The organism is Streptomyces sp. NPDC006512 (assembly GCF_040611935.1).
Taxonomy (GTDB): Bacteria; Actinomycetota; Actinomycetes; order Streptomycetales; family Streptomycetaceae; genus Streptomyces.
Genome location: NZ_JBEXPG010000058.1, coordinates 1 through 55174, shown reverse-complemented (window position 1 = coordinate 55174; position 55174 = coordinate 1). Strand labels below are relative to the sequence as shown.

Below are 55174 nucleotides of genomic sequence, written 5' to 3'. Positions count from 1 at the left end.
CCCCGGGGGGGGGGGGGTGGGGGGGGTAGTTCGGCGCTCTGTGGTATGGTGGGTGGTCGTTTTTACCGCGCCCCGGGGTGGGGGGGGGCCGGGGCGGGGGGGCGTCCTCTCCTACCCCCCGCCCCCCCGGCGGTGTGGCGGCGGGTGCGGCGGTAGGCGCGGTCCGCGGCGGCGCCGCGCCCACCGCACCCGTCAGTACGGGAGGTCCGGGGTGCGGCCGGCCCAGGGGCGGACGGCTTCGAGCTGGGCGGCGACCTGGAGGACGGTCGTCTCCTCGTGTTCCCGGCCCACCAGCTGGACGGCGAGGGGCAGTCCGTCCGAGCCGAAGCCGGCCGGGACGGAGGCGGCGGGGTGACCGGTGACGTTCCACAGGGCGGTGTAGGCGATCATCGGGAGGGAGCGGAGCATGGCGGCGGTGGTGCCGGCGCCGTCGAGGGCGCCGACCTTCCGGGGCCGGGCCGCCAGGGTCGGCGTGAGCAGCAGGTCGGCTCCGGCGAAGCAGCGGCCGGCGCGCTCCGCCATCCGCTCCCCCGCGCGGACGGCCCGTTCCACCGCGGCCTCCGGTGCCAGCCGGGCGAGCCGCAGCGTCCGGCGGGTGCGCAGCTCCAGCAGGTCGGGCCGTTCCACGGTCGCCGCTTCGGCGCGGACGCCCCCGCAGAACTGCGGCAGGAACGCCGCCGTGGTGTCGGGGTAGCGGGGGTCGGCCTCCCGTACGTCGTGGCCCAGTTCGCGCAGGATCCGTACCGTGTCGTCGAGGGCGGCGACGTGTTCGGGGTGGGGGCGCACGCCGGGCACGGCGGGTTCGGCGGAGTAGGCGATGCGCAGCCGGCCGGGTTCCGTGGACGCCGCGTGGACGAAGCTCGTGCGGGCGGGTCGTGCCGTCCAGCGGTCCCCGTCGGCCGGGCCGCTGAGGACGTCGTAGAGCAGGGCGCTGTCCAGCACCGTGCGGGTGAGCGGTCCGATCGTGCCGAGGGCGTACCAGAGGTGTGGGTGCGGGGCGGTGGGGACGCGGCCGCGCTGCGGTTTGAGGCCGAACAGGCCGCAGCAGGCGGCCGGGATCCGGATCGAACCGCCGCCGTCCCCGCCGAGCGCGGCGCCCGCGAGACCCGCGGCGACGGCGGCGGCGCTGCCCCCGCTGGAGCCGCCGGTGGTGCGGGTGGTGTTCCAGGGGTTGCGGGCGTAGCCGTGGGCGGCCGACTCCGTGAACGGCCACTGGCCGAACTCGGGCATGGTGGTCTTGCCGATGATCACCGCTCCGGCGTCCCGGAGCCGGCGGACGGCCTCGGAGTCGTGCGGGACCGGCGTCAGGTTGGCGGCGCCCCCGAAGGTCGTCACCTCCCCGGCGACGTCCAGCTCGTCCTTGACGGCGACCGGCACGCCGAGCAGCGGCCCGTCCGCGCCGGGCCCGCCCGCCGCGAGGGCCGCGTCGCGGGCGTCGGCCTCGGCCAGCGCCCGCTCCGCGAGCAGGACGCGGAAGGCGCCGAGGCGGTGGTCCAGCCGTTCGGCGCGGTGCAGGGCGGCCTCCACGAGCCGGCGCGCCGACACCTTGCCGGCGCGCACGAGTTCGGCCTGCCGGGCGGCTCCCAGGTACACGAGCTCACGGTCGTCCATCGACGTCCCCTCTCCCCTCGGTGGTGGTCACGGAACGTGCCACGCGGAACCCGACGTCCTCGACCCGGAAGCTCGGGTGGCTCCGGCGCCGGGCGGAGGCCCGGCAGCTCCAGTGCTCGTCGAACCAGCCGCCGCCGCGCAGCACCCGGTAGCTGCCGTAGGCCTCGGCGTCGTAGACGTCCCAGCACCAGTTCCAGACGTTGCCGATCATGTCGTACAGGCCCCACGCGTTGGGGAGCCTGCCGCCGACCTCGTGCACGCGCTCCTGCGAGTTGGCGCGGTACCAGGCGATCTCGTCGAGGGGCCCGTAGTGCGGCCCGCTCGTGCCGGCGCGGCAGGCGTGCTCCCATTCGGCCTCGGTGGGCAGCCGGTAGCCGTCGGCGGACGCGTCGAGGTCGACGCCCTGGCCGTCGGCGTGGAAGCGGTGGGCCGGCGCGAGTCCCTCGCGTTCCGACAGGGCGTCGCAGAACCGGACGGCGTCCCACCACGACACGCTCTCGACGGGCAGCAGATCGCCCCGGGCGGTGCTGGGCCGCCGGCCGGTGACGTCCGCGTACAGCGCCTGGGTGACGGGGAGGGCCGCGATCCGGTACGGCGCGAGCTCCACCGTCCAGCTGCGCCGCGTCCGCCGGTCCGACAGGGTGACCCGTCCCGGCGGGACGGCGATCGTCTGCGGTCCCGCACTCGCGTCCATGAACAGGGGATCCTACGACACCAGTTCGGGGAACGGCCGGGCCCTACGGGTCGGCTTCGAGAGTGCGCGAGGCGCCGATCGGGAGGTCCCACAGGTCCTCGCGGGGCAGGCCGGCCCGGGCCCAGGCCGCCCGGGTGCGGTGCAGGGGCTCCATGACCGGCTCCGCCGAGAGGACGAAGGCGCCCCAGTGCATGGGGGGCATCCGGCGCGCGCCGAGGTCCGTGCAGGCCCGTACGGCTTCCTCGGGATCGGTGTGGACGTCACCGAGCCACCAGCGGGGGGCGTAGGCGCCGACCGGCAGGAGGGCGAGGTCGACGGCGGGGTGGCGGCGTCCGATCTCCGCGAACCAGTGCCCGTAGCCGGTGTCGCCCGCGAAGTAGACCTTCCGGCCGGTCCCCGTGTCGGTGAGCACCCAGCCGCCCCACAGGGTCCGGCAGGTGTCGAAGGGGGTCCGCTTCGACCAGTGGTGGGCCGGTACGAAGTCGAAGCGGACGCCGCCCAGTTCGGCGGACTCCCACCAGTCGAGCTCGGTGACCCGGGTGAAGCCCCGGCGGCGGCACCAGCGGGCCAGTCCGGCCGGGACGAACAGGGGGGTGTGGCGGGGCAGCCGCTTGAGGGTGGGGGCGTCGAGGTGGTCGTAGTGGTTGTGGCTGATCACCACCGCGTCCACGGGCGGCAGGTCCTCCCAGCGGACTCCGACGGGCGTCATCCGGGCGGGGGTGCCGAGGATCCGGCGGGACCAGACGGGGTCGGTGAGCACGGTCAGGCCGCCGGCGCGCACGACCCAGCTGGCGTGCCCGGCCCAGGTGACGCACACCGTCCCGGGGGGCGCGGGGGGCAGCGGGGCCGGGGCGCAGGGCAGGTCTGGGATCCCGCGGAGCCCCTCGGGGCCGGGCCGGAACGCCCCCTCACGGGCGAGGCGCGCGAAGGCCCGGACCCCGGGCAGCGGCGTCGTCAGCCGGTCCGCGAACGACCGCGGCCACACCCTGACTTCCCCGGGCGGCCGCGGGGCGGGGCGGCTGCCGCCGGGCGGGGGCGCGGCGGGCGGTACGGGGCGGGCCGCGGGGCCGGGGGTGGACGCGGCGGCGCGGTGCGCGGGGGCGCCGGTCTGGTCCCTCATCCGGAAGCCTCCGTTCAGCCGCGGTCAGTCGGCCAGCCCGGCGAGGACCGACCCGAGCAGGTCCAGCGCGCCCCGGACGTGCGACAGGGCCAGGGGATCCGGGGCGCCCAGCGCGGCCAGCCGCTCCCGCGCCGAGGCGCCCAGCAGCGGTCCGGTCGACAAACGGACGCGCAGCGCGCCCAGTTCGTCCGCGAACCGCTGGCCGCCGGGTGTCGGCGTGCCCAGCCGGGCGCCGAGCCAGTCCTCCAGTTCCATCGCGTCGCCCACGCCGTGCCGGGCCAGTCCGGCGCGCAGCGGCGTCAGGTCCGCGTACAGGTGCCGGCCGGCCTCCGGGGGCCGGGCGAGCGCCCCCGCGGCCAGCAGCCGCCGGTGCGCGGCGGCGGCCACCGTGCCGTGCAGGGCGGCCGCCGCGTAGGCCCGTCCGGCGACGGCGTCGGGTTCGTCCAGGGCGAGGGCGGCGGCCCCGGCGACCGGGCCGGCGATCAGGGCGCCGGTGGCGGTGAGGATGTCGAGGGTGCGGGCGCGCAGCCAGGTTCCGCGCGGGGTGCCCGGCAGGCGCAGCACCGCGGCGGGCCAGCCGCCGGGGAGCAGCGCGCCGGAGAGGTCGACGAGGACGGCGGCCTGGTCGGGGAGCATCTCGGCGGGGCTGAGGACGAGGGTGTCGTGGGGCCGGTGGACGGTGTCGCGCCAGCTCTCGTCGCTGACCACGAACAGTCCGGCGGACTCCGCCGCCTCGCAGGCCTCGCGGAGCATCTCGGGCGGCGGCACGGTACCGGTCGGGTCGTCGGCCACCGACAGCAGCAGGACGCGCGGGTCGCCGCCCTCGGCGCGGACCCTGCGCACGGTCTCCAGCAGGGCGTAGGGGTCGGGTACGCCGCCGCACTCGGCCGGGGTCGGCACGTGGTAGGCCCGCCGTCCCAGCAGTCGGACCTGCGGGGTCCACCAGGCGGGACAGGGCCGGGGCAGCATGACGTCGCCGCCGTAGGCGCCGAGCAGGGCCAGCAGCAGGGCGGGGGCGCCGGGTCCCGCGGCCACGTTCTCCGGGGCGGTGGCCAGCCCGCGCCGGGCCCAGTGCCGGCAGGCGGCCTCGCGTACGGGTTCGCCGCCGCCCGGGGGCTCGGGGGCGGCCCGGTCGGCGGCGTCGGCCAGGGCGGCGGTCAGCTCGGGCAGGACGGGCAGGCCCGGCTCGGGGGCGGGGGGACCGTACCGGACGGGCCCGCGCCCCTGGGCGGCCGGGCCCCACGCCCTGGCCCGGCCCAGTCCTTCCGTCGTCCCCTCGGCCATCCCCGCCACCGTGCCCGCCTCTCCGCTGCCACCACCGACCGACCCCTGCCCTTTATACGATTATTTGGGCGCATGTGCCCGTCAGCGCCTCCTGCCGTACCGAAGGCCTGCCCCGCCCTGGCGAGCCGCCCTCCCCCGCAACCGCTCCTCGCCACCCTGCCCCGCCACGCGGCTGCCGAATCCCCTTGCGGAACAAGGGTGGTGTCCACATTCCAAAACATAGGTCTCACATCCCGGGCGGATCACCTACGGTGATCACAACGCTTCGACGAGGAGGGGTTCCGCCATGACCGACGCCCACGACACTCACAGCAACCGCGACGCCCGCGCTGCCGCCGGCACGCCCCACGAGACGGCCGTCTACACCCACGGCCACCACGAGTCGGTCCTGCGCTCGCACCGCTGGCGCACCGCCGCCAACTCGGCGGCCTACCTGACCGGCCACCTGCGCGCGGGGATGCGGGTCCTGGACGTGGGCTGCGGCCCCGGCACCATCACCGCGGACCTGGCCGAACTGGTGGCCCCCGGCGGCCGGGTGACGGCCGTGGACGCGGCCCCGGACGTGATCGAGCAGGCCCGCGCCCACGCCGCGGAACGCGGACTGGGCGACGCCGTCGACTTCGGCACGGCGGACGTCCACGCCCTGGACTTCCCCGACGGATCCTTCGACGTGGTCCACGCCCACCAGGTGCTGCAACACGTCGGCGACCCGGTCCGGGCCCTGCGCGAGATGCGCCGGGTGTGCCGGCCGGGCGGGATCGTGGCCGTGCGCGACGCCGACTACGCGGCGATGACCTGGTACCCGGCGACGCCCGGCCTGGAGGAGTGGCTGAGCCTGTACCGGCGGGTGGCCCGCGCCAACGGGGGCGAGCCCGACGCCGGGCGCCGGCTGCTGTCGTGGGCCCGGGCGGCGGGCTTCACGGAGGTCGCCGCGTCCGCGACGTCCTGGTGCTACGCCACCGCCGACGAGGTCGCCTGGTGGTCCTCCCTGTGGGCGGACCGCACGACGGCCTCCGCGTACGCGGCCATCGCGACGGACGGCGGCCACGCCACCCGGGCCGGCCTGGACGCCATCGCCGACGCCTGGCACACCTGGGGCGCGGCGCCCGACGCCTGGTTCTCGGTCCTGAACGGCGAACTGGTCTGCCGCGCGTAGCAGCAACGCGTAGCAGCAACGCCTAGTGCCGTGGCCGGAAAGGTTTGCCGGGTCGCGGCGTCCGGTGCGGTGCATCTCAAGGCGGAGGGCCGCGGCTCGTACCGGACGTACCTCCGTGGTCCGACAACGCGGAGAGGTGCCGTGCCGGGCGTCGCGACCCGGTGGACCTTCCCGGCCACGGCACTAGCAGTAAAGGGCGCCGAGAGGGCGGCCCTACCGGCGGCGCCACCAGGACAGGACCAGGACGGACGCCGCGAGCACCAGGGCGGCGACGACGCGCAGGCCGAAGGACATCGCACCGGAGAAGTCCTGCGAGCCGTGGGCGGACAGGGCCGTGCCCAGGACGGCGACGCCCAGGGCACTGCCGATCTCCCGGGTGGCGCCGTTCAGGCCCGAGCCCAGCCCGGCCCGGTCCTGCGGCAGGGAGGTCATCACCGCGGCGGACAGGACGGGGACGCTCAGGCCCATGCCCACGGAGAGGACCACGAGGAAGAGGGCGTAGAGCGGATAGGGCGTCGAGGCGGTGGCGAAGGAGATCAGGAACAGCCCCGTGACGATCCCGGCGAGGCCCACGGCGACGACCGCGTCGCCGAACCGGGCGGCCAGGGCGATGCTGCGGCGGGAGGCGATCATCATGCCGAGGGCGAGGGGGGCGATGGCGCAGCCGGCGAGCAGCGGCGAGTACCCCTTGGCGTACTGGAGGTACTGGGCGTTGACGTAGAAGAGGGAGAACAGCCCGAAGAACGCGACGCCGACGCCGAGGGAACCGGCGCGCAGCCTGCGGCTGCGGAAGACGCGCGGGTCGATCAGCGGATGGGCCGTACGCAGGGAGCGCACCGCGAACAGCGCCAGCAGGACGGCCGACAGGGCGAGCGCGCCCAGCACCTGCAAGGAGGTCCAGCCCGACGAGGGGCCCTCGATGATGCCGTGGAGGAGGGTGCCGACGGCCGCGACGAGCAGGGCCGAGCCGACGGCGTCCAGGGTGGCGGGGCGGCGCTCGCCTCGCGGAGCGAAGCGGGCCGCCAGCAGGCCCAGTACGACGGCCGACGGTGCGACGGCGAGGAACAGGGCCTGCCACGGCAGGTACTGGAGGACGAGGCCGCCCCCGATGTTCCCGACGACGCCGGCGATGCCGGTCGCGGCCGTCCAGACGGCGACGGCCTCGGGGCGTCCGGAGGGTTCCGTCACCTCCAGCATCAGCGACAGGGTGGCCGGCATCACGAGGGCCGCCCCCGCGCCGGTGACGGCCCGGCCGGCGATCAGGACGGCGACGCCCGGGGCCGCCGCGGACAGCAGGGCGCCGGCGGCGACCAGGGCCAGGCCCGTCAGCAGGGCGCCCTTGCGTCCGTAGCGGTCGCCGACCGCGCCCGCGGGTATCAGCAGGCAGCCGAACACCAGCACGTACGTGTCGACGATCCACAGCATCTGCCCGGCGGACGGATCGAGCGGGCTCGCCGCCAGCTTCGGGATCGCGAGGTTGACCGCCGCCACGAGGGACACCACCAGCACGGAACACGCGGCCATCACCGCGTACACGGCGCGGCGGCCGACGGGACGCGGCGCGCGGCGCTCTTCAACCAGGGTCATTTCAGGGATCTTTCGTCCGAGGGAGAGTGACGGGGCCGGCCGTGCTGCCACGGTAGGCTCGCACCGGACTTGCCTTCAAATGCAACCTTGCGAAGAGATAAGTGCACCGCATGCAATGGGACCTGAACCTGCTGATCGCCCTGGACGCCCTGCTCGAAGAGGGCAGCGTCGGCGGCGCCGCCGACCGGCTCAACCTGTCGTCCCCGGCGATGAGCCGGACCCTCGCCCGGATCCGGCGCGCCCTCGGCGATCCGGTGCTGGTCCGTTCCGGTCGGGTCATGGTGCCCACCCCGCGCGCACTGGCCGTCCGGGCCGAGGTCCACGAGCTGGTCTCCCGCGCCCGCGCCGTCCTCACCCCGGCCGGGGAGATCGACCCGGCCGGGCTGGAGCGGGTCTTCACCGTCCAGGCGGACGAGTCCCTGGTCGTCCGGCTCGGCGCGCCGCTGCTGACCCGCGTCCGGGCCGAGGCTCCGGGCGTGTCCCTGCGGTTCCTCGGCGAGGGCCCACAGGACGTGCGGTACCTCCGCGAGGGCCTGGCCGACCTGGAACTCGGCAACATCGCCGACCCGAGTCCGGAGACCCGGATCGAACCGCTCCTGACGGACCGCTTCGTGGGCGTGGCCCGCGCCGGCCACCCCCTGCTGGACGACGCCGTCACCGTCGCCAGGTTCGCCGCCGCCGACCACCTCAACTACTCGCGCCGGGGCCGGTTCGCCGGACCGATCGACACGGCCCTGGCCGGACAGGGCCGTACGCGCCGGGTCGTGGCCGTCTACCCGACGTTCGCCTCGGCCCTGCTGGCCCTGCTCGACACCGACCTCGTCGGCATCCTCGGCGACCGCGTCCACTCGGCGACGGCCCGCCGTTTCGGCCTGGCCACCTTCCCGATCCCGCTCGACCTGCCGGCCCTGGAACTCTCCCTCGCCTGGCACCCCCGGTACGCCGCCGACCCCGCCCACACCTGGCTGCGCGGCCTGGTGGCCGAGGTGGTCCGGGAGGAACTGGGCTAGTGAGTGCCGTCGGCGTCCCGTCCGCCGGGCGGGCGCATGCGGAAGTCGTACGCGGGCGGCAGCGCGGCGTCCGAGAGGGCCGCCCAGACCTCGGACAGGACCTCCTCCCCCTCGCGGAGGTCGGCGAGTTCGAAGCCGTCCTCGAAGAGCCGCCGGGCCGCGCCCACGTGTCCCTCGGCGGCCAGCAGCCGGGCGGCGAGCAGCCGGAACCGGCCCTGCTCGCGCGATGCCGGCCGGAGCCGCTCCCACACCTCCCGTGCGGCGGCGGGCCGGCCCGCGGCGAGCAGTGCGGTCATCGCCTCCCGGCCCAGCGCGGATTCGGCGGCGGTCCAGTGCTCGCCGCCGCGGCTCTCCTCGGCGAGGTCCGCGAAGGCCTCGGCGTACCGGTCGGCGGCCCGGGCCGGGTCGCCGGCCAGCGCGTCGGCCACCGCGAGGCAGCGCAGCAGGGGCCAGCGGGAGGGGGCCAGGGACAGGCCGCGCTCCCAGCTCCGTACGGCCTGGGCGGTGTCGCCGGCGTGCCACTGGGCCACGCCCAGGTGGTACTCGGTCAGCGGGTCGGCGGGGGCCGTCTCCAGCATGTCCCGCCAGTGCGCGGCGACCAGGGCCTCGCCGGGCGGGGCCGCCTTGCGCGGCGCGGGCAGGACCCCGGTGCGCCACAGCGTCAGCCAGGGTTCCTGGGCCGGGCCGAGGGTGGATTCCTCGAAGGGGGTGCCCGGCAGGTCGAAGCCCCCGCACAGCACCTCCAGCGCGCCCCAGCCGGAGCCGGTGGCCAGCCGCTCCCCCGGCGCGGTGTCGGCGCAGCCCCGCCAGGCCTTGTGCGCGGTGTCGAGCGCCTCGGCGGGCAGGACGGCGTCGAGGGCTTCGGTGGCCGCGCCCCGGGCGTCGGCCCAGGCGGGGCCGTGCACCCGCGCGGGGTCGGCGCTCAGCGGCCCGTACGCCTCCAGCCAGCTGAACTCGGCTCCGGGTTCGAGGCGTACGTGCTCCAGCTGGGTCCGGGCCAGCCCGGCCTGGATCTCGGCGTAGCCGCCGGTGCCGGGCTCGGTCAGCCATTCCTGCCAGCGGCGGCCGCCCGCGCCGGCGCCCCACACGAACAGCTTGCGGCCGCGCAGCCGGGCCGTGGAGGCCTGTACGAGGCCGTGCCCGTCGGCGTCGAGGGAGGCGATCCAGGGCCGGCCCGCGTCGGCGTCGCGGACCTCGTAGAAGAAGTCCGCCGGGTAGGTGCTGCGCGTCGGGTAGGTGCGGTCCCCGCCCTCCCATTCGGGGACGGGGATCCGGCGCAGGGAGCGCTCGTACCCGAAGTGCCAGGCCTCGTCGGCGGGGGCGAGGACGCGGGTGCCCGGGCCTTCCGGGACGGCGGTGTTGGACCACCAGTACACGGGCGCGGGCCGCTCGTGCGGGTTGCGGACGCGGACGCCGACGTGGAGGAACTCCGAGTCGGCGGGCAGCCACAGGTCCACCTGGAACGGCAGGTCGCGCAGCCGCTCCCACTCCCACAGCCGTACCATCACGCCCCCGTCGGGCGCGGGAACGAGCGCGGCGTGCAACGGGGCGCAGGACAGGGCGGTGTGTCCGGTGGCGCCGATGTTCCATTCGATGCCGCCGGCGAACCAGGCGCCGTTGAGGGCGAAGTTGGCGGGCTGGAACACCGGGTTGCGGTAGAGCAGTTCGCGGCCGGTCGGCAGGTGGACGAGGGAGTGGATCCGCCCGCCGAGCGCGGGCAGCACGGTGACGCGCAGCAGGCCGTTCTCGATGACGACCGCGTCGAACTCCCGCTCCGCGCGCTCGCGTCCGTACCCGTCACGGATCGGGACGGGCAGCAGCGAGCGCAGCGGCTCGTACCCGATCTGGCGGGCCATGTCGCGCGGCAGCCCGTGACGCGCGCGCTCGTCCAGCGCGTGCACCCCGTCGGGTGCGCGCAGGGCGGGCAGGGGGTTGTCGGGACCCAACGGGGCTGCGGGAAGGGTCAGCAGGGCACGTCGGACGGTGGTGGCCATGAAGGAATGGAACACGCCACCGCGGCCGGTGCACAGGGGTTCCGCGGATCACCACCGGTCAGGATTACGCAAAGGCGTCCGCGACCAGGTCGGCGAGGAGGGCGCCCGCACTCCCGTCCGGATCCAGGTCCGGGTCGTAGACGGTGACGTTGAGCCCGACGCAGCGCGGCGACCCGACCAGCACGGCCAGCAGTGCGGCGAGTTCCCCGGGACGGAGTCCGCCGGGCTCCTGGCTGTCCACGGCGGGCATGACGGACGGGTCCAGGACGTCGGCGTCCAGGTGGATCCAGAAGCCGGCCGTCGCCGGCGGGTGCAGGCCCTCCAGCGCGGCCCGGGCGACCGTTCCGGCGCCGTGGGCGCGGATGTCCCCGACGGTGGCGGTGGTGATCCCGGCGCCGCGCAGTTCGGGGAGGTCCGCGTCGCCGTCACGGAGCCCGAAGAGGCGTACGTCCTCGTCGCGCAGGTACGGCCCGAGTCCCTCCAGGCCGGTCAGGTCGCTCTGGCCGCGCCCGGTGGCCAGGGCGAGTTCCTCGCCGGCGGCGGCGCCGACGGGTCCGTTGACGGCCTCGTTGCCGGGGTGGCGGAAGTCGGCGGAGCCGTCGATCGCGGCGAGTCCGTAGCGGCCGATGCGGCGCATGGCGAGCGCGGCGCCGAGCTGGATCGAGCAGTCCCCGCCGAGGACCACGGGGAACTCCCCGGCCCGCAGGTGCTTCTCGATCCGGTCGGCGAGGGTCACGGTGTACCGGGCGAGGGCGGCGGCGTGGAAGACGCCGTCGCCCTCCCGCCAGTCGCCCCGGTCGTAGCGGGGCGGGACGACGACCCCGCCCTCGCGGGCGCCGAGCCGGTGCAGCAGTCCCTGTTCGCGCAGGGCGCCGGCCAGTTTGTACACGCCGGGTACGGTGCCGGGCGCGGGCGGCCGCAGGCCGAGGTTGGACGGGGCGTCGAGGAGCACGAGGGTTCTCATGGCCTCATCCTGGGCGATCGGCTCCCTCCGGGGCGGGCATTTCGGCGGTCAGGGCCCAGCGCTCGTGGTCGCGCCAGGCGCCGTCGACGTAGAGGAAGTCCGGGGAGAACCCCTCCAGCCGGAAGCCGCGGCCGCGCACCAGAGCGAGGGAGGCCGTGTTGCCCGGCTGGACGTTCGCCTCCAGGCGGTGCAGGCCGAGACCGCCGCCGTCCGCCGGGGCGAACGCGTGGGCGGTGACCAGGGCGAGGGCCTCGCCCATCAGCCCGCGCCCGGCGGCGTGGGCGAAGGCCCCGTAGCCGAGGGCGCCGCACCGGAAGGCGCCGTGGACGATGTTGTTGACGTTGACGAAACCGGCGATGGCCCCCGTGGCGAGTTCGCAGACGAGGAACCCGGCGCGGCCCGCGTCCCCCGCGAGGCGGGCCACGTAGGGCTCGTACTCCTCGACGGTGACGGGCGGGAACAGCCACGGCCGGTGGAGGTCGCGGCTCTCGTGCGCGCGGGCCGCGAACTCGGGCCCGTCGGACTGCCGGAAGGGCCGCAGACCCACCCGCGCGCCCTGGACTGTGTAGGACGGATATTCCATCGTCCCAGGCTAGGGGGCGTGACAGCATCCTGGTTGTGATCACCACTCAGAACCCTCCGGACCTCCTTCGCGCGGCCGCGCGCAACAACGCCGACTGGTGCGACGCGGTCTGCCGGACGCACGGGGCGGCCGGGGTGTTCGGTCCGGACGCCTGGACCACCGCCGTACGCACCCCGCCCCTGTACCCCGACGCGGTGTCCCTGACCCCGTCCGCCCCGGTCGCCGGTGTGCTCGGCGGGATCGACACCGGCTCGCCCGGCTGTTCGGTGAAGGACAGCTTCGCCTCGCTCGATCTGGGCCCGGCCGGCTTCGAGGTCCTGTTCGAGGCGCAGTGGATCCACCGCCCGGCGGGACCCGCGCCCGTCGGCAGCGGCGGCGCCGGCCCGCGGTGGTCGCGGGTCTCCGGCCCCGGGGAACTGGCGGACTGGGAGGCCGCATGGGCCGGGGAGGAGGCGTCCGGTCTGTTCCGGCCCGGGCTGCTGTCCCCGGACGTCGTCTTCCTGGCGGGCCGCTCCGGGGGCCGGATCGTCGCCGGAGCCGTGCTCAGTACGGGCGGCGGGGTGGCCGGGGTGTCCAACCTGTTCGCCCCGGACGCGGCCGGCACGGACTCCGCGTGGGCGGCCGCGGTCACCACGGCCTCCGGGCTGTGGCCGGCGCTGCCCCTCGTGGGCTACGAACACGGCGAGGACCTCGACGCCGCCGTCCGCGCCGGATTCGCCCCGGTCGGACCGCTCCGGGTCTGGCTGCACACGGCCTGAGCGGCCGCCGCGGTGCCCGGCGCCACCGCTTGCGGCGGCGGGCCGGGCAGGCCCCGCACACCCCGGGGGTCAGCCGTGCAGGGCCAGACGGGGGACGTCGTCCCGGTCGATCCCGAAGACCTGCACGTACAGGGACAGTTCGGCCTCCAGGGCCGCGGCCATGGTCTCCGCGCGCCGGAAGCCGTGGCCCTCGCCCTCGAAGGTGACGTACGCGTGGGGCACTCCCCGCCCGCGCAGCGCGGCGAGCAGCCGTTCGGCCTGGGCGGGCGGGCAGACCGGGTCGTCCAGGCCCTGGAGCAGCAGGAACGGGGCGGTGATCCGGTCGGCGCGGGACACCGGGGAGCGTTCGCGGCAGCGCAGCGCCAGGGTCTGCGGCGGTCCGGCCAGCCCGTCGGTGTAGTGCGATTCCAGGTCGTGGGTCTCGGCGGCGAAGCCCCGCAGGTCCAGTACCGGGTAGCTGATCGCCGCGCAGGCGTAGAGGTCGGTGGCGGCCAGGGAGGCGGCCGCGGTCCAGCCGCCGGCGCTGCCGCCGCGGATGGCGAGCCGGCCGGGGTCGGCGGTTCCCTCGGCGGCCAGGGCGCGGGCGACGGCCGCGCAGTCCTCGACGTCGACCACCCCCCACTGTTCGCGCAGCCGCTCGCGGTAGGCGCGGCCGTATCCGGTGGACCCGCCGTAGTTGACCTCCACGACGCCGATGCCGCGCGAGGTGAAGTAGGCGATGTGGAGGTCCAGTACGGGCGGCACGTGGTCGGTGGGGCCGCCGTGCGCCCACACCACGTACGGGGGCGGTTCGGCGGCCGGGGCCCGTACGGCGGGGTGGTGCGGCGGGTAGACGTGGGCGTGGATGTCCCGGCCGCCCGGGCCGGGGAAGGTCCTGCTCTGCGGCTCCGGATAGTGGGCGGGGTCCACCGGGTCGGCTGCGCGGGCCCCGACGACGCGGGCGTGGCCCGTCGCGGTGTCCAGTTCGACGACCTCGTAGGCGCTGCGCGGGCTCGCCGCGACCCCGTAGACGCGGGTGCCGACGACGGCCAGGGTCGGCTGCCAGGCCGTCCAGGGCCCGGCGGCGTCGACGAGGTCGCCGCTGTCCGGGTCGAGGACGCCGAGGACCGCGGCGCCCCGGCCGTGCAGGACGGCGAGGAGCCCGCCCCCGGAGCCCTCGGCCCGGGATCCGGACAGCGGGGCCAGCCAGCTCAGCCCCGGCTTCCACAGCGCCCCGCCGAACTCCTCCTCCCGGGGGCACAGGTTGACCGCCCCGCCGCCCCCGGTGTCGACGCGGTACGGGTTCCACCAGCCGCTGCGGTCGCTGACCGCGAGCAGGGTCCCGTCGGCCGCCCACGCCACCTGGGCCACCGCTTCGGCGGGCCCGCCGAGGACGGTGCGGGGGGCGGTGAGGGTGCCCTCCGGGGTGACGTCGGCCAGCTGGAGTTCGGTGCCGTCCCAGGGCATCCGGGGGTGGTCCCAGACCAGCCAGGCCGCGCTCCGTCCGTCGGGGGACAGCCGGGGCCCGGTCCGGAAGCGGTGCCGGTCGTCGGTGAGCTCCCGTACGGCGCTCCGGTCCTCGGCGGCCGATCCGTCCAGCGGTACGGCGGCGGTCACCCGGCGCACGTCGCCCGGTCCGGGGCCGGTGAACTCCTCCAGCACGCACCACACCTCGGTGCCGCGCAGCACCGGGTCGGCCCAGCGCAGGCCGCCGCCGACCTGGGAGAGCGGGGTCAGGGGGCGGGGTCCGGGGCTGCCGGGCGCGTCGGGTTCGTACGCGTACATCCGCTGGTCGGCGTGGTGGACGAACACCACGAGCGGGCCCCCGGCGGGCCGTTCGGCGCCCGCCCAGGGCAGGCCCCCGTACTCGGTGAGGCGGCTGCGCACGTTCCACGGGGCGGGCAGTACGGAACGCGCGGCGCGCCCGTCGGCGGGCCGGCGCACGAGGGTGCGGCGGCCGCCCTCCCGGGGGCGGGGCTCGGTCCACCACACCTCGGCGCCCACCGTGCCCAGGTACTCGGGGCGGCCGTCGTGGGAGGCGGCGAGCGCGGCGTCGATCGGGGAGGGCCAGCTGCCGTAGGGCCGGTCCGGGCCGGGGGCCGCGGTCCCCGGGTCGCCGTTCACAGGGCGCGCAGGGCGCGGTCGAGGACGCGGACGCCGAAGTGCAGGGCGTCGACCGGGACCCGTTCGTCGACGCCGTGGAAGAGGGACCAGTAGTCGAAGCCCGGGGGCAGCTTGAGCGGGGAGTAGCCGTAGCCGGTGATGCCGAGCCGGGAGAACTGTTTGGCGTCGGTGCCGCCGGCCATGCAGAAGGGGACGACGTGGCCGTCGGGGTCGAAGTGCTCGACGCTCTCGCGCAGGACGGCGAAGGTGCGCCCGTCCACGGGGGCTTCGAGGGCGACCTCCCGGTGGTGGAACTCCCAGTGCACGTCGGGGCCGGTGAGCGCGTGGAGGGTGGCGGTGAACTCCGCTTCCCCGCCGGGCAGCATCCGGCCGTCGACGTAGGCCGTGGCGTGGCCGGGGATGACGTTCAGTTTGTAACCGGCGTTCATCATGGTCGGGTTGGTGCTGTTGCGGACGGTGGCTTCCACGAGGGCGGCGGCCGGGCCGAGCTTGGGCAGGACCGCGTCGAGGTCGAAGTCGGGGGCGCGCGGGTCGACCGACAGGCCCTGCCGGGCGGCGAGTTCGGTGATGCAGGCGACGACGGTGTCGGTGAGCCGGACCGGCCAGTCGTACGCGCCGATCCGGGCGACGGCGGCGGCGAGGCGGCTGACGGCGTTGGCCCGGTTCGGTTTGGAGCCGTGCCCGGTGGTGCCGTGGGCGGTGAGTTTCAGCCAGGCGGTGCCGCGTTCACCGGCGGCGACGGGGTAGAGGGGGCCGCCGCGTCCGGTGTGCACCGTGAAGGCACCGGATTCGCCGAGGCCCTCCGTACAGCCCTCGAAGAGGTGCGGGTGGTGGTCGGCGAGGAAGCCGGACCCGTCGACGGCGCTGTCCTCCTCGTCTGCGGTGAAGGCGATCACGACGTCCCGGCGCGGCCGGACGCCCGCGCGCGCCCAGGCCCGTACGAGGGCCAGCACCATCGCGTCGGTGTTCTTCATGTCGACGGCGCCCCGGCCCCAGACCACCCCGTCCCTGACCTCGCCGGAGAAGGGGTCCACGGTCCAGTCGGCGGCCTCGGCGGGGACCACGTCGAGGTGGCCGTGGACGAGGAGCGCGTCGGCGGTCGGGTCGGTGCCGGCGATGCGGGCCACCACGTTGGTGCGGCCGGGGGTGCGTTCCAGCAGGACGGGCTCCAGCCCGGCTCCGGCCAGCCGCTCGGCGACGTACTCGGCGGCGGGCCGCTCCCGGCAGTCACCGCCGCCGCGGTTGCTGGTGTCCATCCGGATCAGCGCGGAGGTGAACTCGACCACCTCGTCGAACGCCGTTCCGTCCAGTGCTGTGCTGTCCTCCGTCACCGGGTGCATGTCAGCCATACTGCTCCTCCACGGCCGCCGAGACGACCGTCGTGACCGCCTTGAAGGTCCGGATCCCCTCGTACATGGTCCCGCTGGTGTACGCGATCCGGCGTTCGCCCGAACGTTCGACGCCGGGAACCACGGTGGCGGCCAGTGACAGGTGCGTCGCGTCGAACTCGACCTCGACCGTGAAGGGGCCGCCGCGCACCGGCTCGTGCCGGACGGCGAGCTTCGCGGCCCCGGTGGCGGCGGCCCGGATGTCGGCGGCGGTGCGGGCGGGGGTGCGGCACACGGCCGCGTAGCGCGACACGTGGTCCTTCACGGCGACCGTGCGCGCGTCCGGGGCGTAGCCGGCGGCGTCGCGGCAGGTCAGGTCGTCGCCGGTGACGAGGACGACGGGGACCCCGTACTCGGCGACGACGTGGGCGTTGAGCAGACCCTCGCTGGCGCGCAGACCGTTCAGCCAGACCCCGGTGATGGAGTTGGCGAGGTAGGTGTGGGCGAGGACGCCCTCGGTTCCGGCGCCGGTGTGGTAGCCGACGAAGGCGATGCCGTCGACGTCGCCGTGCTGGACGCCCTCGACCATGGAGAGGGTCTTGTGGCGGCCGGTGAGGAGTTCGGCGCGGGCGTCGAGCTTCTCCAGCAGCAGGTTGCGCATCGTCCAGTGGGCCTCGTTGACGAGGACCCGGTCGGCGCCGCCGTCGTAGAAGCCGAGCACGGCGGCGTTCACGTCGGAGGTGAACAGGGCGCGGCAGCGTTCCCACGGGGACGTGCCGGGCAGGACGTCCTCGGGCCAGGTGACGCCGGTGGCGCCCTCCATGTCGGCGGAGATGAGGATCTTCATCGGGCCCCCCGGTGGGTCGGGTCGCAGGAGGCCCAGCCTAGGGGGTGTCCGGGCGTTCGCCGTGGAACGGCCCGCGCGGCGCACCGCGGGTCCCGGCGGCCGGTCGGGGGCGCCTCGCGGACGGGGCCGGCGGCGGGTTCCGGCGTTCGGGTTCCGGGCGGACCGCGGCGGGGTTCCGGCGGCTGGCGGGCCGCCGGAATTCCACCCGAACCGGTGAGCCGCCGCACGCGCGGGCGCGGGGCGGCGGGGGCAACGGCCTTGCTCAGCCCTCTACTTCCCGGGCCAGGTTGTCCAGGAGGGTGTCGTAGATGCGGCCGAGTCCCTTGGGGGCGAAGGTGCGCTCGAAGAAGCCGCCGATGCCGCCGGCGCCGTTCCAGACGGTGCTGACGACGACCTTGGACTTGCCCTCGCCGGCCGGGGTGACGGTCCAGGTGGTGACCATGGAGGAGTTGCGGTCCTTCTCCACCAGCTGGCCGTCCGTGGGCTCGGTGACCTCCAGCAGGCAGTCCCGTACGCGCTTGCTGGTGGCCTGGAGCTTCCAGTGGACCAGGGTGCCCTCGCCGTCGCCGCCCTCGCGGACCTCGTACTCGCTGAAGTGCTCGGGGAGCATCTTGCCGCGGGTGCCGCTGTAGTCCGCCAGCGCGTCGAACACGGTCTCCGCGTCGGCCCCGATGATCCGCTCCGTGGTGGCCTCGACCTGCGCCATACCTGTTCCTCCAGCAGTTGTGATCGCTCGTCACGGCGAAGCCAACCACCTCCGGCCCGGCCGCCCAAATCCGCTCCGCCCGCTCACCGCTCGGGCGGGCCGGACCCGCCGGTCCGCACGATCATGGGAACACTTGTTCTATTCTCGGGTCCAGAGCTACCGAGGGAGGCGCCGATGCGCTGGGACAGCCTGACCGACCACGCCGACGACACCGACGGGACCGGGGGCGCGCGGGCCACCGGCCCCGCCGCGCTCTTCGGCGCGGACGCCGTCGTGACCCGCACCGTCGACACCCCCGAGTTCCGGGGGATCACCTTCCACGAGGTCCGGGCCCGGTCGATCGTCAACAAGGTGCCCGGCGCCTCGCGCATGCCGTTCGAATGGACGGTCAACCCGTACCGCGGCTGCAGCCACGCCTGCGTCTACTGCTTCGCCCGCAGGACCCACGCCTACCTCGACCTCGACACCGGCCTCGGCTTCGACTCGCAGATCGTCGTCAAGACCAACGCCCCCGAGCTGCTGCGCCGCGAACTCGGCTCGCGGCGGTGGACCGGCGCGCACATCGCGATGGGCACCAACGTCGACTGCTACCAGCGCGCGGAGGGCCGCTACCGGCTGATGCCGGGGATCATCGAGGCGCTGCGGGACCACGCGAACCCCTTCTCCATCCTCACCAAGGGCACGCTGATCCTGCGCGACCTCCCGCTGCTCCGGGAGGCGGCCGAGGTCACCGACGTCGGGATATCCGTCTCCGTCGGCTTCACCGACCCCGGCCTGTGGCGGACCGTGGAGCCCGGCACGCCCTCCCCCGGCGCGCGCCTGCACGCCGTACGGGCCCTGACCGACGCGGGCATCGAGTGCGGGGTGCTCATGGCCCCGGTGATCCCCTTCCTCGGCGACTCCCCGGAGCAGCTGCGGGAGACCGTCCGGGCCGTCGCGGAGTCCGGGGCCACGTCCGTGACACCCCTGGTACTCCATCTGCGGCCCGGGGCGCGCGAGTGGTTCACGGCCTGGCTGGGCGAGCACCACCCCCACCTGGTCGAACGGTACGAACGGATGTACGCGGGCGGCTCGTACGCACCGACCTGGTACCAGCGCCAGATCACCCGTCAAGTCCACCGGCTGGCGGCCGAATTCGGCATCGGCCCGAACGGCCGCCCGTCCTTCCGCCGGGCCGGCCCGGCCGGGGAACCGGCCGCGGGGGCGGCCGGGCCCGCGGCGGCCGCGCCGACGCAGCTCACCCTGCTGTGACCGGCGCCTGACCCCGAAGGCTCATCACTTCGGGCCAATGGACGGCCCAATCCCGCTTTCCGGGCCGGGTTTCCGGGACGATTCCGCCCAGAACCCTCGGCTGGGAGGCCCCATGCTCCACCCCTCGAAGAAGCGCACCGCCGCGAAGAAGCGCGCCGCCGTCCTGCTGTCGATCTCCGCCGTCGCCGCCGTCCTGACGAGCCCCGTCACGGCGGCCCCCGCGGACCCCGCCGCCCCGGCCGCCGCCGCGCCCGGCAGTGCGGCGCTGCGCTGGACCGGCTGCGCGACCCCCCGCCACCCGACGCTGCAGTGCGCCTCCCTCCCGGTCCCCCTCGACCACGACCGGCCCGCCGGGCGGCAGATCTCCCTGGCGCTGACCCGGGTGCCGCACACCGCGGCCACCTCCCAGGGCCCGCTGCTGGTGAACCCCGGCGGCCCCGGCGGCAGCGGCCGCGCCCTGGCCGGGTTCGTCGCCTCCGCCCTGCCCAAGGACGTCGCCGCCCAGTACGACGTGATCGGCTTCGACCCCCGGGGCGTGGGCAAGAGCGAGCCCGCCCTGGACTGCGCCGCGGGCCACTTCAGCCCGGTACGGCCGGACTCCGTTCCGCTCGACCCGGCGACCGAGCGCGCCAACCTGGAGCGGGTCCGCGCCTTCGCCGAGTCCTGCCGCGCCAAGCACGCGGACGTGCTCCCGCACGTGGGCACCGTCTCCGCCGCCCGCGACCTGGAGGTGCTGCGCACGGCCCTGGGCGCGCAGCGGCTCAGCTACTTCGGCTACTCGTACGGGACCTACCTCGGCGCGGTGTACGCGCGCCTCCACCCGGACCGGGTGCACCGGCTCGTCCTGGACTCCGTGGTCGACCCGGCCGGGGTCTGGTACGAGGACAACCTCGCCCAGGACCAGGCCTTCGACGCCCGCCACAAGGCCTTCCTGGCCTGGGTCGCGAAGTACGACGCCACGTACGGGCTGGGCACCGACCCGGCGCGGGTCGAGAGGCTCTGGTACGGGATGCGGGACGCCCTGCGCGGGACCCCGGCGGGCGGGAAGGTGGGCCCGGCCGAGCTGGAGGACACCTACATGCCGGGCGGCTACTACAACGGCTACTGGCCGTACCTCGCCCAGGCCTTCGCGGCGTACGTGCTGAAGGAGGACCCGAAGCCGCTGGTGGCGGCGTACGAGCGGCTCGGCGCGGTGGAGCCGTCGGCGGGCAACGGCTACAGCGTGTACACGGCGGTGCAGTGCCGGGACTCGGCCTGGCCGAAGGACTGGAACGCCTGGCGCGCCGACATGTGGAGCACGCACGCGAAGGCGCCCTTCATGACCTGGAACAACGCCTGGTACAACGCGCCCTGCGCGTTCTGGCCGACGGAGCCGCTGCGGGCCCCCGACGTCACCAACTCCGAGCTGCCGCCCGCGCTGCTGTTCCAGGCGACGGAGGACGCGGCGACCCCCTTCGGCGGCGCGGTGAGCATGCGGGAGAAGCTGAAGGGCGCGGCGCTGGTGGTGGAGGAGGGCGGCGGCAACCACGGCATCGCCCTCAGCGGCAACAAGTGCCTGGACGAGAAGCTCGCCGCGTACCTGAGGACGGGGGCGGCCGCCGACGCGTCCTGCCCGGCCCCGGCGGACCCGACTCCGGCCGCCGCGACCCGTGCCGTCCCGCCGTCCGCGGGCGGAGCCGCCCTGCACGGACTGCTGGGCTTCCGCCGCTGACGCCCTCCGGGGCAAGATCATCGCCATGAGCACACCGACGCACGACCGCGACCACCTCACCCGCATCGCCGCTCCGGAGGGCGTGAGCCCCGGCACCGGATACAGCCACGTCGTCTGGGGAACCGGGCGGTTCGTGGCGGTCTCCGGGCAGTGCGCCTTCGACGAGAAGGGCGAGGTGGTCGGCGAGGGCGACGCCGCCGCCCAGGCCCGGCAGGTCTTCGAGAACCTGCGGCGCTGCCTGGCGGCGGCCGGGGCGGGCTTCGAGGACGTGGTGAAGCTGACCTACTTCGTCACGGACGTGGCCCACCTGCCGGCCGTACGGGCGGCCCGCGACGAGGTGATCGCCGCGGACCGGCTGCCGGCCTCCTCGGCGGTGCAGGTCGCGGCCCTGTTCCGGCCGGAACTCCTGCTGGAGGTCGAGGCGTTCGCGATCGTCCCCGTCAGGGACTGAACCCGGCGGCGGGGCGGGAGGGCTCCGTCAGGGCCGCCGCCCCCGGTGGCGGCCCGGGCGTTCAGGCGTCCGGGTGTCCGGCCATCAGCCGGCCCAGGGCATCGGTCGCCGCCACCGCCAGCCGGGGGTGGGACTGGGCGCGGACCAGCACGTCCCGGGCCCGGCCGTCGGCGAGCGCACCCAGCCCCTCCACGCAGGCCAGCGCCACCCGCCAGTAGGGGTCGTGCGGCGCGAGCAGCCGGGACAGGGTGGCGATCAGGGCCGGGGCCGACTCGGGCGCCCGCAGCGCGGCCAGCAGGCGCACGGGGTGCAGGGCGTAGGCGGTGCGCAGGGAGTTGGTCGCCAGCGCGGCCGCCGCGCGGGCGGTACGGGGGTCCCCCAGTACGGCGAGGGCCCGGGCGGCGGCCTCGCAGCGGGGCGGGTCCCGGTGGTTGAGCAGCAGCACGAGCGGCTCGAAGGCGCGCCGGTCGCCGGCCAGTCCCAGCCGGTAGGCGGCCAGTTCGCGGGCCCACAGGGGCAGGCCCGCCGAAGTCAGGGAGGCGGCCAGGGCGTCGGGGCCCGCCGCGAGCAGTTCCTCGTACTCGGGTGATCCGGTCGACTCGGCCCGCAGGCGCTCCAGCACGTCGTTCACCCGGCCCACCCTAGGGGGGCGGGGAGCCGCGCACCGCGGGTTCCGCGGACCTCGTTGATCGATGATCGATGATCGGTACATTTGGGCGGTACAGGTCACATCTCCGCACTCTGGCGGACCAGTTACCGGCGGGTTACAGTCACTTCCACACGTACGGGAACGGCCTGGTGACGCAGCCGCCCCGTGCCAGTCGGTTCGACCTTTCACGCACGGCGCGGCCCCGGGACAGGGCCACGCCGTTCCCGCCCGCCGCGCCCTCCCTCTCTCCGGGCGCTTCCCTCCGGGCCCCTCCCGCACGGTTCCTCCGTACGGAATCCGCGCGCGCCGTGCAGCGCGCGTCGGCACCCTCAGTCGTCACCCTCTTCCACTGGAGTCCCGCGATGGACCGTCCGTCCACGTCCAGTCAGTCCACCCTCCAGACCATCGCCGTCGTCGGCCTCGGCACCATGGGCACCGGTATCGCCGAGGTCCTCGCCCGGGCCGGCCGCGAGGTCATCGGCATCGACGTCAGCGAGGCCGCCGCCCGCCGGGCCACCGCCTCCCTCGCCTCCGCCACGGCCCGCTCCGTCACCCGGGAGCGGATCACCGAGCAGGAGCGCGAGGGCGTCCTCGCCCGGTTCCGCACCTTCACCGACCTCGCCGCGGCCGCCGACGCCGACCTCGTCATCGAGGTCGTCCCGGAGGACTACGAGCTCAAGCACCGGCTGTTCTGCGAGCTCGACGCGATCGTGCGGCCCGACGCGGTCCTGGCCACCGGCACCAACGCCCTGTCGGTGACCCGGCTCGCCGCCGAGTCCCTGCACCCGGAGCGCGTGCTGGGCCTGCACTTCTTCAACCCGGCGCCCGCGATGAAGCTCGTCGAGATCGTCTCCTGCGTGCTCACCGCGCCGCCGGCCGTCGAGGCGGTCACCGAACTGGCCCGCGAGCTCGGCAAGGAGCCCGTGGCGGTCGGGGACCGGCCCGGATTCGTCGCCGACGGCCTGCTCTTCGGCTACCTCAACCAGGCCGCCGCCATGTTCGAGGCCAAGTACGCCTCCCGCGAGGACATCGACGCGGCGATGCGGCTCGGATGCGGGCTGCCGATGGGGCCGCTCGCCCTGCTCGACCTGGTCGGCGTGGACACCGCGCGGACCGTGCTGGAGGCCATGTACGCCTCCTCCGGCGACCGGCTGCACGCCCCGGCCCCCATCCTCGGCCACCTCGCCGAAGCCGGCCTGACCGGGCAGAAGGCGGGCCGCGGCTTCTACACGTACGAGGCTCCGGGCAGCCCGGTGATCGTGCGTGACCTCCAGACCCCGCCGGACGGGTCGCTGCTCGGCGCGGGCCGGCCGGTCTCCTCGGTCGGCGTGGCCGGTTCGGGGACCATGGCCGGCGGCATCGCCCAGGTCTTCGCGCAGGCCGGCTACGACGTGGTGCTGGCGGCCCGCAGCCAGGAGAAGGCGGAGGCCGCCAAGGCCGCGATCGGGAAGTCCCTGGGCCGTGCGGTGTCCAAGGGCCGACTGACCGAGGAGGGCGCCGCGCAGACCCTGGAGCGGATCACCCCGGCCGGTTCGCTGGACGCCTTCGCCGAGGTGGACCTGGCCGTGGAGGCCGTGGCCGAGGACCTCGCGGTCAAGCAGGAGCTGTTCGCGGGCCTCGACAAGGTCTGCAAGCCGGGCGCGGTGCTGGCCACCACGACCTCCTCGCTCCCGGTCATCGCCGTGGCGCGTGCGACGTCGCGACCCCAGGACGTGATCGGGATGCACTTCTTCAACCCGGCTCCCGCGATGAAGCTGGTCGAGGTGGTCCGGACGGTCCTGACGGCCGACGACGTGCACGCCACCGTCCGCGAGGTCTGCACCAAGGTGCGCAAGCACCCCGTGGACTGCGGGGACCGGGCGGGCTTCATCGTGAACGCCCTGCTGTTCCCGTACCTCAACAACGCGATCAAGATGGTCGAGCAGCACTACGCGGGGATCGACGAGATCGACGCCGCGATGAAGCTGGGCGGCGGCTACCCGATGGGGCCCTTCGAGCTCCTCGACGTGGTCGGCCTGGACGTGTCGCTCGCCATCGAGAAGGTCCTCCACCAGGAGTTCCGCGATCCGGGCCTGGCGCCGTCCCCGCTGCTGGAGCACCTGGTGGCGGCGGGCTGCCTGGGCCGGAAGACCGGCCGCGGATTCCGTGAGTACGCCCGCCGGTAACCGGCCGGGCCCTGAGCAGGATGCGTGGGGAGGGCTGCTCGGGTCCGCCGGACCCTCACGGCGGACATACCCTCCCGAGCCCAGTGCGGGCCCTCCCCCGCATCCCTCCCCCTCCCACCCCCCGCAGGCGCGCTCCCCTGCGCGAATGAAGTACTTTCGCTCTATGTCCCAGCCCGCCAAGACCTCACCCCGCGCCACCTCCGCCTCCGACGCCCCGGAGAGCGCGGCCGGCACCCGGGCGGCAGCCCAGCGGCTCAAAATGCGCCGGGAGCTCGCCACGGCGGCCATGGAGCTGTTCGCGACCAAGGGGTACGAGGCCACGACGGTCGACGAGATCGCCGCGACCGCCGGGGTGGCCCGCCGGACGTTCTTCCGGCACTTCCGCTCCAAGGAAGAGGCGATCTTCCCGGACCACGACGACACCCTGACCCGCGCCGAGGCGGTCCTGGACGTGGCCCCGGCGCACGAGCACCCGCTCGACACGGTGTGCCGGGGGATCAAGGAAGTCATGAAGATGTACGCCGCGTCCCCCGCGGTGTCGGTGGAGCGCTACCGGCTGACCCGCGAGGTACCGGCGCTGCGCGAGCGGGAGATCGCCTCGGTGGCCCGCTACGAGCGGCTGTTCACGCGCTACCTGCTGGCCCACTTCGACGAGCAGGACCACCACGACGGCAACGACGACCCGCTGCTGGCCGAGGTCGCGGCCTCGGCCGTCGTGACCGCGCACAACCACGTGCTGCGGCGCTGGCTGCGGGCCGGCGGGCAGGGCGACGTGGAGGCGCAGCTGGACCACGCCTTCTCGATCGTGCGCAAGACCTTCGGCTCCGGGATCGGAGCGGGCCGCACCGCGGACGCGCCGGCCCCGGCGCGGGCGGCGGTGCGCACCGAGGGGCAGGTGCTGGTCGCGGTGGCCCGGACCGACGCTCCGCTGGACGAGGTCATGCGGACCATCGAAGAGGCCCTGAAGAACAAGTAGGCACGTGCGGAAGCACCAGTAGGCGACGCTCGTCACAGCGGCCGCTCCCGGTTCCGGGGGCGGCCGCTTTCGTATGTCCAACTTGCCCCTACTCGCGGGTAACTCTGATCGATCATCGCTCATCTGCGCAGGTCAATCGGCAAATGAGAGAAAGTTTTGGCACGCGGTGCCTTGCTGAGTGACACGGGGTGCCATACGTTGAATCTCGTCCGGATGTCCCCGCGGCCCACGCCCACTCGGCACGGAACGCGCCCCGGATGCCTGCGTCACCAGGCCCCGGCCGCCTCACCACGGGCGGTCCAGCACCACCGCATCGCCGGACCGACGGCACACGCACCACCCACACCACACGCACACGCGCACCGCGTATCCCTCAGCGCACCCTCACCAGCGCTCGCCGGAGGCAATACCGTGAAGGACATCCTGGACGCGATTCAGTCGCAGTCCGCCACCGCCGCAGACTTCGCGGCGCTGCCGCTGCCCGACTCCTACCGCGCGATCACCGTGCACAAGGACGAGACGGAGATGTTCGCGGGGCTCACGACCCGCGAGAAGGACCCGCGCAAGTCCCTGCACCTGGACCAGGTCCCGGTTCCCGAACTGGGCCCGGGCGAGGCCCTGGTGGCCGTCATGGCCTCCTCGGTCAACTACAACTCGGTCTGGACCTCGATCTTCGAGCCGGTCTCCACCTTCAGCTTCCTGGAGCGCTACGGACGCCTGTCGGAGCTCTCCAAGCGCCACGACCTCCCGTACCACGTCATCGGCTCCGACCTGGCGGGCGTCGTCCTGCGCACCGGCCCCGGCGTCAACGCCTGGCACCCGGGCGACGAGGTCGTCGCGCACTGCCTCTCGGTCGAGCTGGAGTCCTCCGACGGCCACAACGACACGATGCTCGACCCCGAGCAGCGCATCTGGGGCTTCGAGACCAACTTCGGCGGCCTCGCGGAGATCGCACTGGTCAAGTCGAACCAGCTGATGCCCAAGCCGGACCACCTCAGCTGGGAGGAGGCCGCCTCCCCCGGCCTGGTCAACTCCACCGCCTACCGCCAGCTGGTCTCCCGCAACGGCGCCGGCATGAAGCAGGGCGACAACGTCCTGATCTGGGGCGCGAGCGGCGGCCTCGGCAGCTACGCCACCCAGTTCGCGCTGGCCGGCGGAGCCAACCCGATCTGCGTGGTCTCCAGCCCCGAGAAGGCGGACATCTGCCGGGCGATGGGCGCCACCGCGGTCATCGACCGCAACGCCGAGGGCTACAAGTTCTGGAAGGACGAGCACACCCAGGACCCGAAGGAGTGGAAGCGCTTCGGCAAGCGCATCCGCGAGCTGACCGGCGGCGAGGACATCGACATCGTCTTCGAGCACCCCGGCCGCGAGACCTTCGGCGCGAGCGTCTACGTCACCCGCAAGGGCGGCACCATCACCACCTGCGCCTCGACCTCGGGCTACATGCACGAGTACGACAACCGCTACCTGTGGATGTCGCTCAAGCGCATCATCGGCTCGCACTTCGCGAACTACCGCGAGGCGTGGGAGGCCAACCGCCTCATCGCCAAGGGCAAGATCCACCCCACCCTCTCCAAGGTCTACTCCCTGGAGGAGACGGGCCAGGCCGCCTACGACGTCCACCGCAACCTCCACCAGGGCAAGGTCGGCGTCCTCGCCCTGGCCCCCGAGGAGGGCCTGGGTGTCCGCGACCACGAGCTCCGCGCCACCCACCTCGAAGCCATCAACCGCTTCCGCAACATCTGAGTCGGCTCAAGGGCCAATAAGGATCGCCTGAGATGACAGAGCGCCAGAAGGACCGTCCGTGGCTCATGCGGACGTACGCCGGCCACTCCACGGCCGAGGCGTCCAACGAGCTGTACCGCCGCAACCTCGCCAAGGGCCAGACCGGCCTGTCGGTCGCCTTCGACCTGCCGACCCAGACGGGCTACGACCCCGACCACATCCTCGCCCGCGGCGAGGTGGGCCGGGTCGGGGTCCCCGTCTCCCATCTGGGTGACATGCGGCGGCTGTTCCAGGACATACCCCTGGAGCAGATGAACACCTCGATGACGATCAACGCCACCGCGATGTGGCTGCTGGCGCTCTACCAGGTGGCCGCCGAGGAGCAGGGGGCGGACGTCTCCCTGCTCCAGGGCACCACCCAGAACGACATCGTCAAGGAGTACCTCTCGCGCGGGACGCACGTCTTCCCGCCCGGGCCCTCGCTCCGCCTGACGACGGACATGATCGCGTACACGGTCAACCACATCCCCAAGTGGAACCCGATCAACATCTGCTCGTACCACCTCCAGGAGGCCGGGGCCACCCCGGTCCAGGAGATCTCGTACGCGATGTCCACCGCGATCGCCGTCCTGGACTCGGTGCGCGACTCCGGGCAGGTGCCCGAGGAGCGCTTCGGCGAAGTGGTCGCCCGGATCTCCTTCTTCGTGAACGCGGGCGTCCGCTTCATCGAGGAGATGTGCAAGATGCGCGCCTTCGGCCGCATCTGGGACAAGGTCACCCGCGAGCGCTACGGCATCGAGAACGAGAAGCAGCGGCGCTTCCGCTACGGCGTCCAGGTCAACTCCCTGGGCCTGACCGAGGCACAGCCCGAGAACAACGTCCAGCGCATCGTGCTGGAGATGCTGGCCGTCACCCTCTCCAAGGACGCCCGCGCCCGCGCCGTGCAGCTTCCCGCCTGGAACGAGGCGCTGGGCCTGCCCCGGCCCTGGGACCAGCAGTGGTCGCTGCGCATCCAGCAGGTCCTGGCGCACGAGAGCGACCTGCTGGAGTACGAGGACATCTTCGCGGGCTCGCACGTCATCGAGGCCAAGGTCGAGTCCCTGGTGACCGAGTGCCTGGCCGAGATCGACCGGATCCAGGAGATGGGCGGCGCGATGGCCGCCGTCGAGTCCGGCTACCTGAAGTCACAGCTGGTCTCCTCGCACGCCGAGCGGCGGGCCCGGATCGAGGCCGGCGAGGACAAGATCGTCGGCGTGAACTGCTTCCAGCAGACGGAGGAGAACCCGCTCACCGCCGACCTGGACGGCGCCATCATGACGGTCGACGGCGCGGTGGAGGCGCTGACGGTCGAGCGGATCGTGCGCTGGCGGGCCGAGCGGGAGGAGTCCTCGGAGCGGCAGGGCAACGGCGACCCGTTCGTCTTCCCGACCACCCGGCAGGCCCTGGACCGCCTCAAGGAGGCCGCGGCGGGCACCGAGAACCTGATGGAAGCCACCCTGGAGTGCGCCCGGGCCGGTGTCACCACCGGCGAGTGGGCGAGCGCCCTGCGCGAGGTGTTCGGCGAGTTCCGCGCCCCGACGGGCGTGTCCTCGGCCCCGGTCGCGGTCACCGCCGAGGAGGGCACGCCGATGGCCCTCGTCCGCGAGAAGGTCGCCCGTACGGCCGAGGAGCTGGGCTCCGGCCGGCTGCGGCTGCTGGTCGGCAAGCCCGGTCTGGACGGCCACTCCAACGGCGCCGAGCAGATCGCCGTCCGGGCCCGTGACGCGGGCTTCGAGGTGGTCTACCAGGGCATCCGGCTGACGCCCGAGGAGATCTCCTCCGCGGCGCTGGCCGAGGACGTGCACTGCGTGGGACTGTCCATCCTGTCCGGTTCGCACTGCGCGCTCGTCCCCGACGTGCTGGAACGGCTGCGTCTGGCGGGGGCGGGCGACATCCCCGTCATCGTGGGCGGCATCATTCCGAATGCCGACGCGGTGACACTGAAGGCGGCCGGCGTCGCCGCCGTGTTCACGCCGAAGGACTTCGGCATCACGGAGATCATCGGCCGTATCGTCGACGAGATCCGCAAGGCCAACAAGCTCAGCTCTCTCGAAAGCACGGAGGTCCCCGCATGACCACGCCCTCTTCCCCGGTGAACCGGCTGCGGCCGCGCCGCTCCTGCCTCGCGGTGCCGGGTTCGAACCCGCGCTTCCTGGAGAAGGCCCAGGGCCTGCCCGCCGACCAGGTCTTCCTGGACCTGGAGGACGCCTGCGCCCCGCTCGCCAAGGAAGGCGCCCGCCACACCATCGTGGACGCGCTGAACAACGGCGACTGGACCGGCAAGACCCGCGTCGTGCGCGTCAACGACTGGACCACCCACTGGACCTACCGCGACGTCATCACGGTCGTCGAGGGCGCCGGCCAGAACCTCGACTGCATCATGCTCCCGAAGGTCCAGGACGCCCAGCAGATCGTGGCGCTCGACTTCCTGCTCACCCAGATCGAGAAGACCATGGGCTTCGAGGTCGGCAAGATCGGCATCGAGGCGCAGATCGAGAACGCCAAGGGCCTGGTGAACGTCGACGCCATCGCGGGCGCCTCCCCGCGCCTGGAGACCATCATCTTCGGCCCGGCCGACTTCATGGCCTCGATCAACATGAAGTCCCTGGTCGTGGGCATGCAGCCGCCCGGTTACGGCGCCGACGCCTACCACTACATCCTGATGCGCATCCTGATGGCGGCCCGTACGCACGACCTCCAGGCGATCGACGGCCCCTTCCTCCAGATCAAGAACGTGGACGGCTACCGCGAGGTGGCCGGGCGCGCCGCGGCCCTCGGCTTCGACGGCAAGTGGGTGCTGCACCCCGGTCAGGTCGACGCCGCCAACGAGGTCTTCTCCCCCTCGCAGGAGGACTACGACCACGCCGAGCTGATCCTCGACGCGTACGACTGGTGCACCTCCGAGGCCGGCGGCAAGAAGGGCTCCGCGATGCTCGGCGACGAGATGATCGACGAGGCGAGCCGCAAGATGGCGCTGGTCATCGCGGGCAAGGGCCGCGCGGCCGGCATGCAGCGCACCAGCAAGTTCGAGATCCCGGAGGCGTAGGGCCATGCAGTTCGGACGCACGTACGAAGAGTTCGAGGTCGGGGCGGTCTACAAGCACTGGCCCGGGAAGACGGTCACGGAGTACGACGACCACCTCTTCTGTCTGCTGACCATGAACCACCACCCGCTCCACATGGACAGCAACTACGCCGAGAACACCACGGACTTCGGCAAGAACGTGGTGGTGGGCAACTACATCTACTCGCTGCTGCTGGGCATGTCCGTGCCGGACGTCTCCGGGAAGGCCATCGCCAACCTGGAGATCGAGTCGCTGCGGCACGTGGCGCCGACCTTCCACGGCGACACGCTCTACGGCGAGACCACGGTCCTCGACAAGACCCCGTCGAAGTCGAAGGACGACCGCGGCATCGTCTACGTGGAGACCAAGGGCTACAAGCAGGACGGCACCCTCGTCTGCGTCTTCCGGCGCAAGGTGATGGTCCCGACCGAGACGTACATCAAGGAGCGCGGCGGCGAGCAGCCCGGCCGCCCCACGCTGAAGGAACAGGGGAAGTAGCCATGGCCCGACTCGCCCAGACCGCCGGGCTGACGGACGTCCAGCGGGAGATCCTGAAGACCGTCCGGGAGTTCGTCGACAAGGAGATCATCCCGGTCGCGACCCAGCTGGAGCACCGCGACGAGTACCCGCAGGACATCGTCGACGGCCTCAAGGAGCTCGGCCTCTTCGGCCTGATGATCCCGGAGGAGTACGGCGGCCTGGGTGAGTCGCTCCTCACCTACGCGCTGTGCGTGGAGGAGATAGCGCGGGGCTGGATGTCCGTCTCGGGCATCATCAACACCCACTTCATCGTGGCGTACATGCTCAAGCAGCACGGCACCCAGGAGCAGAAGGACCACTTCCTGCCCCGGATGGCGCTGGGCGAGGTGCGCGGCGCGTTCTCGATGTCCGAGCCGGCCCTGGGCTCCGATGTGTCGGCCATCACGTCCAAGGCGGTGAAGGACGGCGACGAGTACGTCCTGAACGGCCAGAAGATGTGGCTGACGAACGGCGGGACCTCGACGCTGGTGGCCGTTCTGGTCCGAAGTGACGAAGGACACCCCGAGGGCACGGCCCCCCACAAGTCGATGACCACGTTCCTCGTCGAGAAGGAGCCGGGCTTCGGTGAGGTCCGTCCGGGCCTGACCATCCCCGGCAAGATCGACAAGATGGGCTACAAGGGCGTCGACACGACCGAGCTCATCATGGACGGACTGCGCATTCCGGCCAATCGTGTGCTCGGAGGCCAGACCGGCCGAGGATTTTACCAAATGATGGACGGCGTCGAGGTCGGCCGGGTGAACGTGGCGGCACGTGGCTGTGGCGTCGCACAGCGTGCGTTCGAGCTGGGTGTCTCCTATGCCCAGCAACGTCACACTTTCGGCAAGGCGATCGCTGAGCACCAGGCCATCCAGTTCAAGCTGGCCGAGATGGCTACCAAGGTCGAAGCCGCCCATGCGATGATGGTCAATGCAGCACGCAAAAAGGACTCCGGGGAACGAAACGACCTCGAAGCAGGGATGGCGAAGTACCTCGCCTCCGAATACTGCAAGGAGGTCGTCGAGGACGCCTTCCGTATCCATGGCGGCTACGGGTTCTCGAAGGAGTACGAGATCGAGCGCCTCTACCGGGAGGCTCCGATGCTGCTGATCGGTGAAGGTACCGCCGAGATCCAGAAAATGATCATCGGGCGACGCCTGCTCGAGGAGTACCGGCTCCAGGGCTGAAAGTCCCTTTTGCGGCGGATCATCCAACGATCCTTCGCGACGGGATCACAGCCAGTGACTGGACGGCGGCCATCGACTCGGCTTCTGGCTTGCCCAGTTGTTGCGCGCAACCGATAGCATTCCAGTAAAGCCGCCGTCCCGTCCCCCCGTTTACGGCGCGGCAATCACCCGCTACGAAGGTCATCCATGCCCCACAGCCAAACCTCTGCACCTCGCGTCGGCCTCCTCGGTGGACGTATCGCTCGCGGAGCATCGCCGTGGCTTCTGCCGACCGTCGCCACCGCGGCGCTCAGCCTGACCCGGGCCCGCAAGTCCGGACGCTGGGCCGCGGCGGCCGTGCCCGCCACCGCGCTCGCGGCGGGCATGCTGTGGTTCTTCCGCGACCCCGAGCGTGAGATCACGCAGGGCCGCGTCATCTCGCCCGCCGACGGTGTGGTGCAGAGCATCATGCCGTGGAAGGACGGGCGGACCCGCGTCGCGATCTTCATGAGCCCGCTGAACGTCCACGTCAACCGCGCGCCCCTCGCGGGCACGGTCACGTCCGTGGAGCACGTCCCCGGCGGGTTCGTCCCGGCGTTCAACAAGGAGAGCGAGAACAACGAGCGCGTTGTCTGGCACTTCGACACCGAACTGGGCGACATCGAAATGGTGCAGATCGCCGGCGCCGTCGCCCGGCGCATCGTCCCGTACCTGCCGGCCGGCACCAAGGTGGAGCAGGGCGAACGCATCGGTCTGATCCGTTTCGGCTCGCGCGTCGACATCTACCTCCCCGAGGGCGTCGAGGTCGCGGTCGAGGTCGGTCAGGCCACCACCGCGGGGGTGACCCGAATTGACCGTGACTGACCCTGAGACTCCCGCCACCGGCTGGGTGCCGGAGTCGGCCGAGGAGGAGTCCGCCGAGGACGACATGCCGCTCTCGCTGCGGCTGTCGATAGCGGACACCCTCACCCTCGGCAACGCGACCTGTGGATTCATGGCGGTGTACTTCACCACCACCGGAATCCTCATCCCGCACCTCACCGGCAGCGGAGAGTCGGGCATGGCCCGGCACAGCGCCGCGACGGCAGTGATACTGATGCTGCTCGCCGCGGTCTTCGACCTCTTCGACGGCATCGTGGCCCGCAAGCTGCGCAGCTCGCCGATGGGCGCCGAGCTGGACAACCTGTCCGACCTGATCAGCTTCGGTCTGGCGCCCGCGTACTTCGTGCTCGTCTACGGCATGGTCGCCGACGACGCGCACCAGAAGATGTCCGCGCTGGCCGCGATCGTGGTGCTGCTGGCCGTGGTGCTCAGGCTGGCGAGATTCAGCTGCGTGACGATGAAGGACGGCATGTTCCAGGGCATGCCGAGCCCCTTCGGCGCGCTCACGGTCGTCTCGGTCGTACTGCTGGAGCTGCCGTTCATCCCGACGCTCCTCGCGATCATCGGTGTGGCCTGGCTCATGGTGAGCCGGGTCGAGTACCCGAAGCCGCGGGGCATCCTCGCGGCGGCGATGCTCAGCTGGATCGTCGGGGCGATGGGTCTCCTGGCGGCCTGGGCGTTCGACGCCCCGGGCGGCGAGGTACTGCTCCAGGCCGGCTGCGCGCTCCAGATCGCGCTGGCCGCGACGATCCCGCTGTTCGCGACGACCCGGAGGGCCAACACCTTCCGGCACAACCGGCGCGAGGCACGGGCGGCGCAGCTCCCGTAGCGCGGCCGCTCGACGCGACACGACGAAGGCCCCGGGTGCCCTTGGCCCCGGGGCCTTCGCGCGTCCCGGGGCCTGCCGGGCCCCGGGCGAGGGCCGCCCGTCCGGGCCCCGGCGGGATAGCCTTGATGTCGGAAAACCGCCAGCCCGGAGGGTCCGGGGTCGGGATCCTGGAGCCATGTACACCGATACCGACCGCTGCGTGCGGGCCGTGCAGTCGAAGGACGCCCGCTTCGACGGCTGGTTCTTCACCGCCGTCCGCACCACGGGGATCTACTGCCGGCCCAGCTGCCCGGCCGTACCGCCCAAGGTGCAGAACATGAGCTTCCTGCCCAGCGCCGCCGCCTGCCAGCAGGCCGGCTACCGGGCCTGCAAGCGCTGCCGCCCCGACACCAGCCCCGGCTCCCCCGAGTGGAACGCCCGCGCCGACTCCGTCGCCCGGGCCGTACGGCTGATCCAGGACGGCGTCGTCGACCGCGAGGGCGTACCCGGCCTCGCCACCCGGCTCGGCTACTCGACCCGGCAGGTGGAGCGCCAGCTCCTGGCCGAGCTAGGGGCCGGTCCCCTGGCCCTGGCCCGGGCGCAGCGGGCGCAGACGGCCCGGCTGCTGATCGAGACCTCCGAGCTGCCGATGGGCGACGTCGCCTTCGCCTCCGGGTTCTCCTCGATCCGCACCTTCAACGACACCGTCCGGGAGGTCTTCGCGCTCTCCCCCAGCGAGCTGCGCGTCCGGGCCGGCCGGGCCGCGGGGCGCAGGGAGGACCAGCCGCGGATCCCGGGGACGATCAGCCTGCGCCTGCCGTACCGGGCTCCGCTCAACCCGGACAACCTCTTCGGGCACCTCGCCGCGACCGCCGTGCCCGGGGTCGAGGAGTGGCGCGACGGCGCCTACCGGCGCACCCTGCGGCTCCCGTACGGCACGGGGGTGGTGGCCCTGGCCCCCGGGCCCGACCACATCGCCTGCCGGCTGGCCCTGACCGACCTGCGGGACCTGACCATCGCGATCAGCCGCTGCCGGTGGATGCTCGACCTGGACGCCGACCCGGAGGCCGTGGACGGGCAGCTGCGCGCCGACCCGCTGCTGGCCCCGCTGGTGGACAAGGCACCCGGGCGCCGGGTGCCGCGTACGGTCGACGCGGCGGAGTTCGCCGTACGGGCGGTGCTCGGCCAGCAGGTGTCCACCGCCGCGGCGCGGACGCACGCGGCCCGGCTGGTGACCGCGTACGGGGAGCCCGTACAGGACCCGCACGGCGGGCTGACGCACCTGTTCCCGTCCCCCGAGGCCCTGGCCGCCCTCGACCCGGAGGCGCTGTCGATGCCGCGCAGCCGCCGGACGACGCTCACCACGCTGGTCGCGGCCCTGGCGGACGGCTCGCTGCCGCTCGGCATCGACAGCGACTGGGAGGCCGCCCGGGCCCAGCTGAACGCCCTGCCCGGTTTCGGGCCGTGGACCACCGAGATCATCGCGATGCGGGCACTGGGCGACCCGGACGCGTTCCTGCCGTCCGACCTGGGGGTGCGGCGGGCGGCCCGGGGACTCGGGCTGCCGTCCACTCCGGCCGCGCTGACGTCCCGGGCGGCGCTGTGGCGGCCGTGGCGGGCCTACGCCGTCCAGTACCTGTGGGCCACCGAGGCCCACGCCGTCAACCACCTGCCCGTCTGAGGAGCACAGCCATGAGCAGCAAGCAGCACACCGTCGTCGACAGCCCCTACGGCCCGCTGACGCTGGTCGCCACCGACGGGATCCTCAGCGGCCTGTACATGACCGGCCAGCGGCACCGCCCGGCCGAGGAGACCTTCGGCGAGCGGGTCGCGGACGGCGAGGAGCCCTTCCCCGAGGTGCGGCGCCAGCTGAGCGCGTACTTCGCCGGCGAGCTGAAGGAGTTCACCGTCCCGGTGCGGCTGGAGGGCACCGCCTTCCAGCGCAGCGTCTGGGAGCAGCTCGTACGGATCCCGTACGGCGAGACCTGGTCGTACGGGCGGCTGGCGGCGGAGCTGGGCAAGCCGAACGCCTCGCGCGCGGTGGGCCTGGCCAACGGGAAGAACCCGGTCGGCATCATCGTGCCCTGCCACCGCGTGATCGGCGCCTCGGGCGGCATGACGGGCTACGGCGGCGGCATCGAGCGCAAGGTGCGGCTGCTGGAGTTCGAGGGGGCCGGACGGTAGGTCAGATCACCGTGAGGGGGACGAGGAGGGCGAAGCCGGCGCCCGCTTCCACGGCGTAGGCGTAGAGGTCGGGGTGCTGGACGGGGGCGGCGAGGAGCACGACGCCCTGCTGGGCGGCGGCGGCCTCCACCCAGGCGGGGTCGGCGCCGAGACGGCCCTGGTACCAGCCTTCGCAGGAGGCGGGCCCGGTGACGGCGAGGAGGTCGTCCTCGCGGCGGTAGAAGGCCTGCCATCCCTCGGCGGGCGCGGACCAGCCCTCGAAGTCCTCGAAGGGGGACCAGCCGCCCTCGCGTATCGCGGTGTCGAACAGCCAGACGGGCGAGCCGTCTTCGGTGACCTCGTCACCGGCCTGCTGGTCGGTGGTGAAGTGGACCATGGGGAGGGCGTCGGGCCCGTCGGCCGTGCTCGGCCAGGCGTACATCGTGATCATCTGCTGATTCTGTCCTGCTCGCGTCGGCGCCGGGTAACTCCAAGACCTGCCGGGTGCTGCTACGCCGCGGGGCGGCGGCCGTTCTCCAGTTCCACGGTGCCCTCGCCCGACTCCAGGACGCGGACGGCCTCTTGCGTCCGGCGGCCCAGCGAACCGAGGAGGTACGTGGTCAGTTCGGCGGGTGCGACCAGCTTCCAGGAGAGCAGTTCCTCTTCCTGGAGCCTGATGCCGGCGAGCTGCTCGGCGTCGAGCACGCCGCCGTCGTAGAGGTAGGCGGCCAGCGGCGGGCGGCCCTCGCCCAGGGACCAGTCGACGGCGAGGAGCCGGCCGAGGGGGACGTCGATGCCGATCTCCTCGGCGCTCTCGCGGCGGGCCGCCGTCCGGGGGGACTCCCCCAGGTCCGACTCGATGGTGCCGCCCGGCAGCGCCCAGCCCTCACGGTAGTTGGGCTCGACGAGCAGGACCCGGCCCTCGGCGTCCCGGAAGAGGGCGGCCGCGCCGGCCAGCACCCGGGGCAGGCTCGCGATGTAGGTGGCGTAGTCATCGGTGGTGGTCACGGCGCCACCCTACCCAGCCTCCCCGGGCTTCCCGCAGGGCAGTCCCGCGCGATCACGCCTGGGGGGTACCGCCGTCCTCCCGGTCGCGCCCCCTGGACTCGGCGACGCGCCGCAGCCGGGGGTGGCGGGCCGGCCCCTGTCCGGTGACGGCGTCGCCGACCATGGCCTTGACGGCGTCCCGCAGCCCGTGGAGCGCGTGGTGGCGGGCGGGCCCCGCGCCGGGGTCCTCGCGCAGCTCCTTCACCAGGGCCCAGCACAGCAGCAGCATGACGAGCACGAAGGGCAGGGCGACCAGGATGGTCGCGGTCTGGAGGGACTTCAGGCCGCCCGCGACGAGGAGCACCGCGGCCACGGCGGCCATGAGGACGCCCCAGGTGACGACGAGCCAGGTGGGCGGGTTGAGCGAGCCCCGGCTGGTCAGCGAGCCCATGACGAGTGAGGCCGAGTCGGCGCTGGTGACGAAGTACGTCATGACCAGGACCATCGCCACCCAGGAGGTGACGGTGCCGAGCGGCAGCGCGTCGAGCATCGCGAAGAGCGAGGCCTCGGTGCCCTCCTTGAGCTTCGTCGCGAGGTCGGCGGCGCCGGTGGACTGCAGGCGGATGGCGGTGCCGCCCATGACGCAGAACCAGACGACGGTGGCGCCGCTGGGGACCAGCAGGACGCCGACGAGGAACTCCCGGATGGTGCGGCCGCGGGAGATCCTGGCGATGAAGGTGCCGACGAAGGGGGCCCAGGAGAGCCACCAGGCCCAGTAGAAGATGGTCCAGGCGCCGAGCCAGGCGCTGTCGGTGAAGGCGCCGGTGCGGCTGGCCATGGGCAGCAGTTCGTCCAGGTAGCCGCCGACGCTGGAGGGGATGACGTCCAGGATGTAGACGGTGGGGCCGAGGAGGAAGACGAAGAGCATCAGGACGGCGGCGAGCACGAGGTTGATGGTGCTCAGCCATTTGACGCCCTTGTGCAGGCCGGAGAACGCGGAGAGCACGAAGGCGGCCGACAGCGAGGCGATGATGATCAGCTCGACGGTGGTGGAGTCCTCGACCCCGGTGGTGATGTTGAGGCCCTTGGACACCTGGAGCGCGCCGAGGCCGAGGCTGGTCGCGGTGCCGAAGACGGTGGCGAAGACGGCGAGCAGGTCGATGGCCTTGCCGGCCCACCCGTCGGCCCGCTCCTGGCCCATCAGCGGGACGAAGGCGGAGCTGAGGCGGTTGCCGCGGCCCTTGCGGAAGGTCGCGTAGGCGAGGGCGAGACCGGCGATGCCGTAGATGGCCCAGGGGGTGAGCGTCCAGTGGAAGAAGGAGTACTCCATGGCCGCGAGGGCGGCGGCGCCGGTGCCGGGTGCCGCGCCGGAGGCCGGGGGCGGGTTCAGGTAGTGGGTGAGCGGCTCGCCGACGCCGTAGAACATCAGGCCGATGCCCATGCCCGCGCTGAACATCATCGCGATCCACGCGAGGTTCGTGAACTCGGGTTCGGAACCGTCGGCGCCGAGCCGGATCCGCCCGAAGCGGCTGACGGCGAGGACGACGCACATGACGAGGAACACGTCGGCGGCGATCACGAACAGCCAGGCGAAGTTGTTCAGCACCCAGCCGAGGGCGGTGGCGGAGGTGCTGTCGAAGGAGTCCTTGCCCAGCGCGGCCCAGGCGACGACGGCCAGCACGGCGATCACGCCGATGGTCACGACACTGCGGTCGGGAGTGCCGTCCGCAGGCCCGCCGGAGCCCCCACCTGGAGTATCCGGACGTGACTGTTCCAGTGAATCCGTGCTCATGCGGCCACACTATGCAGGCGTATATCCGTATTTAGGGGCATGGCGCGCCGCATGTGGCCCAGGCCACCCATGGGCATAGGAGGATCCTCCGGATAGGCTCATGGGGGCGCGACTGCACTGTTCGATAGCAAGGGATTAGCAAGGTGACGGACGGAGCAGTAACTGAGACCGCGCGCGTGCTCATCGCCGCGGACAAATTCAAGGGCTCGCTCACGGCCGTTCAGGTCGCGGAGCGGGTGACGGCCGGGCTCCGCAAGGCCGTACCGGGCGTGGAGATCGAGACCCTCCCCGTCGCGGACGGCGGCGACGGTACGGTCGCGGCCGCTGTGGCGGCCGGTTTCGAACGCCGGGAGGTACGGGTCACCGGACCCCTCGGCGACCAGGTCACGGCCGCTTTCGCACTGCGCGACGGTACCGCCGTGGTCGAGATGGCGGAGGCCTCCGGCCTCCAGCTGCTGCCCGCCGGCACCTTCGCCGCGCTGACGGCCACCACGTACGGCTCGGGTGAGCTGCTGAAGGCCGCCCTGGACGCGGGCGCCCGCTCGATCGTCTTCGGCGTGGGCGGCAGCGCGACCACCGACGGCGGCGCGGGCATGCTGGCGGCGCTGGGCGCGGTGTTCCTGGACGCGAACGGCGAACCGGTCGGCCCGGGCGGCGGCGCGCTGGCCGCTCTGGCCTCGGCGGACCTGTCCGGGATCGACCCCCGCTTCGCCGGGGTCGAGTTCGTCCTGGCGAGCGACGTCGACAACCCGCTGACGGGCCCCAAGGGCTGCGCCGCGGTGTACGGCCCGCAGAAGGGGGCGTCGCCCGAGGACGTGGCGGCCCTCGACGCGGCGCTGGCGCACTTCGCGGTGGTGCTGGAGAAGTCGATCGGCCCGAAGGCCGCCGAGTGCGCGGTGCTGCCGGGCGCGGGCGGCGCCGGCGGCATCGGCTACGGGGCGCTCCTGCTCGGTGCGACGTTCCGTCCCGGGATCGAGCTGATGCTGGAGGTGCTGGGCTTCGCCCCGGCGCTGGAGCGGGCCACGCTGGTCATCACCGGCGAGGGCTCCCTCGACGAGCAGACCCTGCACGGCAAGGCCCCGGCGGGCGTCGCGGCCGCGGCGCGCGCGGCGGGCAAGCCGGTCGTGGCGGTCTGCGGCCGCCTGCTGCTGACCCAGGAGGCCCTGGAGGCCGCCGGGATCCGCAAGGCGTACCCGCTGAGCGACCTGGAGCCCGACCCGGCGAAGTCCATCCCGAACGCCGGTCCCCTGCTGGAGCGGGTCGCGGAGAACATCGCCGCCGACGTCCTGTGACGGCGGCCTGACGCACGGCCGCGGGCCCGTACCCCTTCGGGGGTGCGGGCCCGTACCCCTGAACGGGTACTCCCGGACCGGAAATCCGGGTGCGCCGGGTGCCCCGGGCGGTGTTCCTTGGGTGCCATGGACGCCCTGACGACACCGCGCCTGCTGCTCGTACCCCTCGACCGGGAGGGGGCCCTGCGCCTCCTGTCCGGCGTCCCCGGGCCGGGTGACCGGTGGGGACCGGGGTATCCGGACGCCGCCGACCGGGCGGGCGCCGAGCGCCACCTGCGGGTCCTCGCCGGGGCGGGCTGCCCGCCGCCGTTCGGCGCGTACGAGGTCCGGCTGCGCGGGGACGGCCTGGTGGTCGGCGGCGCCGGCTTCCACGGGCCCGCCGACGCCCGGGGCCGGGTGACCGTCGGCTACGGGCTGGTCCCCGGGGCGCGCGGCCACGGGTACGCCGCCGAGGCCCTGCGCGCGCTGCTGGAACACGCCCGGCGGCACGGGGCGTCCGCGGTGGAGGGCGACACGGCGGTGGAGAACACCGCCTCGCAGCGCGTCATGGCCGCCGCCGGGATGCGGCTCGTCCGGGAGGACGGGCGGCTGCGGTTCTACGCGGTGAGCTGGGCGGCCGGGGCGGCGGAGAGCAGCTGAGCCGTGGTCACCACGCGGGCGAAGCCGCCGCCCTGGAGGTTGACCGCGGTGGCGGTGGCGAGTTCGTCGGCGGTCAGGGAGAGCCCCTCCGGACCGGCGAGGTCGAAGGTGTGGGTGGCGTCCAGCGGCACGAGGACCTCGTAGCCGAGGTTGCCCGCCATCCGGGCCGTGGTCTCGACGCACATGTTGGTCTGGATCCCGGCGACGACCACCTGGCCGATGCCCCGCGAGGCGAGCCAGCCGGCCAGGTCGGGGGTTCCGTAGAAGGCGGAGTTCACGGTCTTGGTGACGAGCAGGGACTCGTGGCGGCGCTCCTCCACGAGGTCCTTGAAGGCGTATCCGGGCTGGTCCGGGGCGAGGACGGAGCCGGGACGCGAGGCGTGCCGTACGAGGACCACCGGGCGGCCGGAGGCCTGCCAGGCGTCCATGAGGGCGGCGATGTTGTCCTCGGCGGCCGGGTTGTTGCGCGGGCCCCAGAAGGAGGCGTCGTCGAAGCCCTTCTGGACGTCGATGACGATCAGGGCGCTGTCGGCGGCGAGGTGCGGGGCGTTCTCGGTGTCGGTCATGGCTCCATCCTGTGCCCGGCGCCGGTCCCGTCCCAGGGGCTCCCGGGACCCCGATCGATGGGATCCTGCCAGACTGGCAGCATGGCGGTCGTCCCGTCTGGCACAGTGGCCCCATGGAGCGCGTCGCGATCGTCGCCCAGCCCGGGATCCGCAGCTTCGACCTCGCCGTCATCACCGAGGTCTGGGGACCGGACCGCAGCCGGGCCGGGGTGCCCCCCTTCGAGCTGCGCCGGTGCGCGCTGGACACCGGCCCGATCGACCTGCCCGGCGGGCTCACCCTCACCCCCGACCGCGGGCTCGACTGGCTCGGCAGCGCCGACCTGATCGTCGTGCCCGCCCTGGCCGAGCCCGCCGACCCCACGCCCGAGCCGGTCCTCGCCGCGCTGCGGGCCGCGCACGCCCGGGGCGTGCCGGTGGCCGCCCTGTGCGCCGGGGCCTTCGTCCTCGCCGAGGCGGGGCTGCTGGAGGGCCGCCGGGCGGTGACCCACTGGTGGCTCGCCCCGCAGCTCGCGGCCCGCTACCCCGGGGTGCTCGTCGAGGAGGCCCCGCTCTTCGTCGAGGACGACGGCCTGTGGACCTCGGCCGGGGTCGCCTCCGGGATCGACCTGTGCCTGCACCTCGTGCGGGAGGCCCACGGGGCGGAGGCCGCGGCGACGATCGCCCGGTCGATGGTGACCGGCCCCTTCCGCACCGGAGACCACGCCCAGTACCTGGACCGGCCCACTCCGGCGGCGGACCGGACCGCCGAGGCCCTGGCGGCCGTACGGGAGCAGGCGCTGCGCCGGCTCCACGAGCCGCTGGACGTGGCCACCCTGGCCCGCTGGGCCGGCATGTCGCCCCGCTCCTTCGCCCGGCACTTCACCGCGGCGACCGGCACCACCCCGCACCGCTGGCTGCTCGGCCGCCGTCTGGACGAGGCCCGCAAACTCCTGGAACGCACCGACCACCCCGTCCCGGAAGTGGCCCGGCGGACCGGGTTCGCCAGCGAGGTCACCTTCCGCCAGCACTTCGGGACCCACGTCGGCCAGAGCCCGCGCGCGTACCGGGCGGCGGCGGCCACCACACCCGGACGCGGCGACAGTGTTAGAAAGGGCTCATGACCGGACGTTCGGGTCGACACGGGGAAGCGCGGCCGGCAGGCCTGCTCGCGCGCCTCTCCCTCGCGCCCGGCACCCTCGCCGGTCAGGTGTTCGCGCTGATGGCGGTCATCGTCATGGTGCTGATCACCGCGGGCACGCTGGCCCTCGTCTTCCAGGCCCGCTACGACAGCCGGCAGGACGCCCGGCATCGCTCCCTGGCCGCCGCCGAGGCCTTCGCCCACGCCCCCGGCCTGCCCGCCGCCCTGCGGTCACCGGACCCGACGCTCGCGCTCCTGCCGCTGGCCGAGGGCGCCCGCAAGGCCTCCGGGGTGGACTTCGTCGCCGTCATGACCCTCGACGGGGTCCGCTACACCGACTCCCGGCCGGAGCTGATCGGCCGGAAGGCCACCGGCGACCTGAGCCGCGCCGCGGCCGGACAGTCCTTCACCGAGGTGTTCCTGGGCGAGCCCAGCGACGCCGTCCGCGCGGTGGTCCCCGTACGGGACGAGTCCGGCGCCGTCGTCGGCCTGGTCTCCACCGGCATCGAGATCCAGAACGTGGGGGACGTGGTCGAGGGCCAGCTGCCGCTGCTGCTCGGCGCGGCGGCGGGCGCCGTGCTCCTCGGCACCGGCGGCGCCGCGCTGGTCAGCCGGCGGCTGCGGCGCCAGACCCGCGGCCTGGGCGCCGTCGAGATGGCCCGGATGAACGAACACCACGAAGCGGTGCTCCACGCCGTGCGCGAGGGCGTCCTGATCGTCGACGCCCACGACCGGCTGCTGCTCGCCAACGACGAGGCCCGCCGGCTCCTGGACCTGCCCGCCGACGCCGAACAGCGCCACGTGAACGAGCTGGGCCTCGACCCGCGCACCGCGGAGATGCTGCTCTCCGGGCGGGTCGTCACGGACGAGGTCCACCTGGCGGGCGACCGGCTCCTCGCGGTGAACGTGCGCCCCACCGAGACCTTCGCCGGCCGGCCCTCGGGCAGCGTCATGACCCTGCGCGACTCCACCGAGCTCGCCGCGCTCTCCGGACGCGCCGAGGTGGCCCGGGAACGGCTCCAGATGCTCTACGACGCCGGGGTGCGGATCGGCACCACCCTGGACGTGGTGCGCACCGCCGAGGAGCTCTCGGAGGTGGCCGTACCGCGATTCGCGGACTTCGTCACCGTCGAGCTGCTGGAGCCGGTGCTGCGCGGGGAGGAGCCCTCCCGGACGGCCGGCGCGCACACCGAGATGCGCCGGGCGGCGATGTCCGGGGTGCGCGGCGACCAGCCGCTCCAGCCCGTCGGCGACGTGATCCGGTTCGCCGTCCCGACGGCTCCGATGGCCGCGGCCCTGGACGCCGGGCACGCGGTGCTCGCCGCCGACCTGAACGCCGCGATGGGCTGGCGGGCCCAGGACGCCGCCGGTACCCGGGTGGCCCTCGACTACGGGCTGCACTCGCTGATCTCCGTACCGCTCCAGGCCCGGGGCGTGGTGCTGGGCATGGCGAACTTCTGGCGGGCCGCCGACACCCCGGAGGCCTTCGACGAGGAGGACCTGTCCTTCGCGGAGGAGCTGGGGGCACGGGCGGCCGTCTCCATCGACAACGCCCGCCGCTACACCCGCGAGCACGCCACCGCCGTGACCCTCCAGCGCAGCCTGCTGCCCCGGGTGCTGCCCGACCTGAGCGCCGTGGACGTCGCCTTCCGGTACCTGCCGGCGAAGGCGGGGGTGGGCGGCGACTGGTTCGACGTGATCCCCCTGCCCGGGGCGCGGGTGGCGCTCGTGGTGGGGGACGTGGTCGGGCACGGGGTGCACGCGGCGGCGACGATGGGCCGGCTGCGCACGGCCGTGCACAACTTCTCCACCCTCGACATGCCGCCCGACGAGCTGCTGGGGCACCTGGACGAGCTGATCGACCGGATCGACCAGCTGGAGAGCGGCGTCCGGGCCGGCCCCGGTGCCGTGCGGGGCGCGGACGCCGCGGAAGCCGGGGAGGTCGCGGACGTCGGGGAGGAGCCCGCCGGGATCACCGGGGCCACCTGTCTGTACGCGGTGTACGACCCCGTCTCCGGGAACTGCACGATCGCCAGCGCCGGCCACCCCGGCCCGGCCCTGGTGCACGCCGACGGGCGGGTGGAGTTCCCCGAACTGCCGACCGGGCTCCCCCTCGGGGTGGGCGGCATGCCGTTCGAGGCGACGGGACTGCGGCTGCCCGAGGGGAGCCGGCTCGTCCTGTTCACGGACGGCCTCCTGGAGGACCGCGACCGGGACTTCGACACCGGGCTGGTGCTGCTGGGCGAGACCCTGTCGCGGCCCGGCCGCAGCCCCGACCAGGCCTGCGCGGACGTCCTGGCCGCGCTGCTGTTCCCGGCCCCGAGCGACGACATCGCCCTGCTGGTCGCCGACACCCGGCGGCTGGATCCCGGCCGCATCTGCGAATGGGAGGTGCCCGGGGATCCGTCGGCGGTGTCCCGCGTGCGGAACGCGGGCGCCGCCCAGCTCGCCGCGTGGGGGCTGGAGGACATCTCCTTCACCGCCGAACTCGTCCTCAGCGAGCTGATCACCAACGCCATCCGGTACGGATCGGCGCCCGTCCGGGTCCGCCTGCTGTACGACCGGAACCTGATCTGCGAGGTCTCCGACGGCAGCAGCACCTCCCCCCACCTGCGGTACGCGGCCACCACCGACGAGGGCGGCCGCGGCCTGTTCCTCGTCGCCCAGTACGCCGAGCGGTGGGGCACCCGCTACACGGACCGCGGGAAGGTCATCTGGGCGGAGCTGTCCCTGACCGCCGGCCCCGAGCCGGCTGCGGCGCCCGCCCCGGACATCGACGCGCTGGAGGACCTCGCCTGGTGACGGGCGGGGCAGGGGCCGGGACGGCCCGCCGGGGGCCTCAGACGGCCCGGGTACGGGCCAGGAGGACCGCTACGTCGTCCTCCGGGGCCCTGGGCAGCAGCTCGGCCAGGATCCCCTCGCACAGCTCGTCGAGCGGCTGCCCGGCCCGCTCCAGCGCCCGGCCGAGCCGCTCCATCCCCTCGTCGAGGTCCCGGTCGCGGGCCTCGATCAGGCCGTCCGTGTACAGCGCGAGGAGGCTCCCCGGCGGCAGCGGCACCTCCTCGGTGCGGAAGTCCCGGCCGCCCGTGCCGAGCGGGGTTCCGGGCGGCCCGTCGAGGAAGGTGACCGTCCCGTCGGCGGTGACCACGGCGGGCGGGGGGTGCCCGGCGCGGGCGATGGCGCAGCCGCCGGTCGCCGGGTCGTGGACGGCGTACACGCAGGTGGCCATCTCGTCCTCGCCGAGGTCCGCGACGACCGCGTCGAGGGATTGCAGCAGCCGGGCGGGCGGCACGTCCTCGCGGGCGAGGGTCCGTACCGCCGTGCGGAGCTGGCCCATGACGGCGGCCGCGTGGATGCCGTGGCCCATCACGTCGCCGATGACGAGACCGGTACGGCCCCGCGGCAGCTGGATGACGTCGAACCAGTCGCCGCCCACGTCGTGGTCGCTGGCCGGCAGGTAGCGGCCGGTCAGTTCGAGGCCCGCCACCTCGGGGAGGGCGCTGTTGCTGAGGCTGCGCTGGAGGGTGAGGGCGGCCCGGCGCTGGTTGGTGTACATCCGGGCGTTGTCGATGTTGAGGGCGGCGCGCGAGACGAGATCCTCGATCAGGACGCAGTCCTGGGCGTCGAACGGCTCGCGTCCGCGCACGCGGGTCACCGCGACGGCCCCCAGCACCTTCCCGCGCGCGACCAGCGGCACCATCCGCGCCGAGCCGAGCGTGGCGAGGTAGTCGCGCAGGGCCTGCGCGCGCGGGTCGGTGATCAGCGCCGGGACGTCGGAGGCGTACAGGTTCATCGGGATGCCCTCGGTGACGACCCGCTCGTACACCGTCCCGGACGGGACCTGGAAGGTCTGGCCGGCCGCGAGGCGGGCGGTGGGCGCCGCCGGGTCGGGGAAGGTCGCCGCGAGGCGCCGCAGCACCCCGTGGTTGGAGGCCGCCGACTCGTCCGGGTCGAGGGCCGCCTCCAGGACCTGTACGTCGGCCGAGTCCGCGAGCTGCGGCACCAGCATGTCGACGATCTCCCGGGCGGTCTGGTTCAGGTCGAGGGTCGTCCCGATGCGCGTGCCGGCCTCGGCGAGGAGGGCGAAGCGGGTACGGGCCCGTTCGGCCTCCAGCTGGGCCCGCTGGCCCTCGGTGATGTCGATGAGGGAGGCGATGAGGCCGAGGCGGCGGCCGCTCCCGTCGAGCAGCGGGGCGTAGGAGCAGGACCAGGTCCGGTCGTGGTCGGGGTCGGCGGGGGTGCGGCCGGTGCGGCGGACGTCGACGACGGCGCTGCCGCACTCCAGCACCTTGCGCATGGTCTCCTCCAGCGCGGCGGCGTTGACCCCGGGGACGACCTCGGTGAGGCGTTTGCCGAGGTGGTCGGCGGCGGGTACGCCGTTCATCCGGGCCAGCGCGTCGTTGACCCGCAGGAAGCGCAGGTCGGGGCCGAGGGTGGCGAGGCCGATCGGGGACTGGGTGAACAGGCTCTGGAGGGCGGCGAGGGAGTCCCGCATGTGCAGGACCTCGGAGGTCTCCACGGCGATCAGGAGGGCGCCCGTACGGCCCTGCGGGTCGGCGGCCGGGACGATCCACATCTCCATCGCCACGCGGTGTCCGTCGCGGTGGCGGACGGGCAGGGTCCCGACGACGGTCTCGCCGGCCTGGACGCGGCGGGTCAGGTCGTCGGCGAGCTCCTGGTTGGCCTCGGGGACGAGCACGGCGGTGCCGGGCCTGCCGAGGATGTCCTCGGGACGGTGTCCGAGCAGGTCCTGGGCGGCCAGCGACCATTCGACGACGAGGCCGTCCGCGTCCTCCCGCCAGAGGGCGATCGGCAGCAGCTCGCGGAGTACGCCGGCGTATCCGACCGCCGGTGTCGGCCGGTCGGGCACCTCGCTCGTCGACTGGTAAGTGTCCAATGCACCGACCTCACCCCGGGGGGCCTGATTCCTTCCGATTCACCCTATCCGAGCGCTCGGAACGGCGCGTCGGGGCGGAGCCGGGCGGGGACGGGGGGCGGGCGGGGACGGTCGGGGGACCGCCCGCCCTGGCCGGGCGGTCCCCCTGCGGATCAGAAGTCGGCCTGCGCCCGGACGTCGGCGCGGCCGACCGACTCCAGCTCGTACGTCTTGCAGTAGAGGCGGCGGATGTACTCGATGTCGATGTTGCGCCGGTGCGCCTCGTTCACGGGGTAGAGGACGGTCAGTTCGTAGGAGCGCTCCCCGTTGATGTCGCCCTCCTTGTCCCGCCACTGGCCGCGGCCCTCCTGGAGGGTCAGCCCGGACGGGAACCGGGGCGTGACCACGTCGGCCACGAACTTCATGAACTCCGCGTCGGTGATCGGGGGGTGGCCGTTGTGGCGGCCGGTGCCGAAGTACAGGTGCGTGGAGATGAAGGGGCTGCCCACCTGGGAGGCGGACTGCTGCTCCGCGGCGGCCGTGGTGGCACGCGTGTCGAACGCGACGTCGGCCACGGGTCTCCCCACGGCGAACAGGAGCGCGCCCACCGCGAAGAGGGCGGCGGCGGGCATCGATATCCGGATGGATCGCATGTGTCTTCAGTCCCTGTCTGTCGTTCGTGGAGGGGGTGGGGGGTGGCGCTCGGGGGTGGTGCTCGGGGTGCGGGTCCGGTCCGCGCCGGCTAGGCGGGCAGGGACTCCAGCAGGAAGACGGCCGCGTCCTTCAGGCGGCCCGGTGCGGCCCCGGAGCGGCGCAGGCCCCGCGCGGTGCGGCGCAGGGTCCCGGTGGTCCGTACGGAGCCGATCCCGGCGGCCCGCGGCGCGAGGTCCGCGATGAGGTCCTCCGCCTCGGTCCAGGCCCCGGCGCGCACCAGGGCCGCCAGCAGCTCGGCGGTGAACAGGTGCCGGTAGGACGGTCCGGGAGCGGCGGCCGCGGCGTGCAGGAGGGGGACGGCCCGGTCCCAGCGGCCCAGCCGGGCGTGGACCCAGCCCCGGTGGCCGAGGAGCTCGCTCTGGTCGATCCACCAGGCCCAGTGCGGGTCGCGGTACGAGACGCCGTCCAGGAAGCGGCTCTGGGCGCGGGCGATCAGCACGAGGGGTTCGCGGCTCGCGCCCAGCATGGCGAGCGCGTGGGCCTGGCGGATCAGGACGAGGCTGCTCACCCGGGCGGGCAGCGGCTTCGGTCCGACGGCGCGCGCGGCGGACGCCAGGGCGGCCCGCGGCCGTCCGGTGTGGGCTTCGAGCATGCTGTGGTTGAGCAGCACCAGGCGCGCCGTCCAGCGGTCTCCGCACAGGCCGGCGAGCGCCAGGGCGCGCGCGTTCATCCGGCGGGCCTGCGGGTGCAGGCCGGCGTCGAACAGGATCCAGCCGATGACCTCGGCGAGCTCGGCCAGGGCGGCGAGCCGGTCCGCGTCCTCGGCGTGCAGGCTCCCGGGGTCGGCCGACAGCTGCGGGAAGCTCCGTACGGCTTCCCGTACGGCGGGTACGGCGGCCGTGGCGCCGTGCTCGGTGTCCAGGGCGACGAGGCGCCGGACTGTGCGCAGGGCCGCGGCGTGCAGCGCGCCGGGCTCCCCGGCCCGGTCGGCGGGGAGCCCGGGCTCGGGGTGGTCCGGGGCGCTCATGACAGGAGACCCGCGTCGACCGGCCCGTCGCGGCGCTGTCCGAGGGCGGTGAACGAGGCGGCGACCTCCGTCAGCCACTCCACCTCCTCGCGGAAGTCCTCGTACGGCGGGCGTACGGGGATGTCGGCCGCGTCGGCCTGTTCCGCGCGCTGGTCGGCGGGCCGGCTGAGGACGGCGCGCACCTGGAGCGCCTCTCCGAGGGGTGAGGTGGGGTCCTCGGGGAGGTTCAGGGAACGGGCGACGCGGGCGAAGTCCGCGAGGGAGAGGGAGGTGCGGAGCATCAGCTGGCCGTCGCGGATCTCGATGACGCGCCGGTAGAGGCTGTAGTGGGGGTCCCGGGGCGGGACGAGGTCGCGGGGCATGGAGCGGGGCGGGTCCAGCGCGATGTCCGGGGACGCCTGGTAGAGGGCCCACCACAGCGGGCGCAGCCGGAGGTAGGAGCGGTAGCTGCGGATCCAGCCGCGGGCCCGGGTGACGCGGATGCCCCAGGAGGGGATGGTCCAGCCGATGATCTGGAGGAGGGCTCCGATGCTGCCGCTCGTCCACTGGATGGGGTCGAGGCCGGCGCCGTCGAAGTCGAGCCGGGTGCCCGCGATCTGGATGCTGCGCGTCACGCAGTAGACGAGGATCAGGCTCGCGCCGACGGTGACGGTCCGCATGCCGACCGCGAGCCACTGGCGGTTGGCCATCTTGGTGAAGCGCAGCGACAGCCGCACCGTCTCGAACTGCCCGATGGCGCAGATCAGCAGGTAGAAGGACATGTACAGGGCGTACCGGCCGTCCTCGATGCTCAGCAGGATCGTGGAGGTGGCCGTCTCGGACTTGGTGGCGGGTCCCACGGCGAGCGACGTGGGGACGAGGACGCACAGCGCGGCGGTGAAGAACAGCACGCGCCGGCGGGCCATCCGCCGGGCCTCGGCGGGCGGCGACGACCAGTAGACGAGGACGACCTGCTGGGCCGCGGTGAGGATGACGACCGCGATCTGGGTGATCAGCGAGGTGATGTTGGGGAGTCCGAAGAATCCGGAGATGTGCAGCCGCAGCAGGTCGAGGTCGACGAGGAAGCTGATCCCGGAGCAGAGGAAGTACGTGCACAGCGCCCAGAGGGCGATGTCGTGTCGTCTGCGGAGCAGGTCGGGGAGCCGGTAGGCGAAGGCGGCGATGCCGACGACGGCGCAGATCCACGCGAGGATCCCGTAGATCACACGCACCCCTGGTCCGGCTTGCCGAGGCCGTTCTCGATGCGGGCGACGATCTCGGCGGCGTCGGCGGGGACGCCCCAGGCGGGTTCGGTCCACCGCTTCGCGGCCCGCGCGAGGATCAGGGAGGCCATGGTCTCGGCTTCCTGTTCCTCGTCGTCGCTGTAGCGGGAGCGCATCAGCATGCCGCGGACGGCCGCGGGGTCGACGTCGGGGACCAGCTGGCCCGAATCGCCTCCGCCGAGTTGCACGGAACCCTTGTGCTCGAAGGCGATGTGCGCCAGTTCGTGCGCGATGATGTGCTCTTTGTGTGAAGAGGAGGCGGCCTTCTCGTACACGATGACGTCGAAGTCATCCATTTTCAGCCATATGCCGAACAGGTGGCGTTCGGGGAACGGCGTGGATATCAAATGGATGGGCCGGTTGCGCTGTTCGGTCAGATAGTGGTGGAGTTCGTCGATCCCGCATCCGTGCTCCATGCCCCACTGCGCGAGGAGTTCCTCGCAGGTGTGGCGGACCCGCTTGAGGCGGCGCCGGAGCCTTCTGTCCTCGGACGTCGATGACGCAGAGCCAGGTAACTTCATCACAGTCCTCCGCCGAACCCCTGCGCGGCCGTCCTCGCCCAGTCGCGCCGCCGATTCCCGTGCGACGACGCGGCCATGATGCCACACGCCCGCCGTCGCGATCCGTGCGGCGAGTTCCATCCGGCCATTCCCCGGCAGATTCGGCCGCCCGGCCCGGAGGGATTTTCGGCCACGCCTTTCGGGGGCCGTGTTTACGAATTCACCGACATGTGCCGTGATTCCAGGACGGCGGCGATGCCCTGGGCGAGGCAGGGGATCCGGTGGGGCGGGATTCCGGCGATGTTGATGCGGCCCGAGGTGGTGCCGTAGATGGCGAACTGCCTGCGCAGCAGGAGCATCTGCGGGGAGGTCAGCGGCAGCATCGAGAACATGCCCTTCTGCCGCGCCAGGGCCCGCGCCTGGACCTCGCAGCCCAGGGCGTCGAGGCGGGCGGTGAGTTCGGCCCGGTTGGCGGCGATCCGGCCGCGCATGACGTCCAGTTCCGCCTCCCAGGAGCGGCGCAGCCGCTCGTCCTCCAGGATGGCCGTCACGACGGCGGCGCCGTGCTCGGGCGGCATCGAGTACAGGGTCCGGGCGGCGTTCTGCAGGGCCGTCTCGGCGTGCCGCACGGCCGTGGCCGAGGCGCCGACGACGATGGCGCAGCCCGTACGGTCGCTGTACAGGCCGAAGTTCTTCGAGCAGCTGACGGCCACCAGCACCTCCGGCAGCCGGGAGGCGAGCAGCCGCGTGGCCGCCAGGTCGGCCTCCAGCCCGTCGCCGAGGCCGTGGTAGGCGAGGTCGACGAACGGCACCCAGCCGGTCCGGGCGGCGAGGTCGGCGAGGGCCTCCCAGTCCTGCGGGGAGGGGTCGGCGCCGGTCGGGTTGTGGCAGCAGCCCTGGAGGAGGACGACGTCGTCGCGCCGCGCCGCGCCGAGGTCGCGCAGGACCGCGGCGGTGTCGAAGCCGCCTTCGGCGTCGCGCCAGCCGTAGGTGCGCACGGTCAGGCCGGCCGCCTCCAGGATGGGCCGGTGGTTGACGTAGGCCGGGTCGCTGATCCACACCGTCGTGCCGGGGCGGGTCCGGCAGATCAGGTCGGCCAGCAGCCGCAGCGCGCCGGAGCCGGCGACGGTCTGGACGGCCGCGGCCCGGTCGGCCGGACCGCCGGATCCCAGGACCAGCGCCAGCAGGGCCCGGTTGAAGCCGGCGTTGCCGGAGAGCCCGCGGTACTCCTTGGAGTCGGAGCGCTCGGCGAGGCGTATCTCGGCCTCGCGGACGGCGGCCATCACGGGCGTGCGGCCGGTGTCGTCGCGGTACACGCCGAGGACGAGGTTCAGCCGCTCGGGCCGCTCGTCGCCGCCGAACTCGTACGTCAGGTCCCACAGGGGATCGGTGGGCGGCGGGGGAAGGAGCTCAAGCATCTGCGGGAACCTCGGGGAGCGGGCGGGCGTGGGGGCGGGGGCGGCGATTGGCGAGGACCACGCCGGCGGTGATCAGGGGCACGCCGACGAGGACGGCGAGGGCCGGCTTCTCGTCGAGGAGCGGGATGGCGAGCAGGACGACGGCGACGGGGCTGAGGCTGCCGACGACCGAGGCGCGTTCGGCACCGAGCCGGCGGATCGCGAAGGCGTAGAGCAGGCCCGCGCACAGGCCCACGCCGAGTCCCTGCACCACCAGGAAGAGGGCGATGTCCGCGCCCTCGGCGTGGGCGAGGCCGCTCGGGAGGACCCCGGTCAGCACCAGGAGTCCGATCACGGCGAAGGAGGGAAGGCAGAGCAGGCCGATCGAGCCCACGGGGTCGAGGTCGACGTCGCGCAGGCCCACCGTGTACAGGGCCCACAGCCCGCTGGCGACCAGGAGGGTGCCGGCGCCGGCCAGTACGTCCGTGTCGACGGGGACGACGTGCCGCCAGACCAGGGCGATCACGCCGGTCGCGATCAGGGCGAGGCCGGCGGTCTGCGCTCCCCGGGGCAGGCCGTGTCCGCGGGCTGCCATGAGGGCGGAGACGAACAGCGGGACCATGCCGGGGACGATCGAGCCGACGAAGGCGGCCGAGGTCAGGGCGCCGCCGTGCATGGCGGCGAGGAAGAACGGCACCCCCGCACCACAGACGATCTTGAGGGCGGGACCGGGCCGGACCGCGGCGATGCGCTCGCGGCGCTTCCACAGCGCGGGCAGCAGGACGACCAGCGGGACGCCGAAACGCAGCAGGGCGGCGTCGGCGGGCAGGAGCGTGGAGGTGCTCAGGGCGCGGGCGCTGAGCGCGAAGGCGGCCCAGATCGCCACGGTGACCAGCAGGGCCAGCATGCCCCGGCCCTGGGGGGAGAGCCCGCGGCGGCCGGGGTTTCCGGCCCGCGGGCCCTCCGCGCGGAGGGGAGCGGCCGCCCCGGTGGTGGTGGTCGCGACCAAGGAAGTTGCTCCAGCCTGTGAGCGCGGACCGGTCTGGCCCGTTCCCTCGCAACGCTAGGGCCTGGGCCGGGGCAGCCGATTGCCAGTTCTGTCGCTCGGACATACGTTTGGGGCAGGATCTGCCAAGAAACGCCCTGGAGGAACCGTGGACGCCGTCGATCTGCAGATCATCCGGGAATTGCAGGCCGACGGGCGGCTGTCCAACCAGGACCTCGCCGACCGCGTGAGGCTGTCCCCCTCCCCCTGCCTGCGCCGGGTCCGCCGCCTGGAGGAGGCGGGCCTGATCCGGGGCTACACGGCCATGGTCGACCAGGTCGCCTTCGGTCTCCCCGTCACCGTTTTCGTCCGGATCCGCCTGGAGCGGCACACGGCGGAGGCCGTCGGGACGTTCGAAGAGCACGTGGCGGTGATCGAGCACATCCAGGACTGCTACCTGATGGCGGGCAGCAGCGACTACCTGCTGCGCGTGGTCATCGAGGACCTGGAGGCGTACGAGGCACTGGTCCGCCACCGGATCCACGCCATTCCCGGTATCGCCTCGATCGAGTCGAGCTTCGCCTACGGCAGCGTCAAGCAGTCCCGGACCTACCCGCGCCCCGCCCCCGGCCAGGCGAAGCGGGCCCGGTGACGGTCTACGCCGGGCCCCCGGCGGCGGCCTCGAACGCCGCGTAGGCCTTCTCGTCGAAGAGCACGAACCGGACCTCCTCGACCTCGGTGCGGGCCGCGCGCACGGTCTCGACGGCGATCCGGGCGCCGTCGTCCATCGGCCAGCCGTAGATCCCGGTGGAGATCGCCGGGAAGGCGACCGTACGGGCCCCCAGTTCGTCGGCGACGCGCAGGGACTCGCGGTAGCAGGAGGCCAGCAGCTCCGAGCGGTCCTCGTCGCGGGACCACACCGGCCCGACCGTGTGGATCACGTGCGCCGCCGGGAGCCGGCCCGCGGTGGTGGCGACCGCGCGGCCCGTCGGCAGGCCCTTGCCGTAGTGGGAGCGCCGCAGGTCTTCGCAGGCGGCCAGGATCTCGGGGCCGCCGCGCCGGTGGATGGCTCCGTCCACTCCCCCGCCGCCGAGCAGCGAGGAGTTCGCGGCGTTGACGACCGCGTCGGCCGGCTCCGCGGTGATGTCTCCGAGGACGAGGGTGATGCGGACCATCACGAGGCCTTCCGAAGGTGGCGCCAGACCGCCTTGGCGGCGTTGTGGCCGGACATGCCGTGGACGCCCGGGCCGGGCGGGGTGGCCGAGGAACAGAGGAACACCGCCGGATGGGCGGTCGTGTACGGGGACAGGGTGAGCTTCGGGCGCAGCAGGAGCTGGAGGCCGGAGGCCGCGCCGCAGGCGATGTCCCCGCCGACGTAGTTGGGGTTGCGGGCCGCGAGCTGGGGCGGGCCGGCCGTGGCGCGGGCGAGCACGAGGTCGCGGAAGCCGGGGGCGAAGCGCTCCAGCTGCCGTTCGACGGCTTCGGTGAGGTCGCCGTCCCAGCCGGCCGGGACGTGCCCGTACGCCCAGAAGACGTGCTTGCCCTCGGGCGCCCGGCCCGGGTCGACGAGGCTGGGCTGGGCGGTGATGAGGAAGGGGGTGCGCGGGGCGCGGCCGCCCGAGGCCAGTTGCAGGGCCGCGTCGATGTCGCGGGTGCGGGGTCCGATCTGGACGGTGCCGGCCCGGCGGGCCTCCTCCGCCGTCCAGGGCACGGGGCCGTCCAGCGCGTAGTCGAGCTTGAAGACGGAGGCCCCGTACCGGTAGCCCTCGTAGGCGCGGCCGAGGCGCGCGATGCGGGCCAGGGCGGTCGGGGAGGTGTCGAAGACGTACGCGCGGGCCGGCGGGAGGTCGTCGAGCCGCTTGACCTCGTAGCCGGTGTGGACGGTGCCGCCGAGGTCGCGCAGGTAGCCGGCGAGGGCGTCGGAGACGGACTGCGAGCCGCCGCGCGGCATCGGCCAGCCGCCGGCGTGGGCGGCCAGGGCGAAGACCAGGCCGACGGCGCCGGTCCCGATCCCGCCCAGCGGGGCGATGACGTGCGCCACGAGCCCGGCGAACAGGGCGCGGGCCCGGTCGTCGCGGAAGCGGCGCAGCAGCCAGGTGGAGGGCGGCAGTCCGTCCAGCCCGAACCGGGCCAGGGTGACCGGGTCCCGGGGCAGGGCGGTGCTCGGCAGGGACATGAAGTCCCGGGCCAGGGTGTCCCACTTGCCGAGGTACGGGCCCACCAGGCGCCGGTACGCGCCCGCGTCGCGCGGCCCGAAGGACGCGGCGGTCTCGGCGACGGAGCGCGACAGCACGGCGGCGGTGCCGTCGTCGAAGGGGTGCGCCATCGGCAGGGGCGCGTGCAGCCACTCCAGCCCGTACCGCTTCAGCGGCATGGTCTTGAACACCGGCGATCCGATGCCGAGGGGGTGGACCGCGGAGCAGGGGTCGTGCCGGAAGCCGGGGAGGGTGAGCTCCTCGGTACGGGCCCCGCCGCCGACGGTTCCGGCGGCCTCGAACACGGCTACGGAGTGGCCGCGGCGGGCCAGTTCGACGGCGGCGGTCAGGCCGTTGGGCCCCGCCCCCACCACGACCGCATCGAGGATCGGCGGCACTGTGCGACTCCTTCGTCCGGCGGGCACTGACCCCAGCTTATTGCGCCGCCGGCGGCCGACGGCTCCGCCCCAACCCCTAGGGCCTGTCGTCAAACTCCCGTCTGCCCCGCGACGCCTGGCACGCGCTCTCGCCGCACCGGGCGAAAGCCAAGTACGTCCAGTACGCGGG

48 protein-coding genes are annotated in these 55174 nt (G+C 73.8%); 22 read left to right on the top strand and 26 right to left on the bottom strand.

Features of this window, described 5'->3' with window-relative positions; genetic code table 11:
- Positions 1-192 precede the first annotated feature (192 nt).
- The 4 genes from ABZZ17_RS31435 to ABZZ17_RS31420 are packed head-to-tail and all read right to left on the bottom strand — an operon-like array spanning position 193 to position 4709.
- Positions 193-1611, bottom strand: coding sequence for an amidase (locus ABZZ17_RS31435; protein ID WP_356881098.1), 1419 nt, complete (start codon positions 1609-1611; stop codon positions 193-195).
- Complete coding sequence (locus ABZZ17_RS31430) at positions 1598-2305, bottom strand: formylglycine-generating enzyme family protein (protein ID WP_356881096.1); 708 nt, start codon at positions 2303-2305, stop codon at positions 1598-1600. Before ABZZ17_RS31430 ends, ABZZ17_RS31435 begins: the two co-directional genes overlap by 14 nt.
- Before the next feature lie 43 nt (positions 2306-2348).
- Complete coding sequence (locus ABZZ17_RS31425; protein ID WP_356881094.1) at positions 2349-3425, bottom strand: MBL fold metallo-hydrolase; 1077 nt, start codon at positions 3423-3425, stop codon at positions 2349-2351.
- Between the two features lie 24 nt (positions 3426-3449).
- A complete protein-coding gene (locus ABZZ17_RS31420) occupies positions 3450-4709 on the bottom strand; it encodes an aminotransferase class I/II-fold pyridoxal phosphate-dependent enzyme (protein ID WP_356881092.1) in 1260 nt (419 codons plus the stop codon).
- Between the two features lie 286 nt (positions 4710-4995).
- Here ABZZ17_RS31420 and ABZZ17_RS31415 point away from each other — a divergent pair, with 286 nt between their 5' ends.
- Positions 4996-5865, top strand: coding sequence for a methyltransferase domain-containing protein (locus tag ABZZ17_RS31415; RefSeq protein ID WP_356881090.1), 870 nt, complete (start codon positions 4996-4998; stop codon positions 5863-5865).
- 213 nt (positions 5866-6078) lie between these two features.
- On the opposite strand, the gene ABZZ17_RS31410 is transcribed toward ABZZ17_RS31415, so the two are convergent.
- Positions 6079-7452 (bottom strand): MFS transporter, encoded by a 1374-nt coding sequence (locus tag ABZZ17_RS31410; RefSeq protein WP_356881088.1) that lies wholly within the window; start codon positions 7450-7452, stop codon positions 6079-6081.
- 110 nt (positions 7453-7562) lie between these two features.
- On the opposite strand from ABZZ17_RS31410, the gene ABZZ17_RS31405 reads away from it, so the two are divergent.
- Positions 7563-8462 carry a LysR family transcriptional regulator gene (locus tag ABZZ17_RS31405; protein WP_356881086.1) on the top strand — a complete coding sequence of 300 codons (900 nt, stop codon included), beginning with the start codon at positions 7563-7565 and terminating at the stop codon, positions 8460-8462.
- On the opposite strand, the gene ABZZ17_RS31400 is transcribed toward ABZZ17_RS31405, so the two are convergent.
- The 3 genes from ABZZ17_RS31400 to ABZZ17_RS31390 form a co-directional block, all read right to left on the bottom strand.
- The gene (locus ABZZ17_RS31400; protein ID WP_356881084.1) at positions 8459-10456 is read right to left on the bottom strand and encodes a DUF5107 domain-containing protein; all 1998 of its coding nucleotides are present in this window, start codon (positions 10454-10456) and stop codon (positions 8459-8461) included. The genes ABZZ17_RS31405 and ABZZ17_RS31400 overlap by 4 nt on opposite strands.
- 64 nt (positions 10457-10520) lie before the next feature.
- Complete coding sequence (locus tag ABZZ17_RS31395; RefSeq protein WP_356881082.1) at positions 10521-11420, bottom strand: arginase family protein; 900 nt, start codon at positions 11418-11420, stop codon at positions 10521-10523.
- 4 nt (positions 11421-11424) lie between these two features.
- Positions 11425-12003: a GNAT family protein gene (locus ABZZ17_RS31390; RefSeq protein WP_356881080.1), complete on the bottom strand. Its 579-nt coding sequence runs from the start codon at positions 12001-12003 to the stop codon at positions 11425-11427.
- Positions 12004-12038: 35 nt separating this feature from the next.
- Here ABZZ17_RS31390 and ABZZ17_RS31385 point away from each other — a divergent pair, with 35 nt between their 5' ends.
- Positions 12039-12761, top strand: a complete 723-nt coding sequence (locus ABZZ17_RS31385) for a hypothetical protein (RefSeq protein ID WP_356881078.1) — start codon at positions 12039-12041, stop codon at positions 12759-12761.
- A gap of 69 nt (positions 12762-12830) precedes the next feature.
- On the opposite strand, the gene ABZZ17_RS31380 is transcribed toward ABZZ17_RS31385, so the two are convergent.
- From ABZZ17_RS31380 to ABZZ17_RS31365, 4 genes are all read right to left on the bottom strand, one after another.
- Entirely contained in the window at positions 12831-14864 is a 2034-nt protein-coding gene (locus tag ABZZ17_RS31380) for a prolyl oligopeptidase family serine peptidase (protein WP_356881076.1), read from the bottom strand.
- Positions 14861-16213 (bottom strand): M20/M25/M40 family metallo-hydrolase, encoded by a 1353-nt coding sequence (locus ABZZ17_RS31375; RefSeq protein WP_356881074.1) that lies wholly within the window; start codon positions 16211-16213, stop codon positions 14861-14863. Before ABZZ17_RS31375 ends, ABZZ17_RS31380 begins: the two co-directional genes overlap by 4 nt.
- Entirely contained in the window at positions 16206-17039 is an 834-nt protein-coding gene (locus ABZZ17_RS31370; protein WP_356881072.1) for a M55 family metallopeptidase, read from the bottom strand. The genes ABZZ17_RS31375 and ABZZ17_RS31370 overlap by 8 nt, the downstream gene beginning before the upstream one ends.
- Before the next feature lie 262 nt (positions 17040-17301).
- Positions 17302-17745: an SRPBCC family protein gene (locus ABZZ17_RS31365; RefSeq protein WP_356881070.1), complete on the bottom strand. Its 444-nt coding sequence runs from the start codon at positions 17743-17745 to the stop codon at positions 17302-17304.
- Positions 17746-17919: 174 nt separating this feature from the next.
- Here ABZZ17_RS31365 and ABZZ17_RS31360 point away from each other — a divergent pair, with 174 nt between their 5' ends.
- From ABZZ17_RS31360 to ABZZ17_RS31350, 3 genes are all read left to right on the top strand, one after another.
- Positions 17920-18996, top strand: coding sequence for an Rv2578c family radical SAM protein (locus tag ABZZ17_RS31360; RefSeq protein WP_356881068.1), 1077 nt, complete (start codon positions 17920-17922; stop codon positions 18994-18996).
- A 112-nt stretch (positions 18997-19108) separates the two neighbouring features.
- On the top strand, positions 19109-20707 hold the full coding sequence (locus ABZZ17_RS31355; RefSeq protein ID WP_356881066.1) for an alpha/beta hydrolase: 1599 nt from the start codon (positions 19109-19111) through the stop codon (positions 20705-20707).
- 25 nt (positions 20708-20732) lie between these two features.
- Positions 20733-21158 (top strand): RidA family protein, encoded by a 426-nt coding sequence (locus ABZZ17_RS31350; RefSeq protein ID WP_356881064.1) that lies wholly within the window; start codon positions 20733-20735, stop codon positions 21156-21158.
- 61 nt (positions 21159-21219) lie between these two features.
- Here ABZZ17_RS31350 and ABZZ17_RS31345 read toward each other — a convergent pair whose 3' ends face one another.
- Positions 21220-21789, bottom strand: a complete 570-nt coding sequence (locus ABZZ17_RS31345) for an adenylosuccinate lyase (protein ID WP_356881062.1) — start codon at positions 21787-21789, stop codon at positions 21220-21222.
- A 380-nt stretch (positions 21790-22169) separates the two neighbouring features.
- Here ABZZ17_RS31345 and ABZZ17_RS31340 point away from each other — a divergent pair, with 380 nt between their 5' ends.
- The 11 genes from ABZZ17_RS31340 to ABZZ17_RS31290 all read left to right on the top strand — a co-directional run bounded on the left by ABZZ17_RS31340 (position 22170) and on the right by ABZZ17_RS31290 (position 35339).
- Complete coding sequence (locus ABZZ17_RS31340) at positions 22170-23972, top strand: 3-hydroxybutyryl-CoA dehydrogenase (protein WP_356881060.1); 1803 nt, start codon at positions 22170-22172, stop codon at positions 23970-23972.
- A 163-nt stretch (positions 23973-24135) separates the two neighbouring features.
- Positions 24136-24948: a TetR family transcriptional regulator gene (locus ABZZ17_RS31335; RefSeq protein ID WP_356881058.1), complete on the top strand. Its 813-nt coding sequence runs from the start codon at positions 24136-24138 to the stop codon at positions 24946-24948.
- Between the two features lie 411 nt (positions 24949-25359).
- A complete protein-coding gene (gene ccrA / locus ABZZ17_RS31330) occupies positions 25360-26697 on the top strand; it encodes a crotonyl-CoA carboxylase/reductase (protein ID WP_356881056.1) in 1338 nt (445 codons plus the stop codon).
- A 32-nt stretch (positions 26698-26729) separates the two neighbouring features.
- On the top strand, positions 26730-28790 hold the full coding sequence (locus ABZZ17_RS31325; RefSeq protein ID WP_356881054.1) for a protein meaA: 2061 nt from the start codon (positions 26730-26732) through the stop codon (positions 28788-28790).
- Positions 28787-29761 carry a CoA ester lyase gene (locus ABZZ17_RS31320; RefSeq protein ID WP_356881052.1) on the top strand — a complete coding sequence of 325 codons (975 nt, stop codon included), beginning with the start codon at positions 28787-28789 and terminating at the stop codon, positions 29759-29761. The genes ABZZ17_RS31325 and ABZZ17_RS31320 overlap by 4 nt, the downstream gene beginning before the upstream one ends.
- A 4-nt stretch (positions 29762-29765) precedes the next feature.
- On the top strand, positions 29766-30278 hold the full coding sequence (locus ABZZ17_RS31315) for a MaoC family dehydratase (protein WP_073909130.1): 513 nt from the start codon (positions 29766-29768) through the stop codon (positions 30276-30278).
- A gap of 2 nt (positions 30279-30280) precedes the next feature.
- On the top strand, positions 30281-31486 hold the full coding sequence (locus tag ABZZ17_RS31310) for an acyl-CoA dehydrogenase family protein (RefSeq protein WP_267720682.1): 1206 nt from the start codon (positions 30281-30283) through the stop codon (positions 31484-31486).
- Positions 31487-31672: 186 nt separating this feature from the next.
- Positions 31673-32329, top strand: a complete 657-nt coding sequence (locus ABZZ17_RS31305; protein WP_356881049.1) for a phosphatidylserine decarboxylase — start codon at positions 31673-31675, stop codon at positions 32327-32329.
- Positions 32330-32354: 25 nt separating this feature from the next.
- Positions 32355-33176: a CDP-diacylglycerol--serine O-phosphatidyltransferase gene (pssA, locus tag ABZZ17_RS31300; RefSeq protein WP_356881102.1), complete on the top strand. Its 822-nt coding sequence runs from the start codon at positions 32355-32357 to the stop codon at positions 33174-33176.
- 175 nt (positions 33177-33351) lie between these two features.
- Positions 33352-34836, top strand: a complete 1485-nt coding sequence (locus tag ABZZ17_RS31295) for an AlkA N-terminal domain-containing protein (RefSeq protein ID WP_356881047.1) — start codon at positions 33352-33354, stop codon at positions 34834-34836.
- Positions 34837-34847: 11 nt separating this feature from the next.
- Complete coding sequence (locus ABZZ17_RS31290; RefSeq protein ID WP_356881045.1) at positions 34848-35339, top strand: methylated-DNA--[protein]-cysteine S-methyltransferase; 492 nt, start codon at positions 34848-34850, stop codon at positions 35337-35339.
- Position 35340: 1 nt separating this feature from the next.
- Here ABZZ17_RS31290 and ABZZ17_RS31285 read toward each other — a convergent pair whose 3' ends face one another.
- Genes ABZZ17_RS31285 through ABZZ17_RS31275 form a run of 3 tightly spaced genes read right to left on the bottom strand, consistent with a single transcriptional unit; the run spans position 35341 to position 38097 of the window.
- Positions 35341-35769 (bottom strand): hypothetical protein, encoded by a 429-nt coding sequence (locus ABZZ17_RS31285; protein WP_356881043.1) that lies wholly within the window; start codon positions 35767-35769, stop codon positions 35341-35343.
- 59 nt (positions 35770-35828) lie between these two features.
- Positions 35829-36326, bottom strand: coding sequence for an NUDIX hydrolase (locus ABZZ17_RS31280; RefSeq protein ID WP_356881041.1), 498 nt, complete (start codon positions 36324-36326; stop codon positions 35829-35831).
- Between the two features lie 52 nt (positions 36327-36378).
- Positions 36379-38097, bottom strand: a complete 1719-nt coding sequence (locus tag ABZZ17_RS31275) for a BCCT family transporter (protein ID WP_356881039.1) — start codon at positions 38095-38097, stop codon at positions 36379-36381.
- Between the two features lie 143 nt (positions 38098-38240).
- On the opposite strand from ABZZ17_RS31275, the gene ABZZ17_RS31270 reads away from it, so the two are divergent.
- Both ABZZ17_RS31270 and ABZZ17_RS31265 read left to right on the top strand, forming a co-directional pair.
- Complete coding sequence (locus ABZZ17_RS31270) at positions 38241-39389, top strand: glycerate kinase (protein ID WP_356881037.1); 1149 nt, start codon at positions 38241-38243, stop codon at positions 39387-39389.
- Between the two features lie 126 nt (positions 39390-39515).
- Positions 39516-40028, top strand: a complete 513-nt coding sequence (locus ABZZ17_RS31265; protein WP_356881035.1) for a GNAT family N-acetyltransferase — start codon at positions 39516-39518, stop codon at positions 40026-40028.
- On the opposite strand, the gene ABZZ17_RS31260 is transcribed toward ABZZ17_RS31265, so the two are convergent.
- Positions 39986-40594, bottom strand: a complete 609-nt coding sequence (locus ABZZ17_RS31260; protein WP_356881033.1) for a cysteine hydrolase family protein — start codon at positions 40592-40594, stop codon at positions 39986-39988. The two genes, ABZZ17_RS31265 and ABZZ17_RS31260, sit on opposite strands and share 43 nt — an antisense overlap.
- 113 nt (positions 40595-40707) lie before the next feature.
- Here ABZZ17_RS31260 and ABZZ17_RS31255 point away from each other — a divergent pair, with 113 nt between their 5' ends.
- Positions 40708-41694 (top strand): helix-turn-helix domain-containing protein, encoded by a 987-nt coding sequence (locus ABZZ17_RS31255; RefSeq protein ID WP_356881031.1) that lies wholly within the window; start codon positions 40708-40710, stop codon positions 41692-41694.
- A 98-nt stretch (positions 41695-41792) separates the two neighbouring features.
- Entirely contained in the window at positions 41793-44513 is a 2721-nt protein-coding gene (locus tag ABZZ17_RS31250) for a SpoIIE family protein phosphatase (RefSeq protein WP_356881100.1), read from the top strand.
- A gap of 37 nt (positions 44514-44550) precedes the next feature.
- Here ABZZ17_RS31250 and ABZZ17_RS31245 read toward each other — a convergent pair whose 3' ends face one another.
- From ABZZ17_RS31245 to ABZZ17_RS31215, 7 genes are all read right to left on the bottom strand, one after another.
- Entirely contained in the window at positions 44551-46608 is a 2058-nt protein-coding gene (locus ABZZ17_RS31245; RefSeq protein ID WP_356881029.1) for a SpoIIE family protein phosphatase, read from the bottom strand.
- 152 nt (positions 46609-46760) lie between these two features.
- The gene (locus tag ABZZ17_RS31240; protein WP_356881027.1) at positions 46761-47240 is read right to left on the bottom strand and encodes a DUF3574 domain-containing protein; all 480 of its coding nucleotides are present in this window, start codon (positions 47238-47240) and stop codon (positions 46761-46763) included.
- A gap of 89 nt (positions 47241-47329) precedes the next feature.
- A complete protein-coding gene (locus ABZZ17_RS31235; protein WP_356881025.1) occupies positions 47330-48268 on the bottom strand; it encodes a DNA-binding protein in 939 nt (312 codons plus the stop codon).
- A complete protein-coding gene (locus tag ABZZ17_RS31230; RefSeq protein ID WP_356881023.1) occupies positions 48265-49473 on the bottom strand; it encodes an MAB_1171c family putative transporter in 1209 nt (402 codons plus the stop codon). The genes ABZZ17_RS31235 and ABZZ17_RS31230 overlap by 4 nt, the downstream gene beginning before the upstream one ends.
- Complete coding sequence (locus tag ABZZ17_RS31225) at positions 49470-50051, bottom strand: toxin (RefSeq protein ID WP_356881021.1); 582 nt, start codon at positions 50049-50051, stop codon at positions 49470-49472. Before ABZZ17_RS31225 ends, ABZZ17_RS31230 begins: the two co-directional genes overlap by 4 nt.
- Positions 50052-50242: 191 nt before the next feature.
- Positions 50243-51448: an aromatic amino acid transaminase gene (locus tag ABZZ17_RS31220; protein ID WP_356881019.1), complete on the bottom strand. Its 1206-nt coding sequence runs from the start codon at positions 51446-51448 to the stop codon at positions 50243-50245.
- Positions 51441-52436, bottom strand: coding sequence for a DMT family transporter (locus ABZZ17_RS31215; RefSeq protein ID WP_356881017.1), 996 nt, complete (start codon positions 52434-52436; stop codon positions 51441-51443). Before ABZZ17_RS31215 ends, ABZZ17_RS31220 begins: the two co-directional genes overlap by 8 nt.
- A gap of 145 nt (positions 52437-52581) precedes the next feature.
- On the opposite strand from ABZZ17_RS31215, the gene ABZZ17_RS31210 reads away from it, so the two are divergent.
- Entirely contained in the window at positions 52582-53064 is a 483-nt protein-coding gene (locus ABZZ17_RS31210) for an Lrp/AsnC family transcriptional regulator (protein WP_356881015.1), read from the top strand.
- Between the two features lie 4 nt (positions 53065-53068).
- Here the strand turns inward: ABZZ17_RS31210 and ABZZ17_RS31205 are convergent, their stop codons facing one another.
- Both ABZZ17_RS31205 and ABZZ17_RS31200 read right to left on the bottom strand, forming a co-directional pair.
- The gene (locus tag ABZZ17_RS31205) at positions 53069-53587 is read right to left on the bottom strand and encodes an O-acetyl-ADP-ribose deacetylase (protein ID WP_356881013.1); all 519 of its coding nucleotides are present in this window, start codon (positions 53585-53587) and stop codon (positions 53069-53071) included.
- Entirely contained in the window at positions 53587-55005 is a 1419-nt protein-coding gene (locus tag ABZZ17_RS31200; RefSeq protein WP_356881011.1) for an NAD(P)/FAD-dependent oxidoreductase, read from the bottom strand. Before ABZZ17_RS31200 ends, ABZZ17_RS31205 begins: the two co-directional genes overlap by 1 nt.
- Positions 55006-55174 lie beyond the last annotated feature (169 nt).

Bases quoted from the DNA above. Each gene is read 5' to 3' on its own strand.
- ABZZ17_RS31435 (WP_356881098.1), bottom strand. From the start codon at position 1,611: ATGGACGACCGTGAGCTCGTGTACCTGGGAGCCGCCCGGCAGGCCGAA.
- ABZZ17_RS31430 (WP_356881096.1), bottom strand. From the start codon at position 2,305: ATGGACGCGAGTGCGGGACCGCAGACGATCGCCGTCCCGCCGGGACGG.
- ABZZ17_RS31425 (WP_356881094.1), bottom strand. From the start codon at position 3,425: ATGAGGGACCAGACCGGCGCCCCCGCGCACCGCGCCGCCGCGTCCACC.
- ABZZ17_RS31420 (WP_356881092.1), bottom strand. From the start codon at position 4,709: ATGGCCGAGGGGACGACGGAAGGACTGGGCCGGGCCAGGGCGTGGGGC.
- ABZZ17_RS31415 (WP_356881090.1), top strand. From the start codon at position 4,996: ATGACCGACGCCCACGACACTCACAGCAACCGCGACGCCCGCGCTGCC.
- ABZZ17_RS31410 (WP_356881088.1), bottom strand. From the start codon at position 7,452: ATGACCCTGGTTGAAGAGCGCCGCGCGCCGCGTCCCGTCGGCCGCCGC.
- ABZZ17_RS31405 (WP_356881086.1), top strand. From the start codon at position 7,563: ATGCAATGGGACCTGAACCTGCTGATCGCCCTGGACGCCCTGCTCGAA.
- ABZZ17_RS31400 (WP_356881084.1), bottom strand. From the start codon at position 10,456: ATGGCCACCACCGTCCGACGTGCCCTGCTGACCCTTCCCGCAGCCCCG.
- ABZZ17_RS31395 (WP_356881082.1), bottom strand. From the start codon at position 11,420: ATGAGAACCCTCGTGCTCCTCGACGCCCCGTCCAACCTCGGCCTGCGG.
- ABZZ17_RS31390 (WP_356881080.1), bottom strand. From the start codon at position 12,003: ATGGAATATCCGTCCTACACAGTCCAGGGCGCGCGGGTGGGTCTGCGG.
- ABZZ17_RS31375 (WP_356881074.1), bottom strand. From the start codon at position 16,213: ATGGCTGACATGCACCCGGTGACGGAGGACAGCACAGCACTGGACGGA.
- ABZZ17_RS31370 (WP_356881072.1), bottom strand. From the start codon at position 17,039: ATGAAGATCCTCATCTCCGCCGACATGGAGGGCGCCACCGGCGTCACC.
- ABZZ17_RS31365 (WP_356881070.1), bottom strand. From the start codon at position 17,745: ATGGCGCAGGTCGAGGCCACCACGGAGCGGATCATCGGGGCCGACGCG.
- ABZZ17_RS31360 (WP_356881068.1), top strand. From the start codon at position 17,920: ATGCGCTGGGACAGCCTGACCGACCACGCCGACGACACCGACGGGACC.
- ABZZ17_RS31355 (WP_356881066.1), top strand. From the start codon at position 19,109: ATGCTCCACCCCTCGAAGAAGCGCACCGCCGCGAAGAAGCGCGCCGCC.
- ABZZ17_RS31350 (WP_356881064.1), top strand. From the start codon at position 20,733: ATGAGCACACCGACGCACGACCGCGACCACCTCACCCGCATCGCCGCT.
- ABZZ17_RS31340 (WP_356881060.1), top strand. From the start codon at position 22,170: ATGGACCGTCCGTCCACGTCCAGTCAGTCCACCCTCCAGACCATCGCC.
- ABZZ17_RS31335 (WP_356881058.1), top strand. From the start codon at position 24,136: ATGTCCCAGCCCGCCAAGACCTCACCCCGCGCCACCTCCGCCTCCGAC.
- ABZZ17_RS31325 (WP_356881054.1), top strand. From the start codon at position 26,730: ATGACAGAGCGCCAGAAGGACCGTCCGTGGCTCATGCGGACGTACGCC.
- ABZZ17_RS31320 (WP_356881052.1), top strand. From the start codon at position 28,787: ATGACCACGCCCTCTTCCCCGGTGAACCGGCTGCGGCCGCGCCGCTCC.
- ABZZ17_RS31315 (WP_073909130.1), top strand. From the start codon at position 29,766: ATGCAGTTCGGACGCACGTACGAAGAGTTCGAGGTCGGGGCGGTCTAC.
- ABZZ17_RS31310 (WP_267720682.1), top strand. From the start codon at position 30,281: ATGGCCCGACTCGCCCAGACCGCCGGGCTGACGGACGTCCAGCGGGAG.
- ABZZ17_RS31305 (WP_356881049.1), top strand. From the start codon at position 31,673: ATGCCCCACAGCCAAACCTCTGCACCTCGCGTCGGCCTCCTCGGTGGA.
- ABZZ17_RS31295 (WP_356881047.1), top strand. From the start codon at position 33,352: ATGTACACCGATACCGACCGCTGCGTGCGGGCCGTGCAGTCGAAGGAC.
- ABZZ17_RS31290 (WP_356881045.1), top strand. From the start codon at position 34,848: ATGAGCAGCAAGCAGCACACCGTCGTCGACAGCCCCTACGGCCCGCTG.
- ABZZ17_RS31285 (WP_356881043.1), bottom strand. From the start codon at position 35,769: ATGATCACGATGTACGCCTGGCCGAGCACGGCCGACGGGCCCGACGCC.
- ABZZ17_RS31275 (WP_356881039.1), bottom strand. From the start codon at position 38,097: ATGAGCACGGATTCACTGGAACAGTCACGTCCGGATACTCCAGGTGGG.
- ABZZ17_RS31265 (WP_356881035.1), top strand. From the start codon at position 39,516: ATGGACGCCCTGACGACACCGCGCCTGCTGCTCGTACCCCTCGACCGG.
- ABZZ17_RS31260 (WP_356881033.1), bottom strand. From the start codon at position 40,594: ATGACCGACACCGAGAACGCCCCGCACCTCGCCGCCGACAGCGCCCTG.
- ABZZ17_RS31255 (WP_356881031.1), top strand. From the start codon at position 40,708: ATGGAGCGCGTCGCGATCGTCGCCCAGCCCGGGATCCGCAGCTTCGAC.
- ABZZ17_RS31250 (WP_356881100.1), top strand. From the start codon at position 41,793: ATGGCGGTCATCGTCATGGTGCTGATCACCGCGGGCACGCTGGCCCTC.
- ABZZ17_RS31240 (WP_356881027.1), bottom strand. From the start codon at position 47,240: ATGCGATCCATCCGGATATCGATGCCCGCCGCCGCCCTCTTCGCGGTG.
- ABZZ17_RS31235 (WP_356881025.1), bottom strand. From the start codon at position 48,268: ATGAGCGCCCCGGACCACCCCGAGCCCGGGCTCCCCGCCGACCGGGCC.
- ABZZ17_RS31225 (WP_356881021.1), bottom strand. From the start codon at position 50,051: ATGAAGTTACCTGGCTCTGCGTCATCGACGTCCGAGGACAGAAGGCTC.
- ABZZ17_RS31220 (WP_356881019.1), bottom strand. From the start codon at position 51,448: ATGCTTGAGCTCCTTCCCCCGCCGCCCACCGATCCCCTGTGGGACCTG.
- ABZZ17_RS31205 (WP_356881013.1), bottom strand. From the start codon at position 53,587: ATGGTCCGCATCACCCTCGTCCTCGGAGACATCACCGCGGAGCCGGCC.